Source organism: Pannonibacter sp. I15F10I1 (genome assembly GCF_900185665.1).
In the GTDB taxonomy this organism is placed as follows: Bacteria; Pseudomonadota; Alphaproteobacteria; order Rhizobiales; family Stappiaceae; genus Pannonibacter; species Pannonibacter indicus.
This window is the reverse complement of the sequence record NZ_FYAN01000015.1, coordinates 57,672-114,007: the sequence shown is the minus strand read 5'-3', so window position 1 is coordinate 114,007 and position 56,336 is coordinate 57,672. Positions and strand designations below refer to the sequence as shown.

General features: G+C 65.7%; 50 protein-coding genes and 2 pseudogenes (2 of these 52 cut by a window edge). 34 read left to right on the top strand and 18 right to left on the bottom strand.

The window, feature by feature from the left end; translation table 11 throughout:
• The 5 genes from IF10I1_RS11185 to IF10I1_RS11165 form a co-directional block, all read left to right on the top strand.
• On the top strand, positions 1-722 hold the 3' portion of the coding sequence (locus IF10I1_RS11185; RefSeq protein ID WP_186392325.1) for a 4-hydroxy-tetrahydrodipicolinate reductase. 22 nt of this gene lie to the left of the window's left edge; 722 of the gene's 744 nt are visible here — the last part of the coding sequence; the start codon falls outside the window, past its left edge; it ends in the stop codon at positions 720-722.
• 18 nt (positions 723-740) lie between these two features.
• Positions 741-1,661 (top strand): 4-hydroxy-tetrahydrodipicolinate synthase, encoded by a 921-nt coding sequence (gene dapA, locus IF10I1_RS11180; RefSeq protein WP_123195912.1) that lies wholly within the window; start codon positions 741-743, stop codon positions 1,659-1,661.
• Between the two features lie 128 nt (positions 1,662-1,789).
• Complete coding sequence (locus IF10I1_RS11175; RefSeq protein WP_058900953.1) at positions 1,790-2,455, top strand: amino acid ABC transporter permease; 666 nt, start codon at positions 1,790-1,792, stop codon at positions 2,453-2,455.
• A gap of 11 nt (positions 2,456-2,466) precedes the next feature.
• Positions 2,467-3,246: an amino acid ABC transporter ATP-binding protein gene (locus IF10I1_RS11170; RefSeq protein ID WP_305790723.1), complete on the top strand. Its 780-nt coding sequence runs from the start codon at positions 2,467-2,469 to the stop codon at positions 3,244-3,246.
• An 18-nt stretch (positions 3,247-3,264) separates the two neighbouring features.
• Positions 3,265-4,428: a saccharopine dehydrogenase family protein gene (locus tag IF10I1_RS11165; RefSeq protein WP_186392324.1), complete on the top strand. Its 1,164-nt coding sequence runs from the start codon at positions 3,265-3,267 to the stop codon at positions 4,426-4,428.
• On the opposite strand, the gene IF10I1_RS11160 is transcribed toward IF10I1_RS11165, so the two are convergent.
• Entirely contained in the window at positions 4,425-5,669 is a 1,245-nt protein-coding gene (locus IF10I1_RS11160; RefSeq protein ID WP_186392323.1) for a type II toxin-antitoxin system HipA family toxin, read from the bottom strand. The two genes, IF10I1_RS11165 and IF10I1_RS11160, sit on opposite strands and share 4 nt — an antisense overlap.
• An 11-nt stretch (positions 5,670-5,680) precedes the next feature.
• Positions 5,681-5,944 carry a helix-turn-helix domain-containing protein gene (locus tag IF10I1_RS11155; RefSeq protein ID WP_186392322.1) on the bottom strand — a complete coding sequence of 88 codons (264 nt, stop codon included), beginning with the start codon at positions 5,942-5,944 and terminating at the stop codon, positions 5,681-5,683.
• Between the two features lie 229 nt (positions 5,945-6,173).
• Between IF10I1_RS11155 and IF10I1_RS11150 the strand changes: the two genes are divergently transcribed.
• Together IF10I1_RS11150 and IF10I1_RS11145 are read left to right on the top strand one after the other, a co-directional pair.
• On the top strand, positions 6,174-7,130 hold the full coding sequence (locus tag IF10I1_RS11150) for a sugar-binding transcriptional regulator (RefSeq protein ID WP_050473733.1): 957 nt from the start codon (positions 6,174-6,176) through the stop codon (positions 7,128-7,130).
• Positions 7,131-7,271: 141 nt separating this feature from the next.
• Complete coding sequence (locus tag IF10I1_RS11145) at positions 7,272-8,585, top strand: sugar ABC transporter substrate-binding protein (RefSeq protein WP_186392321.1); 1,314 nt, start codon at positions 7,272-7,274, stop codon at positions 8,583-8,585.
• A gap of 722 nt (positions 8,586-9,307) precedes the next feature.
• Here the strand turns inward: IF10I1_RS11145 and IF10I1_RS23150 are convergent.
• Positions 9,308-9,379 (bottom strand): annotated as a pseudogene (locus IF10I1_RS23150) (hypothetical protein); the annotation flags it as partial.
• On the opposite strand from IF10I1_RS23150, the gene IF10I1_RS11140 reads away from it, so the two are divergent.
• From IF10I1_RS11140 to IF10I1_RS11110, 7 genes are read left to right on the top strand one after another with little or no spacing between them, the layout of a single operon-like run.
• The gene (locus tag IF10I1_RS11140) at positions 9,355-9,936 is read left to right on the top strand and encodes a carbohydrate ABC transporter permease (RefSeq protein WP_371341220.1); all 582 of its coding nucleotides are present in this window, start codon (positions 9,355-9,357) and stop codon (positions 9,934-9,936) included. The pseudogene IF10I1_RS23150 and the gene IF10I1_RS11140 overlap by 25 nt on opposite strands.
• 12 nt (positions 9,937-9,948) lie before the next feature.
• Positions 9,949-10,773, top strand: coding sequence for a carbohydrate ABC transporter permease (locus IF10I1_RS11135; RefSeq protein ID WP_186392319.1), 825 nt, complete (start codon positions 9,949-9,951; stop codon positions 10,771-10,773).
• A 12-nt stretch (positions 10,774-10,785) separates the two neighbouring features.
• Positions 10,786-11,784 (top strand): ABC transporter ATP-binding protein, encoded by a 999-nt coding sequence (locus IF10I1_RS11130; RefSeq protein WP_186424504.1) that lies wholly within the window; start codon positions 10,786-10,788, stop codon positions 11,782-11,784.
• On the top strand, positions 11,781-12,557 hold the full coding sequence (locus tag IF10I1_RS11125) for an L-iditol 2-dehydrogenase (RefSeq protein WP_186424503.1): 777 nt from the start codon (positions 11,781-11,783) through the stop codon (positions 12,555-12,557). Before IF10I1_RS11130 ends, IF10I1_RS11125 begins: the two co-directional genes overlap by 4 nt.
• 49 nt (positions 12,558-12,606) lie before the next feature.
• Complete coding sequence (locus IF10I1_RS11120; protein ID WP_186424502.1) at positions 12,607-14,103, top strand: mannitol dehydrogenase family protein; 1,497 nt, start codon at positions 12,607-12,609, stop codon at positions 14,101-14,103.
• Positions 14,104-14,109: 6 nt separating this feature from the next.
• Positions 14,110-14,817, top strand: coding sequence for an HAD family phosphatase (locus IF10I1_RS11115; RefSeq protein WP_186424501.1), 708 nt, complete (start codon positions 14,110-14,112; stop codon positions 14,815-14,817).
• Positions 14,810-16,450, top strand: coding sequence for an FGGY family pentulose kinase (locus IF10I1_RS11110; RefSeq protein ID WP_186424500.1), 1,641 nt, complete (start codon positions 14,810-14,812; stop codon positions 16,448-16,450). Before IF10I1_RS11115 ends, IF10I1_RS11110 begins: the two co-directional genes overlap by 8 nt.
• On the opposite strand, the gene IF10I1_RS11105 is transcribed toward IF10I1_RS11110, so the two are convergent.
• Positions 16,431-17,609 (bottom strand): NnrS family protein, encoded by a 1,179-nt coding sequence (locus IF10I1_RS11105; RefSeq protein ID WP_186415314.1) that lies wholly within the window; start codon positions 17,607-17,609, stop codon positions 16,431-16,433. The two genes, IF10I1_RS11110 and IF10I1_RS11105, sit on opposite strands and share 20 nt — an antisense overlap.
• A 113-nt stretch (positions 17,610-17,722) precedes the next feature.
• On the opposite strand from IF10I1_RS11105, the gene IF10I1_RS11100 reads away from it, so the two are divergent.
• From IF10I1_RS11100 to IF10I1_RS11085, 4 genes are all read left to right on the top strand, one after another.
• Positions 17,723-17,968, top strand: coding sequence for a DUF2249 domain-containing protein (locus tag IF10I1_RS11100; protein WP_122521648.1), 246 nt, complete (start codon positions 17,723-17,725; stop codon positions 17,966-17,968).
• Positions 17,965-19,464: a cytochrome c oxidase accessory protein CcoG gene (gene ccoG, locus IF10I1_RS11095; protein WP_186415313.1), complete on the top strand. Its 1,500-nt coding sequence runs from the start codon at positions 17,965-17,967 to the stop codon at positions 19,462-19,464. The genes IF10I1_RS11100 and ccoG overlap by 4 nt, the downstream gene beginning before the upstream one ends.
• 451 nt (positions 19,465-19,915) lie before the next feature.
• A complete protein-coding gene (locus IF10I1_RS11090) occupies positions 19,916-20,491 on the top strand; it encodes a cytochrome c oxidase subunit 3 (RefSeq protein ID WP_186415312.1) in 576 nt (191 codons plus the stop codon).
• Positions 20,492-20,495: 4 nt separating this feature from the next.
• Positions 20,496-20,747: a cytochrome C oxidase subunit IV family protein gene (locus tag IF10I1_RS11085; RefSeq protein ID WP_186415311.1), complete on the top strand. Its 252-nt coding sequence runs from the start codon at positions 20,496-20,498 to the stop codon at positions 20,745-20,747.
• A gap of 14 nt (positions 20,748-20,761) precedes the next feature.
• Here the strand turns inward: IF10I1_RS11085 and IF10I1_RS11080 are convergent, their stop codons facing one another.
• The 3 genes from IF10I1_RS11080 to IF10I1_RS11070 are packed head-to-tail and all read right to left on the bottom strand — an operon-like array spanning position 20,762 to position 25,219.
• Positions 20,762-21,946 carry an FAD-dependent monooxygenase gene (locus IF10I1_RS11080; RefSeq protein ID WP_186415310.1) on the bottom strand — a complete coding sequence of 395 codons (1,185 nt, stop codon included), beginning with the start codon at positions 21,944-21,946 and terminating at the stop codon, positions 20,762-20,764.
• Complete coding sequence (locus tag IF10I1_RS11075; protein WP_186424499.1) at positions 21,943-23,160, bottom strand: MFS transporter; 1,218 nt, start codon at positions 23,158-23,160, stop codon at positions 21,943-21,945. Before IF10I1_RS11075 ends, IF10I1_RS11080 begins: the two co-directional genes overlap by 4 nt.
• Before the next feature lie 4 nt (positions 23,161-23,164).
• Positions 23,165-25,219 (bottom strand): TonB-dependent receptor, encoded by a 2,055-nt coding sequence (locus IF10I1_RS11070; protein ID WP_208977157.1) that lies wholly within the window; start codon positions 25,217-25,219, stop codon positions 23,165-23,167.
• A gap of 238 nt (positions 25,220-25,457) precedes the next feature.
• Between IF10I1_RS11070 and IF10I1_RS11065 the strand changes: the two genes are divergently transcribed.
• The 7 genes from IF10I1_RS11065 to IF10I1_RS11035 all read left to right on the top strand — a co-directional run bounded on the left by IF10I1_RS11065 (position 25,458) and on the right by IF10I1_RS11035 (position 32,941).
• A complete protein-coding gene (locus IF10I1_RS11065) occupies positions 25,458-26,357 on the top strand; it encodes an AraC family transcriptional regulator (RefSeq protein WP_244293729.1) in 900 nt (299 codons plus the stop codon).
• Between the two features lie 313 nt (positions 26,358-26,670).
• Entirely contained in the window at positions 26,671-27,648 is a 978-nt protein-coding gene (locus IF10I1_RS11060) for an SLAC1 anion channel family protein (RefSeq protein ID WP_186414974.1), read from the top strand.
• 107 nt (positions 27,649-27,755) lie between these two features.
• Positions 27,756-29,102: an FAD/NAD(P)-binding oxidoreductase gene (locus IF10I1_RS11055; RefSeq protein ID WP_186392306.1), complete on the top strand. Its 1,347-nt coding sequence runs from the start codon at positions 27,756-27,758 to the stop codon at positions 29,100-29,102.
• Positions 29,103-29,115: 13 nt separating this feature from the next.
• A complete protein-coding gene (locus IF10I1_RS11050; RefSeq protein ID WP_186392305.1) occupies positions 29,116-29,469 on the top strand; it encodes a DUF5368 domain-containing protein in 354 nt (117 codons plus the stop codon).
• A 129-nt stretch (positions 29,470-29,598) separates the two neighbouring features.
• A complete protein-coding gene (locus IF10I1_RS11045) occupies positions 29,599-30,615 on the top strand; it encodes a cytochrome-c peroxidase (protein WP_099052182.1) in 1,017 nt (338 codons plus the stop codon).
• A 341-nt stretch (positions 30,616-30,956) separates the two neighbouring features.
• Positions 30,957-31,352 carry a hypothetical protein gene (locus IF10I1_RS11040; protein ID WP_186392304.1) on the top strand — a complete coding sequence of 132 codons (396 nt, stop codon included), beginning with the start codon at positions 30,957-30,959 and terminating at the stop codon, positions 31,350-31,352.
• 62 nt (positions 31,353-31,414) lie between these two features.
• Positions 31,415-32,941: a multicopper oxidase family protein gene (locus IF10I1_RS11035; protein ID WP_186424498.1), complete on the top strand. Its 1,527-nt coding sequence runs from the start codon at positions 31,415-31,417 to the stop codon at positions 32,939-32,941.
• Between the two features lie 331 nt (positions 32,942-33,272).
• Here IF10I1_RS11035 and IF10I1_RS11030 read toward each other — a convergent pair whose 3' ends face one another.
• The 5 genes from IF10I1_RS11030 to IF10I1_RS11010 form a co-directional block, all read right to left on the bottom strand.
• On the bottom strand, positions 33,273-35,402 hold the full coding sequence (locus IF10I1_RS11030) for a TonB-dependent siderophore receptor (RefSeq protein ID WP_208977156.1): 2,130 nt from the start codon (positions 35,400-35,402) through the stop codon (positions 33,273-33,275).
• 145 nt (positions 35,403-35,547) lie between these two features.
• The gene (locus IF10I1_RS11025; RefSeq protein ID WP_186392301.1) at positions 35,548-36,432 is read right to left on the bottom strand and encodes an AraC family transcriptional regulator; all 885 of its coding nucleotides are present in this window, start codon (positions 36,430-36,432) and stop codon (positions 35,548-35,550) included.
• A 74-nt stretch (positions 36,433-36,506) separates the two neighbouring features.
• Positions 36,507-38,231 carry an ABC transporter ATP-binding protein gene (locus tag IF10I1_RS11020; RefSeq protein WP_186392300.1) on the bottom strand — a complete coding sequence of 575 codons (1,725 nt, stop codon included), beginning with the start codon at positions 38,229-38,231 and terminating at the stop codon, positions 36,507-36,509.
• A 69-nt stretch (positions 38,232-38,300) separates the two neighbouring features.
• Complete coding sequence (gene fhuB / locus IF10I1_RS11015; protein ID WP_186392299.1) at positions 38,301-40,358, bottom strand: Fe(3+)-hydroxamate ABC transporter permease FhuB; 2,058 nt, start codon at positions 40,356-40,358, stop codon at positions 38,301-38,303.
• Complete coding sequence (locus tag IF10I1_RS11010; protein ID WP_186424497.1) at positions 40,355-41,257, bottom strand: iron-siderophore ABC transporter substrate-binding protein; 903 nt, start codon at positions 41,255-41,257, stop codon at positions 40,355-40,357. Before IF10I1_RS11010 ends, fhuB begins: the two co-directional genes overlap by 4 nt.
• 137 nt (positions 41,258-41,394) lie before the next feature.
• On the opposite strand from IF10I1_RS11010, the gene IF10I1_RS11005 reads away from it, so the two are divergent.
• Positions 41,395-42,228, top strand: coding sequence for an ATP-binding cassette domain-containing protein (locus IF10I1_RS11005; protein WP_186424496.1), 834 nt, complete (start codon positions 41,395-41,397; stop codon positions 42,226-42,228).
• A 362-nt stretch (positions 42,229-42,590) separates the two neighbouring features.
• On the opposite strand, the gene IF10I1_RS11000 is transcribed toward IF10I1_RS11005, so the two are convergent.
• Positions 42,591-42,851, bottom strand: a complete 261-nt coding sequence (locus tag IF10I1_RS11000) for a type II toxin-antitoxin system ParD family antitoxin (RefSeq protein WP_019965468.1) — start codon at positions 42,849-42,851, stop codon at positions 42,591-42,593.
• 278 nt (positions 42,852-43,129) lie between these two features.
• Here IF10I1_RS11000 and IF10I1_RS10995 point away from each other — a divergent pair, with 278 nt between their 5' ends.
• Both IF10I1_RS10995 and IF10I1_RS10990 read left to right on the top strand, forming a co-directional pair.
• The gene (locus tag IF10I1_RS10995) at positions 43,130-43,594 is read left to right on the top strand and encodes a nucleotidyltransferase domain-containing protein (protein ID WP_186424495.1); all 465 of its coding nucleotides are present in this window, start codon (positions 43,130-43,132) and stop codon (positions 43,592-43,594) included.
• An 18-nt stretch (positions 43,595-43,612) separates the two neighbouring features.
• A complete protein-coding gene (locus IF10I1_RS10990) occupies positions 43,613-44,347 on the top strand; it encodes a metallophosphoesterase (protein WP_186424494.1) in 735 nt (244 codons plus the stop codon).
• A 321-nt stretch (positions 44,348-44,668) separates the two neighbouring features.
• Here the strand turns inward: IF10I1_RS10990 and IF10I1_RS10985 are convergent, their stop codons facing one another.
• A complete protein-coding gene (locus tag IF10I1_RS10985) occupies positions 44,669-45,535 on the bottom strand; it encodes a helix-turn-helix domain-containing protein (RefSeq protein WP_186424493.1) in 867 nt (288 codons plus the stop codon).
• Positions 45,536-45,605: 70 nt separating this feature from the next.
• Here IF10I1_RS10985 and IF10I1_RS10980 point away from each other — a divergent pair, with 70 nt between their 5' ends.
• Complete coding sequence (locus tag IF10I1_RS10980) at positions 45,606-47,033, top strand: SLC13 family permease (protein WP_186424492.1); 1,428 nt, start codon at positions 45,606-45,608, stop codon at positions 47,031-47,033.
• A 64-nt stretch (positions 47,034-47,097) separates the two neighbouring features.
• Here IF10I1_RS10980 and IF10I1_RS10975 read toward each other — a convergent pair whose 3' ends face one another.
• Together IF10I1_RS10975 and chrA are read right to left on the bottom strand one after the other, a co-directional pair.
• A complete protein-coding gene (locus IF10I1_RS10975) occupies positions 47,098-47,982 on the bottom strand; it encodes an aminoglycoside phosphotransferase family protein (protein WP_186424491.1) in 885 nt (294 codons plus the stop codon).
• A gap of 16 nt (positions 47,983-47,998) precedes the next feature.
• Positions 47,999-49,216 carry a chromate efflux transporter gene (chrA, locus tag IF10I1_RS10970; protein WP_186424490.1) on the bottom strand — a complete coding sequence of 406 codons (1,218 nt, stop codon included), beginning with the start codon at positions 49,214-49,216 and terminating at the stop codon, positions 47,999-48,001.
• A gap of 339 nt (positions 49,217-49,555) precedes the next feature.
• On the opposite strand from chrA, the pseudogene IF10I1_RS23145 reads away from it, so the two are divergent.
• Together IF10I1_RS23145 and IF10I1_RS10965 are read left to right on the top strand one after the other, a co-directional pair.
• A pseudogene (locus IF10I1_RS23145) lies at positions 49,556-49,642 on the top strand (HicA protein); the annotation flags it as partial.
• Positions 49,639-49,971, top strand: a complete 333-nt coding sequence (locus IF10I1_RS10965) for a type II toxin-antitoxin system HicB family antitoxin (RefSeq protein WP_019965475.1) — start codon at positions 49,639-49,641, stop codon at positions 49,969-49,971. The pseudogene IF10I1_RS23145 and the gene IF10I1_RS10965, both read left to right, overlap by 4 nt.
• A 35-nt stretch (positions 49,972-50,006) precedes the next feature.
• Here IF10I1_RS10965 and IF10I1_RS10960 read toward each other — a convergent pair whose 3' ends face one another.
• Positions 50,007-50,384 carry a nuclear transport factor 2 family protein gene (locus tag IF10I1_RS10960; RefSeq protein ID WP_186392289.1) on the bottom strand — a complete coding sequence of 126 codons (378 nt, stop codon included), beginning with the start codon at positions 50,382-50,384 and terminating at the stop codon, positions 50,007-50,009.
• Between the two features lie 184 nt (positions 50,385-50,568).
• Positions 50,569-51,432: an alpha/beta fold hydrolase gene (locus tag IF10I1_RS10955; RefSeq protein ID WP_186392288.1), complete on the bottom strand. Its 864-nt coding sequence runs from the start codon at positions 51,430-51,432 to the stop codon at positions 50,569-50,571.
• Positions 51,433-51,531: 99 nt separating this feature from the next.
• Between IF10I1_RS10955 and IF10I1_RS10950 the strand changes: the two genes are divergently transcribed.
• The 3 genes from IF10I1_RS10950 to IF10I1_RS10940 form a co-directional block, all read left to right on the top strand.
• Positions 51,532-52,437: a LysR family transcriptional regulator gene (locus tag IF10I1_RS10950; protein ID WP_186392287.1), complete on the top strand. Its 906-nt coding sequence runs from the start codon at positions 51,532-51,534 to the stop codon at positions 52,435-52,437.
• A gap of 490 nt (positions 52,438-52,927) precedes the next feature.
• Positions 52,928-54,706, top strand: coding sequence for a ShlB/FhaC/HecB family hemolysin secretion/activation protein (locus tag IF10I1_RS10945; RefSeq protein ID WP_244293726.1), 1,779 nt, complete (start codon positions 52,928-52,930; stop codon positions 54,704-54,706).
• A 92-nt stretch (positions 54,707-54,798) separates the two neighbouring features.
• On the top strand, positions 54,799-56,336 hold the 5' portion of the coding sequence (locus IF10I1_RS10940) for an S-layer family protein (protein WP_186424489.1). It continues 2,848 nt past the right edge of the window; only the first 1,538 of its 4,386 coding nucleotides appear in the window; its start codon is at positions 54,799-54,801; its stop codon lies beyond the right edge, outside the window.

Below are 56,336 nucleotides of genomic sequence, written 5' to 3'. Positions count from 1 at the left end.
CATCCGGCCGTGTCGGCACACAGCTGGTGGAACTGGTGCTTGCCAGTCCGGGGCTGGAGCTGGTGGCCGCGCTTGTCTCGCCCACCTCACGCCATGTGGGCCAGCCGGTGGCGGGCGGCGCATTGGAATACCGGCCCGCAGAGGCGGCCATGAACACCCGCTGCGATGTGATCATCGACTTCTCGGCCCCTGCCGCCTCGCTCTGGCTGCAGGAGCAGATCGGCAGCAGCCCGCTGCCCTGCGTCATCGGCACGACGGGCTTTTCCAAGGCGCAGGAGGACCAGCTGACCGGCTGGTCCGCCCACCGGCCGATGGTGATCAGCGCCAATTTCGCCCTTGGCTTTGAGGCTTTCCGCCAATGCGCGGCACGCTTTGCCAGCACCATGCCGGGCGCCGAGGCCACGGTGCGGGAGGTCTATCACGCCCGCAAGAAGGCCGAACCGTCCGGCACCTCCCGCTGGCTGGCGGAAACCGTGCGAAAGGCGCGGAGCAAGGCCATGGGCTTTGCAGCGAGCGAACCGGACATCACCGTCAACCGCGAGGGCGATGTCACCGGCATCAACGAGGTGCGTTTTGACCTGGGGTCCGCCGGGCTGACGCTCACCTATCAGGTTCACACACTGGCAGCCTACGCCGAAGGCGCAATGGCTGCCGCCAGCTGGCTCCGCACGGCCAGACCAGACTGCGGGCGTTACACGCTCGCCGACACCCAGACCACATGACGTCCACGGGAGAGCCCCATGACACAGCTTTCTGACCGTTTCCGCGGTGTCTTCACCGCCCTCGTCACCCCGTTCCGCAACGGCGGCATCGACCATGATGCCTATGCCGCGCTGGTGGAACGCCAGCTTGCAGCCGGTGTCACGGGCCTTGTGCCCGTGGGCACCACCGGTGAAGCGGCAACCCTGTCCGATGCGGAAGCCGAAGACCTGATCCGCCGGACGGTGGAACTGGCCCGGGGCCGCGCCTTCATCCTTGCGGGCGCAGGCGCCAATGACACGGCAAAGGCCGTGGAAAAGGTGCGCCGGGCGGAAGCTGCCGGGGCCGATGGCGTGCTCGTCGTCACCCCCTATTACAACAAGCCGGGACAGGCCGGGCTCACCGCCCATTACAGCGCTGTGGCGAAGGCAACCTCCCTGCCGGTGGTGCTCTATTCGGTGCCCGGGCGCTGCGGCGTCGAGATTGCGCCGGAAACCTGCGCCGGGCTGATGGACATGCACGCCAACATCGTCGCCATCAAGGAAGCGGGCGGGTCACCGTCACGCGTCACGGAGCTGCGGCAGGCCTGCGGCAGCCGCCTCATCATTCATTCGGGCGACGATGGCCTGACGCTGCCGTTCCTGTCGCTGGGCGCCTGCGGTGTCACCAGCGTCGTCTCCAACATCGCCCCGCGCGAGATGGTGGAACTGGTGAAGGCGTGGGAACAGGGCGACACGGCCCGTGCGCTGGCGGTGCATGAACTGGTCGCGGAGCTTGCCGGCAGCATGTTCATCGAGTCCAATCCCGGTCCGGTGAAGGCGGCTCTCGCCCTCGCCAATCTCGCCGGACCCGAGATGCGCCTGCCGATGGTGCCCGTCTCCGACCGGAGCCGCCAGACCATTGCCGCCGTTCTGAGCCGTTTCGGCTCGGCATCCGGCAGCTTTTCCGGCAGCGCCTGCTGACCCGGCAGAGCCCCTGCCATGCCCGGCGGCGGAAAGACCGGCCGGCGGCCAAGAAACACAAGAACCAGAGGGACCAGAATGACTGACACATCACATGCGCCGGCCCCCGGCAGAACAGGAGGCGGATCGTGACCTACACCTGGGATTTTCACTCCGCCTGGCAGTACAGGGATCTGTTCCTGTGGGGGCTCTGGATCAGCGTCCTCTACACGGCAGGCTCCATCCTGTTCGGGGTGCTGATCGGCTTTCTCACCTGCGCCATGCGCCTGTCCGGCTGGAAGGTGCTAGACCTCACCGCCCGCACCTATCAGGAAATCTTCCGCTGCACGCCGCTTCTGGTTCAGCTGCTGTGGTTCTATTACGCCTTCCCGCTGCTGGTGGGCGGAACCATCGACAACCGGGTGGCCGCCATGCTGACCCTGTCGCTCTATGTCGGGGCCTTTTATGCGGAGATCTTCCGGGGCGGCATCGTCTCGATCGACCGGGGCCAGCGCGAGGCAGCCGCCGCGATCGGCATGAGCCCCTGGCAGTCGATGCAGCGCATCATCCTGCCGCAGGCGCTGAAGCGGATGCTGCCGTCCTTCATCAACCAGTCCGTCATCCAGTTCAAGAACACCTCGCTGGTGTCGGTGATCTCGGTGGCCGACCTGGCCTATATGGCGGCCGTCGTCAACGGCCAGACCTACCGCCCGCTCGAATCCTACACGGTCATGGCCGTCCTCTACATCGCGGTGCTGCTGCCCGTGACGCAGATCGCCGACCGGGTGGAAAAGCGGCTGCGCGTGAGCGATTGAAGGAGAAGGGCATGACCAGCGAAATCAGCCGTGCCGCCGCAGGCCCGGTGATCGAAGCCACCGGGCTGCAGAAGAGCTATGGCAATCACCACGTCCTCAAGGGCCTCGACCTCAGCCTCAGCCGGGGCGAAGTGGTGGCCTTGATCGGCCCGTCGGGCTCGGGCAAATCCACCTTCATCCGCTGCCTCAACCGCATGGAGCATCCGACCGGCGGCGAGATCCGTTTCCGTCAGCAGCCGGTGGGCGACAGTTTCCGTGACAGTGCCGGCAAGATCGGCATCGGCACCTTGCGCCGCCATGTCGGCATGGTGTTCCAGCACTTCAACCTGTTTCCGCACATGACCGTGCTGCAGAACGTGACCGAAGGACCGGTCACCGTCTGCCGCAGGCCGCGCCGGGAAGCCGAAGAGCTGGCCATGGACCTGCTGGCGAAGGTCGGCCTTGCCGAAAAACACGCGGCCTACCCCAACCATCTTTCGGGCGGGCAGAAGCAGCGGGTGGCCATTGCCCGGGCGCTCGCGATGGAGCCGGAAGTTCTACTCCTCGACGAGGTGACCAGCGCCCTTGATCCGGAACTCGTCAGCGAGGTTCTGGCCGTCATCCGCTCGCTCGCCGAACAGGGCATGACCATGGCCATCGTCACCCACGAAATGGCCTTCGCCGCCGAAGTTGCCGGACGGGTGCTGTTTCTCGACCAGGGCGTCATTGCCGAAAGCGGCACGCCGGACAGCGTCATCCTCAACCCGGAAAATCCCCGTCTCCAGGCGTTTGTGGCCCGTTTCCGGCCCTGACAGAAAGGCAAGAAAGCCATGTCCGGCTTCAAGATCTCTATCGTGGGTGCAGGGCGGGTGGGCACGGCCCTTGCCGCTCTGCTGGCGCAGGATGCCGGCTTCCGGGTGCGGGTGCTTGACCGCTCCGAGGATGCGCTCGACGGCTTGCGCCACGCAACTGCGCCGCTGGAAACACGCCTCCTGTGCCATGGGGAGGAGCTGCACACGGTTCTGGCGGGCGAGGATCTCGTGGTGGCCGCCGTGCCGGACAGCGCCGTCGCCGCCGTGGCAGAGGCTGCCCGGCGCGCCCGCGTCCACTATCTCGACTTCATCGCCACGCCATCAGCGGCCCGCCAGCCGCTGGAGGATCTGGCGGCAACCCGCGCCGTACTGCCCGGCTGCGGCGTGTCGCCCGGCCTTGCCGGAACCCTCGCCTGCGCTTTACTGAAACGCTATGCGCCGGTGTCCGATCTCATCATCCGCGTCGGCGCTCTGCCCCGCTATCCCGCCAACCGGCTGGGCTATGGCCAGATCTGGCATGTGGACGGGCTGATCGACGAATACACCCGCCCCTGCACCGCCCTGCGCGAAGGCCGCAGCACCGAACTGTCACCGCTGGAGGATTACGAGCGCCTCAACATCGATGGCGTCGCCTTCGAGGCCTTCACCACGTCGGGCGGGCTGGGGGATCTGGATGCGGTGGCCCGGTTCTCCCCGCGCAGCGTCACCTTCAAGACCCTGCGCTATCCCGGCCATCTGGATTACATGCGCTTTCTGCTCGATGACCTTGGCCTGCGCCAGCGCCGCGACATGCTGAAATCGCTGCTCTGCAACGGGCTGCCGGTGGTGGAGGATGACGTGCTGCATGTGATGCTGACGGTGAAGGCGATGCGCGGCCGCCAGCCGGTGGAACGGACCCAGTGCCTGCGCTTCGGCCCCCCGCATGGCCCCCTGCTTGGCCCCGCAGGCTTCGGCACAGGTGGAGGCAATGGCGGAGGCAATGGTGGCGGCGCTGGCAGGGAAGCGGTCAACGCCCTCACCGCCACGGCCACCGCCTATGCCGCCACCCTGATCAGCGGCCTTTCCGGCGGCAAACTGGCCGCAACGGGCATGCTCGACCCTGCCTCGCTCGACGTGGACGCCATGCTCACCGGCCCCTACCTCGCCCCGCTGCTCAGCGGCAGCGCTGGGGCGCCGTATTAGCGATCCAGCGAGCCAAGAACGGTGCGGCAGCGGGTGAGGATGGCGGCTTGCACCTCGTCCATGAGGGGATGATCCCCTGCGGGCATGGCGCAAACGGCCTGCCTTGCCGCATCCAGCTGCTCCATCACCGTCCCGGCCAGCGACCGAACCCGCTCAACGGCGGCGCGCGGGGCAAGCCCGCAGCGTTCGGCCTCGCGCTGCCAGTGGCGGCCCTCGATGTGGCTGCCGCGCCGCTTGTCTGCCACGTCGAGGGCCAGGTTTTCCGTGATGCCGTCCCAGACCTTTGCGCAGAGCACATCATAAAGCGGCGCCAGCGCCACCGCGTCCGGACCGATCATGAGGGAGTAATTCTTCATGTGCGCATCGGTGTTGCAGGCAAGCACGTTGAAGACCATGGCATCCCACAGCCGCAACACATCCGCGCCGCCCCCGGCGGCGCGCAGCCGGTCCATCATCGCCGCAAAGCTACCCTTCGGCCCCGGCGCCTGACTGTGCTGATACTTGGCGGAGGGCGGCAGGCCGAGCGCCTGGCAGAAATCCTCCTGATGCAGCCGCCGCAGATGCTCCCCCTGCGCCAGACGGTCATACCGGCGGACCAGAAGATAGGTCCGCTCTCCCGCCCGGCCCGTGGTGACGTCGCTGGCGTCAAGACCGGCAAGGCGCGCCAGCGTCAGGCAGAAGGCTTCGTTCTGCACATTGCCCCAGAGGCGGGAACTGTCCGGCTTCAGGATGTGGCTTGAAGCGGTGCCATTGAGCGGAATGGCAAGGCGCCCATCCTCCAGCACGCGCACGGACAGCTTGGTCTGCACCCCGGCCAGCGACATGGACACACCGTCCTCACCGGCCAGAAACGGCTTGCGGGGCAGCTCCGAGATGATGCGCTCCAGATCCGCTTCGGAGCCGGTTTCCCGCACCTCGCAGGTGGTCAGGCCCCGCCCGGCGAAGGAGAAGGCACCGGAGGTGTCGCGCCCCGCGCGCTCCAGCAGCGCCAGCACATCCGTGTGCGGCACATCCAGAATGCGGGCCATCATCCGCACCGCGTCGGCATCTTCCGGCAGCAGATTCAGAAGCCACGGCCCCAGAACCGGCCAGCCGTAAGGCTCTGCCCGCAAGGGCATCGACACGGACAGCGGAAAGGCCCAGGGCTGCCCCAGCCAGTCCGGATCATAGCAGAAGACCGGCGCGCGCCCGTCCCGCTCCGTGATGCTGCCTGCCAGATGGCGCTCGTAAAAAAGCTGCAAGGCTCAGTTCCTTACAAAGGCGGAAGCGGACTGGGAGAGGTTTGCAGCGGGCCCGCCAGCAGCGCGCCGATGCGCAGGCCGAGCGCTTCGGCGGCGGCGAGTGCTGGGCCGAGATGGCTGGTGCCCTTGCCCCGTTCCAGCTCGCTGATGAAGCGGCGGTTGGTGCCGATCATGCCCGCAAGATCCGCCTGCGTATACGCCAGCGCCTTGCGCCGCGCCCGGATAGCCGCGCCAAATTCCCGTGCCAGCCGCTCTTCCGCCGGAGACAATGCCATCTGAACCTCGCCGCTCTGCTACACATCTGTAGCATCATGAGCTGAGCACCACAAGATGATACCTTTCTGTAGCATTGAGACTGAACACGTAGAAAAGATACAGAAAGGTATCTTTCTTCTACTCTTCGCCTCCAAGGATACCGCTCTGTAGCATCATCCGCGCCAGCGGCCGATTTGACAGCGGCGGGCAAAATTGGCAGCACTGTCGCCAGAGACGGGGAAAGCTTTCATGGCGAAACGTGGCGAAGGGCAGACGAGGCTGGATGATGCGGCAAGGGCCGGCTGGCTCTATTACGTCGCGGGCCGCACCCAGGACGAAATCGCCGCCGCCATGGGCATCTCGCGCCAGAGCGCGCAGCGGCTGGTGTCGCTGTCGGTGGCCGAACGGCTGATCAAGGTGCGCCTCGACCACCCCATCGCCGCCTGCCTGGAACTGGCCGAAGCGGTGAAGGCGCGCTGGGGCCTCAAGGATGTGGAGATCGTGCCCACCGATCCGGCCGCAGAATCGGCCACGGTCGGCGTTGCCGAAGCCGGTGCCGCCCAGCTGGAGCGCTGGCTGAAGCAGAGCGACCCGCTCGTCATTGCCATGGGCACGGGGCGGACCCTGCGGGCCGTGATCGATCAGCTGCCGCCGCTGGACTGCCCGCAGCACAAGATCGTCTCGCTCACCGGCAACATCAGCCCGGACGGCTCGGCCGCCTATTTCAACGTCATCTTCTCCATGGCCGATGCGGTGAAGGCACCGCATTTCCCCATGCCGCTGCCGGTGATCGTTTCCTCTCCGGCAGAACGCAAGCTGCTGCACAGCCAGCCCCTCGTCGCCCCGACCATCGCCCTCGGGCACTGCAGCGATGTCACCTTCGTCGGCATCGGCGAAATGAACATGAGCGCACCGCTGCTGGTGGACGGTTTCCTGAAACCGCAGGAGATGGAAGACATCCTGCGCGCGGGCGCTGCGGGCGAGATCTGCGGCTGGATCTTCGGCGCGGATGGCAAGCTGCTGGATCACCCGGTCAACGAACGGGTCGCCAGCCTCGAAATCCCCTCGCGCCAGACCTCCACCGTCACCGGCATCGCCCGCGGCAAGCGCAAGCATGCGGCGATCCTCGCCGCCGTGCGGGGCGGGCATATCAACAGCCTCATCACCGATGAAGAGGCCGCCCGGCACCTTCTTTCCCGCACGTAAGATTTTTTTCCCAAGCCATATCAATTTCTTACCTGATCCTTGCGGCATCGCAGCATGGAATCCGGATTGACATTTTGCGCGCTCAAAGTGAGTAATTGCCCACGAGTAAGGCGAATGCTCATTTTCTTCTGGGAGGAAGACATGCACTTGAAGACGATTCTGCTGGGCGCGGGCTCGCTGCTGGCCCTTGCCGGCATGGCCTCGGCCGAAACCCTGACGATTGCGACGGTCAACAACGGCGACATGATCCGCATGCAGGGCCTCACCTCCGAATTCACGGCGCAGAATCCGGACATTCAGGTCCAGTGGGTGACGCTGGAGGAGAATGTCCTGCGCGAGCGTGTCACCACCGACATCGCCACCCGGGGCGGCCAGTATGACATCATGACCATCGGCACCTATGAGGTGCCGATCTGGACGAAGCAGGGCTGGCTGCTGCCGCTGGAGAACCTTGGCGCGGACTATGACGTGGACGATCTCTTGCCGGCCATCCGCTCGGGCCTGACCGGCGAGGACGGCAAACTCTATGCCGCACCCTTCTATGGCGAGAGCTCTTTCGTCATGTACCGCAAGGACCTGATGGAAAAGGCCGGGCTGACCATGCCGGACGCCCCCACCTGGGACTTCATCGCCGATGCGGCGCGCAAGATGACCGACCGGGCCAATGGCATCAACGGCATCTGCCTGCGCGGCAAGGCGGGCTGGGGCGAGAACATGGCCTTCCTGACGGCCACGTCCAACGCCTTCGGTGCCCGCTGGTTTGACGAGAACTGGCAGCCGCAGTTCGATCAGCCGGAATGGAAGAACACCCTCGACTTCTATGTGAAGCTGATGAATGACGCCGGTCCGCAGGGCGCCTCCTCCAACGGCTTCAACGAGAACCTGGCGCTGTTCCAGCAGGGCAAATGCGGCATGTGGATCGACGCCACCGTCGCCGCCTCCTTCGTGACGAACCCGCAGGACTCCACCGTTGCCGAACAGGTGGGCTTTGCCCTGGCGCCCGACACGGGCCTCGGCAAGCGCGGCAACTGGCTCTGGGCGTGGAACCTCGCCATCCCGGCCGGCACGCAGAAGGCGGAAGCGGCGGAAAAGTTCATCGCCTGGGCAACCGGCAAGGCCTATCTGGAGCTTGTCGCTTCGAAGGAAGGCTGGGCCAACGTTCCCCCCGGCACCCGCACCTCGCTTTATGAAAATGCCGGGTACCAGGCCGCAGCGCCCTTTGCGAAGATGACGCTGGACTCCATCAACGCCGCCGACCCGAAGAACCCCACCGTCAAGCCGGTGCCTTATGTGGGCGTGCAGTTCGTGGCCATTCCCGAGTTCCAGAGCCTCGGCACCTCGGTCGGCCAGCTCTTCTCGGCAGCACTCGCCGGCCAGATGTCCGTCGATGACGCGCTCGCCCAGGCCCAGACCATGACCGTCCGCGAAATGACCCGCGGCGGCTACATCAAGTAAGCGGCGGGCGGAGGGGTTTCTGCCACGTGACCGCAGTGAGGCCTCAGGTTTACGGCACGGCCTTTCAGTCCCCCTCCCCCTTGAGGCCACCGGATTCACACATCAGGTCCGGACACCGCCCGCAACGATGCATCTGCTTTCCGGCAGAACCTCTCCGCCCCCCTCCCCCTCGTGGGGAGGGGGGCTGAAAGACCGTACCTGAGTGACCAGACTTCAGGCTTTCCCCAAGCTGTCTCCGGCTTCAAACACGATGTGTGCATACGGTAGCCCCCTCAAAGGGGAGAGGGGGCGCTGCGGCGAAAGGAGGGAGCTTACGTCCTCCTTGCAGACGTCAAGAAACACTGGCGGCAGAGCTTAACAAGACAGGCTCAGTCCCCATCGTCCACTCCCTCCGTCCGGGCCTCTCATGAGGGGTCCGGGCGGGCTCCCCGGGTCCTTGCGGCCTCTGGCGCAGCGCTCATCAGGGCAAGATTTCATCATGGCTACTCAGAACACACGCACACTGGCACGTCTGATGATGGCACCCTCCGTCGGGCTGCTACTGATCTGGATGATCGTGCCGCTCACGATGACGCTGTGGTTCTCGTTCCAGAACTACAATCTGCTGAACCCGGCCAATGTCAGCTTCGCCGGGCTGTTCAACTACCGCTATTTCTACACGGATGCGGCCTTCTTCCAGTCGGTCTGGAACACGCTGCTGATCGTCGGCGGCGCGCTGCTCATCACCATCGTGGGCGGCCTGCTGCTGGCACTACTGCTGGATCAGCCCATGTTCGGACAGGGCATTGTCCGCATTCTGGTGATCTCGCCCTTCTTCGTCATGCCGCCGGTGGCCGCGCTGGTGTGGAAGAACATGATCATGCATCCGGGCTACGGCGTGCTGGCGGATATCAACCGGGCGCTGGGGCTCAATCCGGTGGACTGGTTTGCACAATATCCGCTGCTGTCGATCATCATCATCGTCGCCTGGCAGTGGCTGCCCTTTGCAACGCTGATCCTGCTCACCGCGCTGCAGTCGCTGGATGTGGAGCAGAAGGAAGCGGCGGAGATGGACGGGGCGAATGCCTTCAACCAGTTCATCTATCTGACGCTGCCGCATCTGGCCCGCGCCATCACCGTGGTGATCCTGATCGAGACGATCTTCCTGCTCGGTGTCTATGCCGAGATCCTCGTCACCACCAATGGCGGGCCCGGCTATGCCTCGACCAACCTTGCCTTCCTGATCTACCGCACGGCGCTGCTTGGCTATGACGTGGGCGGCGCATCAGCAGGAGGCATCACCGCCGTCATCCTCGCCAATATCGTCGCCATCTTCCTGATGCGCGCCGCCGGCAAGAACCTGGACCGGTAAGGAGACACGCACATGGCCCGCACCACCAGCACCCGCCGCAAGATCACGGTCACGCTCATCGCCTGGACGGTGGCACTCGTGATCTTCTTCCCCATCCTCTACACGCTGATCACCAGCCTGAAGACCGAGACCGAGGCCATCCGCGGCTTCAGCCTGATCCCCAGCTTCACGCTGGAGAACTATGTCACGGTGCAGACCCAGCGCGACTACATCAAGCCCTTCCTCAATTCGGTGGTGCTGGCCGTGGGCTCCACGGTGCTGGCGCTTCTCGTCGGCATTCCCGCCGCATGGGCCATGGCGTTTTCGCCGACGAAGCGCACCAAGGACATCCTGATGTGGATGCTCTCCACCAAGATGATGCCGGCCGTCGCCGTGCTGGTGCCGATCTACCTGATATTCCGCGACTTCGGCCTGCTCGACACGCGCACCGGCCTCACCGTGATGCTGACGCTGATCAACCTGCCGATCGTCATCTGGATGCTCTACACCTATTTCCGCGAGATCCCGGGCGAAATCCTGGAGGCGGCGCGCATGGACGGGGCCTCGCTCTTCAACGAGATCGTGCATGTGCTCACGCCCATGGCCCTGCCGGGCATCGCCTCGACGCTGCTGCTCAACATCATCCTGGCCTGGAACGAAGCCTTCTGGACGATCCGGCTGACCACGGCCAATGCGGCGCCGCTCACGGCCTTCATCGCCTCCTTCTCCAGTCCGCAGGGCCTGTTCTGGGCAAAGCTTTCCGCCGCCTCGACCATGGCCATCGCGCCGATCGTGATCCTCGGCTGGTTCAGCCAGAAGCAGCTCGTGCGCGGTCTCACCTTTGGCGCCGTCAAGTAAGGAACCCCGCTGATGGGCAGCATCAAACTCGAACAGCTTTCCAAGTCCTTCGGCGAACATGCCGTCATTCCGGGGATCGACCTTGAGATCAACGATGGCGAGTTCGTGGTCTTCGTCGGCCCCTCCGGCTGCGGCAAGTCCACGCTGCTGCGGCTGATCGCAGGGCTCGAGGATGCCTCCGGCGGGCGCATCCTCATCGACGGCAAGGACCAGACCCGCACCCCGCCCGCGCAGCGCGGCCTGGCGATGGTGTTCCAGTCCTACGCGCTCTATCCGCACATGAGCGTGCGCTCCAACATCGGCTTTCCGCTGAAAATGGCGAAAGCCGATCCGGCGGAAATCAAGCGCAAGGTGGAGGAAGCCGCGCGCATCCTCAACCTCACCGATTATCTGGAGCGCCGTCCCGGTCAGCTCTCCGGCGGCCAGCGCCAGCGCGTCGCCATTGGCCGCGCCATCGTGCGCAATCCGCGCTGCTTCCTGTTTGACGAGCCGCTGTCGAACCTCGATGCGGCGCTGCGCGTTGCCATGCGGCTGGAAATCACCGAGCTGCACCAGAAGCTGAAGGCCACCTCGATCTATGTCACCCACGACCAGGTGGAGGCCATGACCATGGCCGACAAGATCGTGGTGCTGAACAAGGGCCGCATCGAACAGGTGGGCTCGCCGCTGGAGCTGTACCGCACCCCCGCCAATCTCTTCGTCGCCGGCTTCATCGGCTCGCCGAAGATGAACCTGATCAGCGGCCCCACCGCCGCTGAGCATGGGGCACACACCATCGGCATCCGGCCCGAGCATGTCACCCTCTCGCTCGACAGCGGGCTGTGGCAGGGCAAGGTCACCGTGGCCGAGCATCTGGGCTCCGACACCTTCCTGCATGTGGAGGTGGAGGGCGCGGGCACCATCACCACCCGCACCGGCGGCGAGTTCCCCGTCCGCCATGGCGACACCGTCTACGTGACGCCGGATCTCACCCGCCTGCACAGGTTCAATGACAAGGGACAGGCCCAATGAGCGGCAGACTGGAGGGCAAGTCCGCCCTGATCACCGGATCGGCGCGGGGCATCGGCCGGGCCTTTGCCGAGGCCTATGTGCGCGAGGGCGCAACCGTCGCCATTGCCGACATCGACTTTCTCCGCGCCACCGAAACCGCAGCGGAAATCGGCAGCGCCGCCTATGCGGTGAAGCTGGATGTCACCGATCAGGCCTCGATCGATGCCGCCGTGCGCAAGGTCGAGGAGCGGCAGGGCGGGCTGGATATCCTCATCAACAACGCTGCCCTGTTCGATCTGGCCCCCATCACGGAGATCACGCGGGAAAGCTATGACCGGCTTTTCGCAATCAACGTGGCCGGCACGCTGTTCATGCTGCAGGCCGCCGCGAAGTCGATGATTGCGCGCGGCAAGGGCGGCAGGATCATCAACATGGCCAGCCAGGCCGGACGGCGCGGCGAGCCGCTGGTCGCCGTCTATTGCGCCACCAAGGCCGCGATCATCTCGCTGACGCAATCGGCCGGGCTCGACCTCATCAAGCACGGCATCAACGTCAATGCCATCGCCCCCGGTGTCGTCGATGGCGAGCACTGGGACGGGGTGGATGCCCTGTTTGCGAAATACGAGAACCGGCCGCTTGGCGAGAAGAAGAAGCTGGTGGGCGAGGCCGTGCCCTTCGGCCGCATGGGCCGGGCGGAAGACCTGACCGGCATGGCGGTGTTCCTCGCCTCGCCCGAGGCCGCCTACATCCTCGCCCAGACCTACAATGTGGACGGCGGCAACTGGATGAGCTGAGGGCCGCATGGCCCTCCCGCCCCTCCCCCGCCAGTCAAGGACTGCACTCATGACGACGAAGCTCTCGCTCGCAACGCTCGCCAGCCTCAAGGGCCGGGCCGCCCTGCCCGCCTACCGCCGCAAAGACCTCACGCCCGGCATCCTGCATTTCGGCACCGGCAACTTTCACCGCGCCCATATGGCGGTTTATCTGCACGAGCTGTTCAACACGGGCCGGGATCTGGGCCGGGATCTCGGCTGGGGCATCATCGGCGCCGGGGTCATGCCCTCCGACCGGCGCATGCACGAGGTGCTGAAGGGGCAGGATTTCCTCACCACCGTGGTCGAGCAGGATGCGGACCGCTCCGGCGCCACCGTCACCGGACCGATGCTGGACATGATCACCGCGCCGGATTTTGCCCGCATCATGGACACACTCGCCTCCCCGCAGATCCGCATCGTCTCCATGACGATCACCGAAGGGGGCTATTTCATCGACCCGGCCACGGGGACGTTCGATGCCGCCCATCCGGCCATCATCGCCGACGCAAAGGACCCGGAGCATCCGCAGACCGTGTTCGGGCTGATCATCGCCGGGTTGAAGGCGCGGCGGGCGGCGGGCATTCCCCCTTTCACCGTCATGTGCTGCGACAACATCCCCGGCAATGGCGAGGTGACGGAGGCCACCGTCTGCGGGCTGGCGCGCCTCTCCGATCCGGCTTTTGCGGACTGGATCCACGCCAATGTCGCCTTCCCCAATTCCATGGTGGACCGCATCACCCCGGCCACGGGCGAGCGGGAAATCCGCATGACGGCGGAGGCCTACGGTATCGAAGACGGCTGGCCGGTGTTCTGCGAGGGCTTCAAGCAATGGGTGCTGGAGGACAGGTTCCCGCTGGGCCGCCCGGCGCTGGAGCGGGCGGGCGTCACCTTCGTGCCCGATGTGGCGCCTTACGAGCTGATGAAGCTCAGGATCCTCAACGGCGGCCACGCGGCGATTGCCTATCCGGCGGCGCTGATGGACATCCATTTCGTCCATGAGGCGATGGAAAACCCGCTGATCCGCAGCTTCCTTGCCAAGCTGGAGCATGAGGAAATCATCCCCGTGGTGCCGCCCGTGCCGGACACCCGCCTTGAGGATTATTTTGCGCTGATCGAGAGCCGCTTCTCGAACCCCAAGATCGGAGACACCATCCCGCGCCTCGCGCAGGACGGATCGAACCGGCAGCCGAAATTCATCCTGCCCTCGACGGCGGACCGTCTGGCACAAGGGCTTGATGTGCAGGGCCTTGCCCTCGTCTCTGCCCTGTGGTGCCGCTATTTCGAGGGCGTCAGCGACAGCGGTGCAGCCATCGCCTTCAACGACCCGGCCGCAGACCGGCTGCATGCCGCAGCCCTTGCCTCGCGTACCAATCCGGACGCCTTCACCGGCCTTGCCGATATCTTCGGGCCCGTAGGCGCGGACAGCCGCTTCCGCCAGCGCTTTGGCGAGGCGCTGGCCAGCTTGCGGGCGCATGGCACGGCAGATACGTTGCGGCGCTATCTGAATGGAACCCTTGCGAGCTGACTATCCATGACCACGCAGCAGATCCGGCTGGTGATTTTCGATTGCGACGGCGTGCTTGTCGACAGCGAGGCCATTGCGCTCGACGTGCTGATCGGGGCCCTTGCGGAAAAGGGCATCCGCCTTGATGCGGATGGCGCCGCCCGCCGGTTTCTGGGCCGCAGCCTTGGCTCGCTGAGCGAAACCGTCGCCGCCGAATTCGGGGTGGAGATCGATCCGCCGTTCCTCAACCGCATGCGCGAGGTTCTGTATGAGCGCTTCCGGCAGGAGCTTCAGCCCATCGCCGGGGTGGCGGCGCTGATCGGAGCCCTGCAGGACAGTGGCATTGCCTGCTGTGTCGCCTCGTCCAGCCAGCGCGAGCGCATCGAGTTCTCGCTCTCCCTCACCGGCCTCCTCGGCGGGCTGGCGCCGCATATCTTCAGCGCCACCATGGTTGAGAACGGCAAGCCCGCGCCGGATCTCTTCCTGTACGCAGCGGCGGCCATGGGCGTGGAGCCCGCTGCCTGTCTGGTCATCGAGGACAGCCCCGCCGGGATCATGGCCGCGCAGGCTGCGGGCATGGGCGTGATTGCCTTCACCGGCGGCGCGCACACCCGCCACCTCTCCTACACCGCCGCGCTGAAGGAGCTTGAGCCCGATGCACGGTTTGACGGCATGTGGGAATTGCTTCAGTTTGTGCTCCCAGCGAGGAGACCGGAAGACATAACGGATGCCTGACCACATCTTGGCCGTGGACGTTGGTACGGGGAGCGCGCGTGCCGGTGTGTTCGATCTTCGCGGCCAGCAACTCGCCCGCTGCGTTGTGCCGGTGTCGCTGTACACACCGCAGGCCCGGCACATGGAGCAGGACAGCGGGGAGATCTGGTCCGCCGTCTGCCGCGCGGTCCGCGCTGCCTTGAACGAAGCCGGTCTTGCGGGCGCAGATATTCTCGCCATCGGCTTTGACGCCACCTGCTCGCTGGTGGTGCGGGACACACAGGGCCGGCCGCTTTCCATCTCCACCACGGGCACGGCCACCCGCGACACCATTCTGTGGATGGACCACCGCGCCATCGCGGAAACGGACCAGTGCAACGCCATCGAAGATCCGCTGCTGGCCCGTTTCGGCGGCAGGCTTTCGGTGGAAATGCAGATCCCCAAGCTGCTCTGGCTGAAGCGGCACCTGCCGGAGATCTGGCGCCGGGCCGGTCTCATCTTCGATCTTGCCGATTACCTGACCTGGCGGGCCACAGGCGCCACCGCCCGCAGCCATTCGCCCATGGCCTCCAAATGGGGCTATACGCCGGAAGCGCCCGGCGCGCCGCCGCTTGGGTTTCTGGCAAAGGCGGGCCTTGAGGATCTGATGGCGCGCGCAGGCCTGCCGCCGCAGTCGCAGCCCATCCACCAGCCGGTGGGCCATCTCTCGGCGGAAGCAGCGCAAGCCCTCGGGCTCACCACCGCCTGCCTCGTGGCGCCGGGGCTGATCGATGCCTATGCGGGCGCCCTCGGCCTGTTTGCCGCCGGGGAGCGCGAGCCAGCGCCGCTTGCGCAGGAAGCGGCCTTCATCGCGGGCACATCCAGCTGCATCATCCGGCTGACGCAGGCGCCCGTTTCCGGCCCCGGCTGCTGGGGCGGCTTCGAAGGTGCGGCCATTCCGGGGCTGTATCTGCTGGAAGCGGGACAGTCCGCCTCCGGTGCCTTTCTCGACCATGTGCTGAAAACACATCCCGGCGGCGGCGAGCCCTCGCAGGCGCGGCACCGGGCCATTCTGGATGCCATCGGCGCGCGGCTGCAAAGCCAAGGCCGGGATTTCGGCCTGCCCATCACCGTGCTGCCGGATATCCACGGCACCCGCTCGCCCGTCTCCGATCCGCGCCTGACGGCCAGCCTCTCGGGACTGGATCTGGACGCCTCGGAAGAGGGCCTGCTGCGGCTTTACTGGCGCAGCTGCGTCGCACTGGCCTGCGGCATCAGCCATATTCTCGACCATCAACCCGCTGACGCAGGCAGGCCGGAGCGCCTTCTGCTCGGCGGCGGCTTTGCCGGGCACGCGCTGCTGGCCCAGCTCCATGCCGATGCCACGGGCGCAAGCGTGCATGTTCCGGCGAACTGCGATGCGGTGCTGCTCGGCACCGCCCTGCATGCCGCCGTCGCCGCCGGGGCCTTCCCGTCTGTCCATGAGGCAGGAGAGGTGATGCGCTTTGCCATGCGGATCTTCACCCCGCAGCCGGAAGCCGCCGCCGCGCTCCACCGCGACAAGGCCCTCCACACCACCATGATCCGCCACCGCGCAGAACTCACCGCGATCATGCTGCAGCAACCTGACGGAACCAGCGCAGCCTCTTCCAGCTTCACTCCCGCCGCGCGCTGAAGGCCGGGCGGGGGACGGGGCCGGTGATGGCGGGCCAGAAGGCGCAGGTGAAGCAGGCCCAGCCGAGGACCCAGGCGAGCGCGGCCCCTTTCACCGCCCCGTCAAACGCGATGCCCGCAGCCAGAACCCGCAGCAGCGCCGAGATCTGCACCAGCATCAGGGCGGCGGTCATCAGCGGTGTCATGAGCAGGCGCCTATCATGCCGCCGCATTGCCGGGCGCAGCATCACCGCCATCATCATGCCGCCCATGGCGCCCATCGTCAGGGCATGGCGGGCGGAAGCCGGATCACTCAGCTCCGGTTGCCAGATGGCCAGAGCCTGAAGCAGGAAGGCGGCCGGGAGCCAAGCATAGGCAATGTGCAGCCAGAAGAGCGCCGGATAGCGGAAGGTTCTGAAGGTCTTCCAGGACAGCAGGCGCACCAGCACGAGCCCCGCCGCGGCGAGCCACAGCCAGCCGGCCGCCACCAGCCAGCCGGACCATTCGAGCAGGCCGGCGGCAGCGATGACGGGCAGCAGGGGAACCGGTGCGAGCGGCCGGGGCGGGGCAGCGGCGGCGGATATCCGCGACAGCCAGACGCCCGTGAAGGCAGGCACCGCCCTGCCGCCCACATGGGCCAGCAGCAGGGTGAAGGGCAGCATCAGGACGGCGGCAGGCCCGTGCCCGAAGCCGGACAGGCCCGCACCTGCCGCAGCCGCGACCATCAGCCCCGCCGCAATCCAGCCTCGGCCCGCCACTCCGGCACGGGCCAGCGGCACCGCCACAGCCATGGCGACGAACAGAAAGTAAAGCGCATTGGCAAGGCCCGCGATCCGGCCGCCTGCGGGCAGAACGGCCATCAGCTCCAGGCCCGCCGCCCCCCGCGCCAGACACCACAGGAACACGGCACCCGCTGTCACGCGGAGCGGGGCCAGCTGCCCCTGTGTCCAGGCGGGCAGGGACGTCAGCAGATAGCCGCCGGCCGCTGCCCCTGCCATGCCCAGAAGAAGCTCGCGCGCATGCCAGATCCCGCGCTCCGGCAGCCATCCGGCCGGAAGCAGCCAGACCAGCGGCACGAGCGCCGCCCAGAGACCGGCCAGCAGAAACAGCGGCTGGCACGGCAGCAGGGGTGCAGAAGCGGGCGTGAGTTCGGGAGAAGGCGGCGCAACGTCACGGGACATGCGCCGGACTTTAGCGGCGCCCGCGCCTCCCGAGTTTGTGCCCGCACAAAGAAGCAGCGCCCCGGCCCTGTCAGGATCTGCCTGATCCTGCAAGACAATGTCCGGAGGCCCGCATGACCGTTCCGCAGTTCGAGACCATCCCCGCCATCGATGTCTGCGGCCTGCCCTGCGTCATCCGCCGTGCGCTTGTGTGCGAAACCTTCGACGCCCTGCAGCCCGGCGGCTTCTTCGATCTCGTCAACGACCGCGACCCCTCGCCCCTCAAGGCGCAGTTCGCCCAGCGGTCCGTCGCGGGCTTCACATGGGACACTCTGGAAAGCGGCCCGCAGATCTGGCGGGTGCGGATCGGCAGGCCATGACCTATCAGATCATTCCCCCTGTAACGGGAAAGCCCGTAACGGGCAAACCCATCTCTGCAAAGCCAATCCCAGCAAGGCCGCCCCGGCCGCAGGGCCTTCCCGCAGCAAATGGCACCCGCGTCATTCCGCAGGCGGTGACGGGCAAGTTCCGCACGCTGAAATGGCGGCTGCTGGTCTTGTGCCTTGCGGTCTATTACGTGCTGCCCTTCCTGCGCTGGGGGCGCGGGGCCGGCCAGCCGGATCAGGCCGTTCTGTTTGATCTCGCCAATCTGCGCTTCTACGTGTTCTTCATCGAAATCCGGGCGCAGGAGCTTTATTACCTCACCGGCCTTCTGGTGCTGGCAACCCTCGTTCTGGTGCTGATGAATGCGCTGGCCGGGCGGGTCTGGTGCGGCTTCTTCTGCCCGCAGACCATCTGGACGGATCTCTTCCTGCTGGTGGAACGCAAGTTCGAGGGTGACCGCCGCCAGCAGATGCAGGCGCTGAAGCAGCCGCTCACCCTTTCGAGGCTTTGGCGCAAGACGGCCAAGCACATGGTCTGGCTGGGCATTGCGGCGGCCACGGGCGGCGCCTTCGTGCTTTATTTCGCCGATGCCCCAACCCTGCTGCGCAGTCTTGCGGCAGGCGACGCACCGCTGCTCGCCTACAGCATGGTTCTGACGCTGACCTTCACCACCTATGCGCTGGCGGGCCTTGCGCGGGAAAAGGTCTGCACCTTCATGTGCCCCTGGCCCCGCCTGCAAGGGGCGATCTGGGATGCGCAGGCGCTGACGGTGAACTACCGCCCGCAGCGGGGCGAGCCGCGCATGTCGGCCAAGAAGGCCGTCACCGCCCGGGACATGGGCCTTCCGGCGGGCGATTGCGTCGATTGCAATGCCTGCGTCGCCGTCTGCCCCATGGGCATCGACATCCGCCAGGGGCCGAGCATTGCCTGCATCAACTGCGGCCTGTGCGTGGATGCCTGCGACAGCACCATGTTCCGCCTCGACCGGCTGCGCGGGCTGATCGATTACGAGAGCTGGACCAACATCGAGCGGGAAATGCAGGGCAAGGAGCGTTTGCCCGTGCGCCTGCTGCGGCCCAAGGTGCTGGCCATTGCGCTGGCCGCGCTGGCACTGGCCGCCGGCATGGCCATCCACCTGTCAGAGCGCGCCACGCTGGCCCTTGCCGTCATCCACGAGCGCACCCCCGCCGCCGTGCAGCTCAGCGATGGCCAGATCCGCAATGCCTATGAGCTGCGCATCACCAACACCACGGGCGAACCGGCACTCATCCGCCTGTCAGCCACGGGCACTGCCCCGCTCACCCTCGCCTCCCCCGGACTTGAGCCGGATGAGGACGGCAGCCTCGCCGTCGACCTTGCCGCCGATGGCAGCCGCAAGCTGCGGGTGACGCTGACCGCAGGGCCAGGGCTTGCCGGAGACATCCGCTTCACCCTGCAGAACCTGACGAGCGGCGAGGAAGCGGCAACGCAGAGCCGGTTCTTCCTGCCGTGAGAAGGGTTTGCAACGCACAGCCAGTCAGGCTCCAGTTCCTCTCCCCCTTGAGGGTTACCACACATCAGGTCCGGACATCGCCCGCAGTGATGCATCTGATCTGTGGCAAGTCCTCTCCGCCCCCCTCCCCCTCGTGGGGAGGGGTAAGGGGTGGGGGGCTCTGAGCCGAAAACTATATGAAAGACAGTTAGATACCTGAAAAGGCCTAACGAGGAGCAGCTGTCTGAAATCATTGGACACCCTGCCAGCCGGAAAGGCTTTCCCCCCACCCCTAACCCCTCCCCACGAGGGGGAGGGGGGCGGAAAAGCTGTGCCAGAGTAACCAGACTGCTGGCTTTCCCCAAACCGTCTCTGGCTTCAAACACGATGTGTGCATGCAGCAGCCCCTCAAGGGGGAGGGGGACAGATAGGCTGTGCCGGGTCAACACCAACTGCCGCCGTGAGCGCGAACATGAAAGCCCATCCGATGCCTCACCCGTCGACCGCTGCCCAGCCGGAGCAGGAAGATCTCGAAGGCCTGCCCGGCAACGTGCTGATGTGGATCTTCATCCTCGGTGATGTTGCGGTCTTTGCCCTGCTGCTGGGCGGCTTTGGCGTGGCAAAGCTGCTGAACCGGGAGGCCTTTCTCGCCGGGCAGGCGCAGCTTTCCGGCACTGCGGCGCTGATGGAGACCTTTGCGCTCATCCTCAGCGGCTGGCTGGCGGCCATTGCGGTGGAGCGCCAGCGCCTGGGCCGCAGCATCCGGCCCTTTCTCGCCGGGGCAACAGGGTTCGGCAGCCTGTTTCTGGTGTTGAAGGCAGGCGAATATGCGCAGAGCCTTGAGGCCTTCAGCTATGAGGAGAGTTTCGCGCAGATCTACTACCTGCTGACCGGCTTCCACGCCCTGCATGTCATCCTCGGGCTGGTGCTGCTGCTGGTGTCCTTTGCCCGGTCACAGGCGCAGCATCTGCCGGATTTTGTCCGCTACTGGCATTTCACCGACATCGTGTGGCTGCTGATCTTCCCCACGGTCTATATCCTGAGGTGATGCGATGAGAGCCCTGCACATCAGCGCGGCCGCACTTCTGGTGCTGACCGCCCTGTCACTTCCCGCAAGCGCCCTGCCCGCCAGCCTCGCGCCGCTGCTCTTCGCGCTCACCTTCGTCAAGGTCATGACCGTGCTGCTGGTCTTCGCCGAGCTGCGCCACGCCGGGCGCGGCTGGCAGGTGGGGCTGGGCGGCGGCTTCGCCCTCCTCCTCTGCCTCCTCCTCGCCCTGCATGTTATGGCCGGTCACGGGCTGTGAGGGCTGCCGGGGCCTCAGCCGCACCCCCTTGCCAGCTCGATCTCGCTGCGCAGCGCGCGGGTGAAATAATGCCCGAGCCAGGATCTGGGCATGTTGCGCATGACGATGTTGCGCAGGTGGAAGGCAAACCGGCTCTGGGGAATGAAGACCGCCGCCATCTTGCGGCTGCGGGCTTGCAGGCGAGTGATCACGGGCCGCAGGCGGGCCTCGTGGCGGGCCAGCGCCTCCTCCACCGAAGCTGAGCCCGAAGCTGAGCCTGCCAGCGCCTCCGCCAGCATCTCCGCCGAAGCCAGCGCCATGCCAGCCCCCTGCCCCGAAACAAGCGTGAGGCAATGGGCTGCATCGCCCAGCAGCATCACGCGCCCGCTGGACCAGCGCGGCAGGTCGATCATGGTCAGGCTGTCGATGACCGGGCGCGCGCCGGAGACGCGCAGCTGATCCGTTAGATGACGGACCTTCGGATGGCTTTGCGCGCAGACCGTGGCAAGCAGGGCCGCCTTGTCCGCCTGCCGCTCCAGCCCCGGCGCCGCATCGCGCCAGACATGCATGGCCGCAAGGCGCCCATCGTTGAGGGAATAATATTCCGCCAGATGGCCCGGCTCGGCATAGGAGACGAAATCGGTGTCGAACTCCTTCGGCGCCTCAAGGTCATAGACGGCGAAGTAATAGCCGAGCGGCTGCAAACATGTCCCATCAGCCCCGAAAAGCTGGCGGCGCAGGGCAGAGCGCGCGCCATCGGCTCCGATCAGCAGATCGCAGGCCAGCTCCTCGCCGTTGTCCAGCGTCACCGTGACCGAGGCCCCGTGATCCACGAAGCCCGCAATCTGCCGCGAGAAGCGCAAGGTGGCACTGGCCGGCAGCACATCCTGAAGCGCCTTGACGAGGGTGGTGCGGCGCACTGCCAGATAAGGCAGGTCCTTGAGGAAATCCCGGTAGCGCAGGCGCAGGATCTCCTGGCCGCGGCTGTCGAGATAGACATTCTCGTTGATCTCGTAAGCTTCTGCCGCCAGCCTGTCATGGATGCCCATCCGGCAGGCGGTTTCATAGCCCAGCCCGGACAGGCCCAGCATGTAGCCATTGCCGCGCAGGTGCTCCGCCCGCTCGATGATCAGCGTGCGCCAGCCCGCCCGGTCCAGCCACCAGGCCGCGGCAAGACCGGCCACACCGGCCCCGGAAATGATCGCCAAAGGTCTGGTCATGAGGAGGACTTTCCGCTGATTGCCCCTTCAAGACGGGCGAGAATGAAAGGAACCGGCAGCGCCAGGGCTGCAGCGAGGGCGAAAACCACCGGAAAGCCGAACTGCCCGGCAAGCATGCCTCCGGAAAAGCCGGCTACGGCACCGGTGAGCGCACTGGCCGACTGGACGAGTGAGAAATCCGCCCCCGGCTGATCCGGCGAGGCTAGGGCCATCAGGCGCGAGTAGCTGACCACAAAGCCCGACGCCATCACCGCCATTTGCAGGACGAAAAGAGCGGAGAGCAGCGTGAGGCTGACCGGGCTCATGGCCGCCGCGAGGGCCAGCAGCCCGATGACAAGGATCTGCCCCAGCGCCACAAGCTGCATCGCACGGGGCGCGCCAAGCTTCTGCACCGCAAGCCCGCCGCCCGTGGTGCCGGCAAGCCCGGCGGCAACGCTGCCGGCGCCGGTCAGGGTGCCAACCAGCTCAAGCGGCAGTCCCGCATCCACCAGATAGGGCCCGGCCAGCACCTGCACGAAGCGGCCGCCCGCCTCGAAAGCCACGATCATGGCAAGGCCCGCCTGCATGTCCCGCCGCCGCAGGGCAGCCAGCAGGCCACCGCGCTCCCGCCTGCTTGCCGCAATCGGCGGTTCGCGCAGCAGCGCCAGCGGCGCGGACAGAAGCAGCACCAGAGCCGCCATCACGCCCGCCGCAACCGTCCAGCCGGATCCGGCATAGATCCAGACGAAGAGGCTGCCGCCCAGCACCATGCCGAGATAGCCGCCACCCACCTGCACCATGTTGCCCAGCCCCCTGCGGCCTTCGGGTACCCGTTCGATGAGAAAGCCGTCGCAGGCGGTGTCGATGGTGGCAGAGGCAAAGGCCATGACGGCCAGCAGCACCAGCATCACCGGCAAGCCATAGCCAGCGAGCAGGCCAAGCCCGGCCACCGCCGCTGCCGCAACCAGTTGACCGGCCAGCACGGTGAAGCCCGTCCGGCGCCCCCCATCGGCACGGATGCGCCAGCGTTCCACCGGCACGGCCCACAGGAACTTGAAGGCCCAGATGAGCATGATCAGCGACAGAAGGCCGATATGCTCCATCGCCATGCCGGAAGCCCTGAGGGCTGCCGGAAGGCCCAGAAAGGTGAGGCCGCCAATGGTGCTCTGGGCGGTATAAAGCCCCCCTGCCGCAACAAGCACGCGCGGCAGGGAGAGAGAGGATGCGGCCTGCATGGGATCAGAATTCCTTGCGGAAGGTCAGGCCGAAGGTTCTGCCCTTGCCGAGCGTCGCCAGTTCGGTGCCGCCGGAGCCGATGTAGCCGGAGGTTCTGAAGCTCGTGTCCGCAATGTTCTGCACATAGAGCCTGCCGCTGAACCCGTCCTCACGGGCAAGGGAAAGGCTGGCATCAAAGGTGGCAAAAGCCCCCTGCCCTGCAACATTGGCCTCGTCGAAATAGCTCTGCGAGAAGCCGTGTACGGCCCCGTTTGCCGTCAGCGCACCACCGAAGATGCTGTCGCTCAGCAGGAAGGCCACGTTAAGATGACCGGAGAAATCGGGCGCATAGGGAATGCGGTTGCCGTCATAGGATGTGCCGGTGTAGGGGTCGGTGAAGTCCGTGAACTTGGACTTTCCGAAAGCCGCGTTGCCGGTCAGCGTCAGGCGGTTTGTGGCGCGCCATGTGCCTTCCAGTTCAATGCCGGTGCTTTCCGCCTCGCCCACATTTCGGATGAACTGCTGGCCGATCTGCCCGACATAGATCTGCTTGTCGGACGAGCGGATATGGTAGACGGACGCGGCCAGGCTGGCCCGGCCATCCAGCAGATCGGAGCGGACACCGGCCTCGAAGTTCCACGCCGATTCCGGATTGTAGGATGCCGCATCGATGGTGGAGGAAATGCTGTGGTTGAAGCCGCCCGGCTTGTAACCGCGCGAGACCACGGCAAAGCCGCGCAGATCCGGCGTGAACTGGTAGCCGAGCGCCAGTTTCGGCTGCACGCTGGAGAAACTGGCCTTGCGGTTGAAATCAAAGCCCATGCCGGTGCTGTAGCTGTCAGCGCGGAAGGCGTCGATTTCGGAGCGGTCATGGGTGGCGCGCAGGCCGCCGGTGATGTCGAGGCGGCTAGTGGCATGCCAGGTCAGTTCCCCGAAGGCGGCAAAGCTGTCACTGACCACGTTGTTGGTGGAATCGCCGTACCAAGGTGAAATCGCATCCTTCCAGCCCATGAAATCATTGTGGCTGTACCAGAGCCCGCCAACGCCGCTGAACCGCTCGCCTTCGTAAGCCAGCCGGAGTTCCTGCGAGAACATCTCCTCTTCCTGCGGCCAGGAGTAGCGCGTGCCGGGGCCTGCGCCGAAATCCCGGGTGACGTCGCTCTTCTGATAGCTGGAGACGCTGCTGAGGGTGACGTCCCCCAGATGGTAGTTACCCTGCGCCGACAGGGTGGTGACATCCCGTGTCAGCAGCGGCACCGATCCATAAAGCGCGCTTTCATAGGTGCGGGAATTGACGCTGCCGGGGTAGACATACAGCTCTTCGTGGGAGCGCAGCTTCTGCTTGGCAAAGGAAATCAGCCCGTCGAAATCACCGCCTTCGGGCGCATAGCGCAAGGTGGCGCGGCCACCGCCTTCACCGGCAATGTTCACATTGTCCTTGCCGCTGGTGGCGTTATCGATGTCCCCGGCGAAATAGCTGTAATTCGCAACGAAATCCAGGAACAGGGAACCGGGGATCACCGCAATCGTGCCGCCGGCTTCCATGCCGGGCTCGTTGGGGGAAATGTTGCCCTGAATGTAGTAGCGGTTCTTGTCCGGCCTGCGGGTGATGATGTTGATGACGCCGCCATAGGCATTGGCGCCGTAGAGCGTGCCCTGCGGGCCGCGCAGAAGCTCCACCCGCTCCACATCCCCCAAAGGCTGGGCGAAGACCGACGGCAGCTGCGGCACGCCGTCGATATAGACCTGAACCGTCGGGTTGAAGTAATCCGGCGAGGACATGCCGCGCACGGTGACATTGGAATAGACCCGGTTGCCACGCATGCCGGTGGAAACGCCCGGGAACACCTTTTGCAGGTCTTCAACCGTGGCAATGCCTTGCGCCGCAAGCTCTTCACCGCTCACCGCCGTGACGGACATGTCGGCCTTGCCCAGTTCCTGCTCGCGTTTTGATGCGGTAATGGTGATCCGTTCCAGCTCAGTGGCCAGCTCAGTGCCCAGTTCCGTGGCTGTTGCAGCCTCCTGTGCCAGGCTTCCATCCAGCGAAAGCGCCAGTGCCTGCAGGCACACAGTTCCCATGAGAGCCAATTTTTGGCAACGCGGCATCTTGATCCCCTCGACCCGTCCAACTAAAACATGAGCTACCTATTCCACTTTTAAGGCGCCGGGCTAACGTTTTCAGGACCGGCATTGACGGAATCGGGACTTCCACAGCCCTCCCACACAGGATGGACGGCACGACACTCATGAATTCACGGGCATGACGCGACAGGACGGCATCTCCCCCGCCCCATCAGCGGGGAACTGGAGAAAGACTGTGGATGCCGAGATTGACCTTCTCGGCTGGCGGGAAGCCACGCGGGTGGAACAGGCCGGAGATGACGTGACGGTCTACATGATCGACGTGGTGCCGCCGCGGGATCTCGTGTTCCACCCTGAGGGGCCTGCCACTTTTTCCCTCTCGGTGTTTCTGGATGGCGCAGGCACCCTGTCCGTGGACGGGGCAAGGCCGCTTGCCATCGCGCCGGGGACGGCCGTCTTCTTTGCCTGCGACCGGGTCACGCGCGGCGAGAACCATGTGCTGGGCGGACGGCGGCTGCAGATCGCCGACATCCGCGTGGAAAAACCCTTGCTGGAAAAGCTGGGCGGCCTCTCGCTCGCCCGGCTTGGCGGCGCGGTCATCACCGATCACAGCCTGCCGGATGAAGACGTGTTCCTGATCGGCTTCAGGGCCCCGCCGGAGCTTCAGGCCGCCGCCAGCGCCCTGATCAGCTGCCGCTATCCGGAAGGACAGCTCCGGCAGGTGCATCTCTACAGCAAGGCCATCGAGGCGCTGAGCATCGGCCTCGACGCGCTGACCCGCCAGCAGGCCGGGGAACGCCCCCTCAGGCCCCTGACGAATGATGAAAAGCGGCGGCTGGACAAGGCCGTCTTACTGATCGAAACCCAGTACAGCGAGGACTGGACCATTCCCCGGCTGGCGCGCGAGGCGGGGCTGAACGAGCGGCGGCTGAAGGAAGGCTTCCGCATCGCCATCGGCACGTCCGTTCACGCCTTCCTGCGCCGCACCCGGCTGGACGCAGCCGCCGGGCTGCTCGCCTCGGGCGCGAGCGTCACCGATGCCGCCTTTGCCACCGGCTTTGAAAACCTCAGCCATTTCAGCAAGGTCTTCCGGGAAGAAAAAGGCATCCTGCCCAGCCGCTATACGGGACGGTGAACCCTCACACCTCCTCCGGATCCAGGCAGAAGAGCGCATGGGCGATGCCCGCAGCGGGGGTTTCATGACCCCATGCCGCAGTTTCAGGAGCCTTCGCACCCGACAGCAACGGCGGCTACGAGTTCTACCGCACGGCCCCGTGGGATCCCGCCGGCGGCAGTCAGGATCTCGATATCGTCCTGCCCCTTGAATTCTAGCCCTGCGGCAAACCTTCGCAGTTTACCTGACTTGAATTAGTTTCGGAGATTCGAAACTATTACCCCTCGCATCGGGACGCCTCCACGTGGCTGCCCTATGCACAGAGGGGCCGGATATGGACGAGACTGCCGTTGCCAGCGTGAAGCATTCACGGCTGGAGCATTTTCCCATCACCTTTTTCGCCACGGGCATGGGCATGATGGGCCTGACGCTGGCCTGGCGCGCCGCAGAGGCCGCCTTCGGCTGGCCGCATCAGGTCTCCGGCGTGCTGCTGGCGCTGTCCATCGCCGGGCTTGCGGTTGTCAGCCTGTTCTATGGGGCAAAGCTGCTGCGCCATAGCGCCGATGTGGCCGCCGAATGGCGCCACCCGGTGCGCATCGCCTTCTTTCCGGCCATTCCCATCTCGCTGCTGCTGCTCGCCGCTGCCCTTGCCGAGCCGGCCCCCCTCATCGCCACGGCCATCTGGCTGCCCGCCACGGCCCTGCAGGGCGTGCTGGCGCTGTCGGTCGTCTCCGCCTGGATCGGCCACCGCCCCTTCCAGCACCAGACCCTGACGCCCGCCTGGTTCATTCCGGCAGTGGGCAATGTGGTGGTGCCGCTGGCCGGAGCCCGGCTCGGCTACATGGAACTGTCCTGGCTGTTCTTTTCCGGCGGGCTGATCTTCTGGATCGTGCTGCTGACGCTGGTGATGAACCGGCTGATGTTCCACGATCCCCTGCCCGGCAAGATGGTGCCGACGCTGATGATCCTCGTCGCGCCGCCCGCCGTTGCCTTCACCGCCTGGCTGCGGCTGACGGGTGAGCCGGGCCATTTCGGCCACTTCCTGCTGAGCTCTGCCTATGTCTTTGCGCTCGTGGTCGCCACGCAGGCCGGCAGGCTGCGCAACATGCCCTTTGCCCTGTCCTGGTGGGCGCTTTCCTTTCCGCTGGCCGCCCTTGCGATTGCCAGCTTCGGCTATGCGGGCGCAGTTACTTCGCTGGCTCATAAAGTCATCGGTGCCGGGCTTCTGGCCCTGCTCACCATGGTGGTCATTGGCCTTGTCTGGAGGACGGCAGGGGCAATCAGAAGCGGCACCATCTGCGTGCCTGAGTGAGGTTCATACCGGGCGGAAGTCCGGACTGAACAAGCCCGTGCGGCGTATGAGCAGTTTCAAGGCGTGATGCGCCTGCATCTCAGACGCCTTGGTAAAAAGGGGGGAACATGAGCAAAAACAAGCATTTCACACTGAGCCGCCGCAGCTTCATGGGGCTGGCGGGTGCCGCCGGGGCCACAGCCGTTCTGGCAGCACCCGGCAGGGCACAGCCGGTCAGCACCAAGGCCCGCATCGTCATCATCGGTGCAGGGGCTGCGGGCACGGCCCTCGCCAACCGGCTGGTGGAGCGGCTGAACGGCGCCAGCATCACCATCATCGACGCCCGCGCCGAGCACATCTACCAGCCGGGCCTGTCGCTCGTCGCCGCCGGGCTGAAACCCGCCTCCTACACCCTGTCGCGCACCAGCGACTGGCTGCCGAAGGGCATCACCGTGATCACGGACACGGCCGCTGCCGTTGATCCGCTGTCGAAGGTGGTCTCCACCACCGGCGGGCAGACGGTTGCCTATGACTTCCTCGTGCTCGCCCCCGGCCTGATGCTGGATCACGACGCCATCGAGGGCTTTTCGCTGGATCTGGTCGGCAAGGACGGCATCGGCGCGCTCTATGCCGGGCCGGACTATGCGGCGCGCACCTGGGCGGCCGCCTCCACCTTTACCGAGAAGGGCGGCATCGGCCTCTTCACCCGTCCGGCGACGGAAATGAAATGCGCCGGCGCACCGCTGAAGCACACGTTCCTGATCGACGACATCGCCAGCCGCGGTGCGGGCCGCGGCAAGTATGAAATCCACTATGCCGCCCATAACAACGCGCTTTTCTCCGTGCCCATCGTCTCGGAAAAGGTGCGCATGCTCTTTGGCGAGCGGGGCATCAAGACCCATCACAGCCATGTGCTGAAGAAGGTGGACCCGGGCCGCAAGCTGGCCACCTTTGCCGTCACCGCGAAGGACCCGGCAACGGGAGAAAATGTCACCTCGCAGCATGAGATGCCCTACGACTACCTGCATGTGATCCCGCCGCAGCGAGCGCCGCAGTTCATCCGCTCCTCCGGCCTGTCCTGGCCTGACAAGTGGACGGATCAGGGCTGGGTGGAATGCGACCAGAAGACCCTGCGCCACCTGCGTTTTCCCGAGATCTTCGCCCTCGGTGACGTCGCCGGCGTGCCGAAAGGCAAGACGGCGGCTTCCGTGAAATGGCAGACGCCCGTGGTGGAGGACCATCTCGTCGCCGCCATTTCCGGCAAGGAAGGCACCGCCACCTACGACGGCTACACCTCCTGCCCGCTGATCACCCGTGTTGGCCGGGCCATGCTGGTGGAATTCGACTACCGCGACAATCTGGTTCCCTCCTTCCCCGGCCTGATCGCGCCGCTGGAGGAGCTGTGGATCAGCTGGCTGATGAAGGAAGTGGCGCTGAAGGCAACCTATAACGCCATGCTGCGCGGCAAGGCCTGAGGGAGGAGACATCATGAAGGAACTGCCGTTTGAAACGCTCCTCGCCGTTTTCGAGGAAATCTTCGGCCGCGGCCTGTTCTGGGTGATGGTCATCGTGGCCGGCCTCATCACCGCCGCCTATCTCTATGTGCTGATCCGGGACCGGGCGCTCTCCATGCGCAAGTTCCTCTGGGCACAGGTTTCCATGCCCTTCGGCGCGGTGGCGGCGGTCTGGTTCGTGCTGGGCGTCACCAGCTCGCACATGCGCGACATGGGCGGCCCGGTGGATATCATCGTCCTGCTCGGCGTTGCCGTGCTCGGCGCCGTCGGCGCGGCCATTCTCGTCTACACCGCCCAGTCGCTGATCCGGGGCGAAGGCGCGCGGTGACGGAAAACGGTTTGGAATCGCTCCAGAATTGACCGAGGTCAAACAGGACTGCGTAGCGTCAACGTAGCCTGTTTCTGGAGGGGTTCCAAACTGCGGAGAATAACGATGACGCGTAGTTTACCCGCCGCCATGCTCGCCATGGTGCTGCTGTCCGGCGCTGCTTATGCCGATGACCTGCGGCAGACGGCACTGGAAATCTTCAAGCCCCTGCCCTCCACCATTCCGGCGCTGAAAGACAATATCGTCACGCCGGAGAAGATCGAACTCGGCAAGGCGCTGTTCTTTGATCCGCGCCTGTCGGCTTCGGGGGTCTTCTCCTGCTACTCCTGCCACAATCTGGCAACGGGCGGCGATGACAACATGGAGACCTCGGTCGGCCACGGCTGGCAGAAGGGCCCGCGCAACTCCCCCACCGTGCTGAATGCGGTGCTCAACGAGGCCCAGTTCTGGGATGGCCGCGCGGAAGATCTGGCCGCACAGGCCAAGGGGCCGATCCAGGCCGGTGTCGAAATGGCCAACACCCCCGATCAGGTGGTGGCGACGCTGAATTCCATGCCTGCCTATGTCAGCCAGTTCAAGGCCGCCTTCCCCGGCGATGCGGATGCTGTCAGCTTCGACAATATGGCCAAGGCCATCGAGGCCTTTGAAGCGACGCTGATCACCCCTGCCCCCTTTGATGCCTGGCTGAACGGCGATGACAACGCCCTGACGCAGGAAGCCAGGGCCGGGCTGGAGCTCTTCATCGACAAGGGCTGCTCGGCCTGCCATTCGGGGGTCAATGTGGGCGGACACGGCTACTATCCCTTCGGCCTGATCGAGAAGCCGGGTTCGGAAATCCTGCCCCCCGGCGACAAGGGCCGCTTTGCCGTGACCGAGACGGTGGGCGATGAATATGTCTTCCGCGCCTCGCCGCTGCGCAACATTGCCCTGACCGCGCCCTACTTCCATTCGGGCAAGGTTTGGGATCTGTCGGTCGCCGTCGAGATCATGGCCGAAAGCCAGCTCGGCGAAGCGCTGAAGCCGGAAGAAACGGCGCAGCTCGTCGCCTTCCTCGACAGCCTGACCGGCAAGCAGCCCGTGATAACGGTCCCGATCCTTCCGGCCGAAACGGCAGCAACGCCGCGGCCGGTGACCGAGATCCGCTGATTAACGGTTGATTAACCATCCTCTTGCGAACAGAAGGCGCCCGGCCCGCCGGGCGCCTTGAGGCGATGACAAAGCAAGAGTTCTCCTCTTTCGTCATGGCCGGGCTTGTCCCGGCCATCTACAAGCCTTTGATTTGTATAGATCCTCGGCACAAGGCCGAGGATGACGATGGAGAGGCCGAAGGTTTGTCAGCAGTTTGAGGTGCCAGACCCGCCGGACGCCTTGAGTTTTTTCCCTGCAGGGCTCCGGATGGCACGGCACGGTCCACGGCATCGTGAAGGCCCGAGTGCTGGACTTTGCCCCCGCCCCTGTCCTATCGTGCTGTCATGCTGCGCTTGGTGATGAACCTGCTTCTTGCTGCCGCACTGGTGCTTTCGCCGCTGGTGGCGCTGGCCCATGGCATGGCGCAGGATGGCCAGAATGCAGGCCTGAACACGGGCCAGAACACGGGCCACCAGATGGGTCAGCATCACCGGATGGCCATGGCCGCCATGGACCATGCGCAGGCAGGACACGCGGGCCCGCATCACGGCGCAGCGGAAGCCGCCGTTGATGACCCGGCCAGCCTTGCCGCCTGCGCCAGCATTTGCCTTCTGCTCGCCTCCTTCGCCCTTCCGGCCCAGCCTGCCGCCCTGCCCTCTGCGCCCGTGCAAACGCATGAGGGCACCTCCGTGCGTCTCCCCTCCCCCACCGGCGCCGCGCCGCCGCTGCAGCCGCCCCGCGCTCTCTCCGCCTGAACCGGCCGGAACTGCCGACCATTCAACATAAGGGATGTCACGCATCCCGTGGAGAGATACTCATGATCACGACAAGACGCGCCCTGCTGCAGGGCGGAGCCGCCCTTGCGGCCTATGCAATGCTGCCTGCCAGCCCGATCCTTGCGGCCACACAAACCGCTGCCACGAAAGCCACCGGAAGCCCCCTGCCCTTGCGCGCGGTCAAACGCACGCTGGAGGTGAAGGGCCGTGCCGCCACGGTGCTCGGGCTGGAGGGCCCTTCCGGCCCCGGCCTGACGCTGGACGCCGGCCAGCGGTTTCAGGTGAGCCTGACCAACGGGCTGGACGAGCCGACCCTGATCCACTGGCACGGCCAGATCCCGCCCAACGAACAGGACGGCGTGCCGGACATGCCGCTGCCCGCGCTGCGGCCGGGCGAGAGCCGCGCCTATGACTTTGCCCCGCGCACGGGCACCTTCTGGATGCACAGCCACATTCCCTTTCAGGAGATGCAGCTTCTGGCCGCGCCGCTGATCGTGCGCAGCGCGGCTGAGATGCAGGAAGACCGGCAGGACGTGGTGATGCTGTTGCATGACTTTTCCTTCCAGAGCCCGGAAGACGTGATGGCCGCCATCGGCGCGGGACATGGCGGCGGGCATGGGGATGCGCACGGAGGCGGGCACGGCAGCCATGGCGCGGCCCCGGCGGGCCACGCAGCGCACGGCGCCCACGCCGGGCACGCTGCTGCAAACGGGCAGGGCGGAATGGACATGTCCGGCGCGCAGATGGCGGGCATGGACCTCAACGACCATGACTGGGACGCCTATCTCGCCAATGACCGGACGCTGGACGACCCGCAGGTGGTGCAGGTGGAAAAGGGCGGACGGATACGCCTGCGCATCATCAATGCCGCAGCCGCCACCGTGTTCTGGATCGAAACCGGCGCGCTGGCCGGGCGGCTCACCGCCGTGGACGGTGATCCGGTGGCGCCGCTGGCGGGCAGCCGCTTCGGCATTGCCATGGGCCAGCGCCTCGACATCGAGCTGGATCTGCCCGCAGCCACAGGCAACTGGCCCGTTCTGGCCCGGCGGGAGGGCGCGCGGGAACAGACGGGGCTGATCCTTGCCACGGCAGGTGCCCGCATCAGCAAGCTTCCGGATATGACGGAAACCCCGGCACCCGCCTTCGACACGGACCTTTCGCAGGAGAGCCGCCTGCGCGCCGCCAGCCCCTTGCCGCAGCGCCCGGCGGACCGGCAGATGATGGTGATGCTGGGCGGCACCATGCAGCCCTATGTCTGGACCATCAATGGCGCCGTCTGGGGCCAGCATCAGCCGCTGGAGGCCGTCAGCGGGGAGAGGGTGGAAATCACCTTCCACAACATGTCGATGATGGGCCACCCGATGCATCTGCATGGGCACGTGTTCCAGGTGGTGGCCATCAACAGCCAGCCCCTTGCGGGCGCGCTGCGCGACACGGTCTATGTGCCGCCCATGGCGATGGTGACGGTGGCGCTGGATGCAGGCGAGGCGGCCAGCTGGATGCTCCACTGCCACCACATGCCGCATCTGGTGACCGGCATGATGACGGAGTTTCAGGTCCGCGCCTGAAGCGGCAGGGGGAGGGGGAGGGGCATCCTCTCCCCCAAAACTTCGCAATTGCGAAGTTCACTCGATTCCGTGCGACGCTGAGCCCTTCGGAGCGTGATGCGCCGCCATCTAAGACCTTGTTACAAGGACTTCGCAACTGCGAAAACTCTGGGCTGCATTTCCATCGTCACTCTCGTGACTTGTACAGATGGTTCATATAAATCAATGATTTGCAAATAACCGAGGCAAGCCGCGTCATAACGAAAGTGAAGAATGCCTGCTTTGCTATCATTCAATAAAAAAGGCGACACCCTTCGATGCCGCCGTTCTGATCCGCGTATTTTTGCCGCCCTTACCAGGTGGTGTGGAGCCGCAGTTTCAGGGTGCGGCCCTCGCCGTAGTAGCAATAGGCGGCGGTGTTGCAGGCGGACACATAACGCTTGTCGAAGAGGTTGGTGGCGTTGAGATCCAGCCCCCAGTTGTCGCGCCTGTAGCCGATGCGGGCATCCGCGAGGGTGACGGCAGGCACCTTGTAGAGATTGGCATTGTCGGCGAAGGTCTCGCCCACATAGCGTAGGCCGCCGCCGATGGACAGGCCATCCAGCGCGCCGTTGAAGAAGCGCTCGTCAAAGCCGTAATCGAGCCAGAACGAGCCCTGCACCTCGGGCGCGGCCAGCGGCACCTTGCCCACGTTGGCGGCGGTGTTGTCCTTCGTGATCTCCAGATCATAGGCCGTGAAGGCGAGGGTGGCCCTGAGGTTGCGGGCGATCTCGCCCTTGGCTTCCAGCTCGATGCCGCGCGAGCGCACTTCGCCGGTCTGGACATATTGCCAGGCGTTCACCGGGTCGGCGGTCTGCACGTTCTGGCGCGTCAGATCGAAGATGGAGGCGGTGAAGAGCACATTCATGAAGCCCGGCTGATACTTGAGGCCCGCCTCATATTGCGTGCCGGTCTCAGGCTTGAAGGCGTCACCGCCGAAGGTGGTGCCGAGCTGCGGATTGAAGAAGGTGGCAACGCTGACATAGGGCGTCAGGCCGAAGCCGGTTTCATAGGCAATGCCCGCCCGGCCCGATGCGGCGCCGTCCCGGCTCTGCGTGCCCTTGTTGTCCGTCCACAGCTTGTCATAGCGGCCATTGAGCGTGACGATCCAGCCGCCGCCGAAGCGGATCTGGTCCTGCAGGTAGAAGCCGGCCTGCTGCTGCTCCAGCGTGCTTTCCGCCGGCAGCGTGGCGCTGGGGGCGGCGAGGCCATAGACCGGATTGAGCACACTGATGGAACCGGCCGATCCGAAGGCGACAGCGGAACGGCTGGTGTAGATGCGGTAATCGGTGCCAAGCAGAACCTTGTGCGCCAGCGGGCCGGTGCCGAATTCACCCTTCACGCTGGTGTCGGCAACGAACTGATCCATGCTGGTGTTCTGCTTGAAGGCCCCGCGCCCGAGATAGCCCGGCGCTGCATAGTAGCCGTAGCCCAGCACCTGCTGCTCGCCCACATTCACATGGGTGTAGCGGGCCTTCTGGCTGAAGCTCCAGCCAGAACCGAAATCATGCTCCAGCTCATAGCCCACATAGCCCTGCGTGCGGGTGTAATAGTCGTAATCCGGTTCACTGGCGTTGAAGTCCCGGCTGATCCGGCCGAAGGCGGCTTCGGTGACGGTGCCCTCATAGGGCAGCCAGGTGCCGGGGATGTGGCGCTCGTCAACGGCGGTGTAATTGGCCAGGATCGTCAGGCGCGTTGCATCGGTCATGTTGATGCGCAGGCTTGGCGAGATCACGCCCTTGAAATCCGGGTCGAACTTGTCCGAGTCCTTGCCGCCTTCAAACCGGGCCGCGAGGCGGTAGTCGAACCGGTCGTTGAAGGCATCGCCGATATCAAAGGCCGAATAGCCCGAGCCCTTGCCTGAGCTGCTGTAGCCCGCCTCGGCCCGGCGGATGCGCTCGCCCGTGGGCAGTTTCGACACGTAATTGACGAGGCCGCCGGGGTTGGAGCCGCCATAGAGCACGGAGGCTGCGCCCTTCAGCACCTCGATCCGCTCCAGCGTGTAAGGGTCCACCAGGGTGGAGCCATAGCCTTCGAAGAACAGCGGCATGCCGTCGAGATAAGCACCGGTCTGGGTCGCATCGAAGCCGCGGATGAAGATCCAGTCCGTGTCGCTGTCCGCGCCATAGGGCTGGGCGAAGACACCGGCCGTGTAGCGCAGGGCCTCATCCGTCTTCTGTGCGCCGCGCACCTCGATCTCTTCCCGGCCCACCACCGAGACGGACTGGGGCACTTCGGTCAGCGGCGTATCCGTCTTGGTGCCAGCGGAAACCGAGCGGGCGACGTAGTCTTTGGTGTCCTGATCCGTGCCCGCTTCGCCTTCGATCACCACCGGCGCCAGCTGCGTCGCCCTGGCGTCCGCCTCCTGGGCAGCCAGCTGGGAAGGGGAAAGTGCAGTCACAGCAACGCCAGCAAGCAGACTGGCCCGGAAAACGCCCCGCATCATATTATCTTTTCCTAACGGCAAACACACCGCCGCGCAGGACATCCGCCCCCGCAGCCCACTAAACATGAGTTTCTAGACCATGTTTTCGGGCCGCGATTGTCCGATCTTGTGATCGCTTGAACGAAATTCCGGCAAAGATGGATTATCCCAGCCGCTGGCGCAGCCATGCGCCGGGCGTCGTGCCTTCAAAGCGGCGGAAGGCGCGGGTCAGATGCGACTGGTCGGCAAAGCCTGCTGCCAGTGCCGCGTCCGTCACGCTGACATGCCCCTCTTCCAGCAGCGCCTTCACCCGTTCGATCCGCTGCGCCATCTGCCAGCGGTGCGGCGGCATGCCCATGGACACCTTGAAGGCCTGCGCAAAATGCGAGGTGGAAAGCCCCGCCACGGCGGCCAGTTCGGCAAGGGAAAGATTGCGGCTGCAGTTCCGGGACATATGGTCCAGCACCCGGTTGAGGCGGCGGGGAGCAAGGCCGGAGGCGGGATTTTCCGGCTCGCGGCTGACCTTGCCAAGAGCGGTCAGAAGCGCCGCCGCCAGACTGTCCGCATAAAGCGCGTCCAGATCCCCCGGCTCGCAGCATTCCAGCGCGATGAGGCGGGCCAGCGCCAGCACGCGCTCGTCATGGAAGGAAAAGCTGGCGGCATTGAGGGCAGCCAAATCGAACCGGCTGCCAAAGCGGCTGGCAAGGGCCGGCACATCGAGGTGAATGTCGAGATGGCGCAGGTGCCCGAGCGTGCCCATGGAGGACCAGACCGGCAGTCCGGCGGGGATGAAACACATGGGATTGCGCCGGTCGAAGGTCATGCGCTGCGGCGCCTGCGGATGCACCATCAGGTCGATGGCCGCATCACTCTCCGTCTCCAGCATGACGAACAGGCGCGGGGCAGGGGAGACATATTGCCCATGCGCCCCGGCCCGGCACTCCACATCCCACACATCGGCCAGCATGCCGGACCAGGCCCGCCAGCGCAGGCCATCCACGGGCGAAACGCCCTCCACATGGCTTTCCATGTTCGGGTGAAAGGTCATGTCCGCAGCCTTGCGATGAAAATACAGCCTTCTCCTTATAAAAGCTGAATATAAAAGTCAAGATTCTGTGGATTTCACTGCGCCAGACGCAGCTGGGCGTAGCGGCTACCTTCGCGGGCCAGCAGTTCCGCCTCGCTGCCTTCCTCGACAATGCGGCCCTGTTCCACCACGAAAACCCGGTCCGCGCCTGCGATGGTGGCCAGGCGGTGGGCGATGATCAGCGTGGTGCGGCCGGTGGACAGCTCGGCCAGCGACTGCTGGATCGCCTTTTCCGTCTCCGTGTCGAGGGCGGAGGTCGCCTCGTCAAGGATGAGGATTGGCGGGTTCTTGAGGAAGATCCGCGCGATGGCGAGCCGCTGCTTCTGCCCGCCGGACAGTTTCACCCCGCGCTCGCCGATCACCGTATCAAGGCCGTCGGGCAGGCTTTCCACCAGCTCGTCCAGCCTTGCCCGGCGCACCGCCTCGCGGATATCGGCTTCACTGGCGCCAAGGCGGCCATAGGCGATGTTCTCGCGGATGGTTCCGGCAAAGAGGAACACGTCCTGCTGCACGATGCCGATGTTGGAGCGCAGGGACTTCAGCGTCAGATCGCGGATATCGGTGCCGTCGATGGAAATGGCACCCCCGGTCACATCATAGAAGCGCGGCAGCAGGGAGCAGATGGTCGTCTTGCCGGCGCCGGATGAGCCGACAAAGGCCACCGTTTCGCCCGCCCTGATCGAGAAGGACACCCCGTTGAGCAGCGGCGCATCCGCCTTGTAACCAAAACGCACATCCGTGTAGCTGATGTCCCCGTCCAACCGCCCCACGGCACGGGCGCCGGGGCGGTCGGCAATGTCCGGCTTCACCGCCAGGAAGGAGAGATAGCGCTGAAAGCCGGCGATGCCCTTCGGATAGGTCTCGATCACGGAGTTGATCTTGTCCACCGGGCGGAAGAAGACGTTGACGAGCAGCAGGAAGCCGACAAAGCCGCCCGCGCTCAGGTCCCCGCGCACCACGTACCAGGAGCCCGCCAGCATCACCACCACCTGCACGAAGCGCATGGACAGGTAGGACAGCGACATGGAGGCGGCCATCACCTTGTAGGCGGCAAGCTTCGTGTCCCGGTAGCGGATGTTGCTGTCGGCAAAGAGGGCGCGCTCGTGGTCCTCGTTGGCAAAGGCCTGCACCACGCGGATGCCGCCGACATTCTCCTCGATGCGGGCGTTGAAATCCGCCACCCGGCCATAGAGCGCGTGCCAGGTGGAGGTCATACGGCTGCCGTAGTGGGTCGTCACCCAGGCGGTGACCGGCACGACAACGCCGGTGATCAGCGCCAGTTCGGTGTGCACATGCAGCATCAGGAAGAAGGCGCCGATCAGCGTCATCAGGGCGATGAACAGATCTTCCGGGCCATGGTGAGCCACCTCACCGATTTCCTCCAGATCCTTGGTCAGCCGGGCGACGAGATGGCCGGTCTTCTGATTGTCGAAATAGCCGAAGGAGAGTTTCTGCAAGTGATCAAAGGCCTTGCGCCGCATCTCCGTCTCGATGGCGATGCCCAGCATGTGGCCCCAGTAGGTGACGATGACCTGAAGCCCCGCGTTGAAGAAATAGATCGCCATCAGCCCCAGAACCGCCAGCGCGATGAGGCCGAGCTGGCCTGTCGGCAGCAGCTGATCGATGAACAGCGTCACGGCCAGCGGGAAGGCCAGCTCCAGCATGCCGGACGCAACGGCGCTGCCGAAATCCAGCGCGAAAAGGCCCTTGTGCGGCTTGTAATAGGCGGCAAAGCGCCGGATCAGATCGGTCTTGGTCATGGAAGCTCTTCAGGAAAGGAAGGCGCAGTGGAAGGGAAGGCGGGGGGAAGGGCAGGGCCATCCAGCGTCTCATGTCTTTCGGGCCATCAGCCAGATCAAGTACGGGGTTCCGGCCATGGATGCAAACAGCCCTAACGGCAGTTCATAGGGAAAGGCGGCCGTGCGGGCGCCAAAATCGGCCATGGCCATGAGCGCAGCGCCCAGCAGGGCCGATCCGGCGAGAAAACCGGGCGTGCGGCGGATGCCCGCCCGGCTGACGATCTGCGGAGCGATGAGCCCGGCAAAGCTCAGAGGCCCCACCAGCAGCGAAGCCGCCGCCGTTGCCAGCGCCGCCACAAGGATCAGCACGCCCCGGCTGGCGCGCAGCGGCAGGCCCAGCGACAGGGGCACCGCCTGCCCGAGCGGCAGGATGGTGAGCCAGCGCGAGGCCAGCAGGCTGGCACCGAGGGCAAGCGCAAGGCACAGGATGAGCGCCGCCGCCGTTTCAGGCGTGGCGGAAGCGGCCGTGCCGCCGAGCCAGGCAAGGATCTGCCAGGCCTTGGGGTTTCCCGTGGCAACAAGGGCGGCCAGCAGCGCCGAACAGAAGGCGCTGACGGCAATGCCCGCCAGCAGCAGGCGCTCGGGCGCCAGATTGCGCCGCAGGGCAAAGGCCAGCACCATCAGCAAGGCCACCATTGCCCCGGCCAGAGACCCGCCCAGAAGCTGCCACGGCCCCGCCGCAGGCAGCAGCAGGAGCGACAGCGCATAGCCGGTGCCCGCACCGCCGCTGACGCCCAGCACCTCCGGACTTGCCATGGGATTGCCCGTCATCCGTTGCAGGATCGCCCCGCTCAGCGCCAACAGCCCGCCCGCCGCAGCCGCCGCCGCCATGCGCGGCAGGCGAAAGGGAAGGAGTTCAGTAAAACTGGCAGGATCGAGCCAGATCCAGGCTTGTCCGGTCCAGTTTGGCCCCGTCCAGTTTGGCCCCGTTCTGGCAAGGAACAGGGACAGGACCGCAAAGGCGATCAGCCCGCCGCAGACCAGCAGGAAGGCCAAAGGAGAGCGAAGGGTGCTGGCCGCAGGTGCGTGACCGGCCGTCATGCCGCTGGCAAGGCTGGTGTGGCGCATGCGGACCAGCAGAAACAGGATCAGCGGCCCGCCGAGCAGGGCAACGACAGAACCCGTAGGGAACGTGTCACCGCCCGTCACCGCCAGCGTCTGCACCATGCCGTCGCACAGCCACAGCAGCAGCGCGCCCATCAGCGGCGAGGCCGCCAGCACGGCAGCACGGCGGCGGATGCCGGCAGCGCGGACGAGGGCAGGGGCCGCAAGCCCCACAAAACCAACCAGACCCACCGCCGCCGCCACCATAGCCGACAGGCCAACCGCAATCAGCGCCACCAGCAGGCGGACAAGGCCCAGATTGACGCCGAGCGACCGGGCAGACGTATCCCCCAGATCCAGCATCCCCAGCGGACGGATGGCCAGCGCCGCCAGCGCGCCATAAAGGGCAAGCTGCCCCGCCAGCCAGAGGGCAGGGCCCCAGTCCTGCTGGCTGAGCGAGCCGCCGTTCCAGATGGCCAGCGACATCAGATATTCGCCCCGCGACAGGGTGAGCGCCGCCGCAAGCCCGCTGCACAGGATGGCGATCAGCATGCCTGCCACCACCATGGTCACCGGCTCGAACCGCTGGCGCGCGCCGAGCCCGAAGACCATTGCAGCCGCGAGGCCCGCCCCGAGGAAGGCGGTCAGCTGGCGGTTGCCATCGAGGAAGGCGGGAAACAGCAGCGTTGCCGCGACAATGGCCAGCTGCGCCCCGGCGGCAATGCCGAGGGTGAAGGCATCCGCGATGGGGTTGCGCAGGACGGCTTGCAGCAGGGCCCCCGCCAGCCCCAGCGCCGCCCCGGCCAGCAGGGCCACAGCCGCACGCGGCAGCAGCGCATGAACGAAGATCAGCTGATCCATGCTCATGGATTGCGGGGCGCTGAAGGGATCGGGCCACCCGGCCAGCGGCAGGCGCGAGAGCGTGCCCGTGGCGAAGAACAGACAGGCCGCAGCCGCGAGCCCCAGCCAGAGCAAAAGGCAGGGCAGGGCAGGGCGGCGGAGGGTGCTTGCCGGAGAAGGGGAGGGGACATGCACCGCGCTCATGCTGGCTCTCCCCCCGCTTCAAGAGCCTGCGTCAGCAGCCGGGCAAAGCGCAGGCCTGCGGTGATGCCGCCATAAGGGTTGATGTTTGCCAGCCGGATCACCCGGTCTTCACGCACCGGTTCCAGCATCTTCCAGATCATGCTGCCCTCAAAGCCGCCGCGCGCCTCCACGGGCACTTCCGAGACGATGACGATGCGCGCCTGCGAACGGGCCGCCAGCATTTCCAGCGGCACGGGCGCGGCAAAGCTGAAGCGGGACTGGTCCGTCCAGGCGTTCTCAAGGCCGAGGCGCTGCAGCACATCGCCGAACATGCTGTCCGCCCCGAAGGCCCGGAAGTGACGGGCATCGCCGATGTTGATGAGATGGAACGGACGGTCTGCAAAGCGGGCGAGGCGCTGACGGTACCCCTCAAGCCGGGCGTCAGCCTCCGCCAGCACCGTGCGCCCCTGGTCCGGCACGCCCAGCCGGGCGGCCACTTGCTCCACCGCCGCCAGCGCCTTTGCGAAAGGCGGCTCGCCCGGCAGATAGAACGGCAGCGAAAGCACCGGCGCAATGGCCTCCAGCGCCGCCTGCTGGCTGGCATAAAAGGGGGAGGAGAGGATCAGCTCCGGCCTTTGCAGATACAGCAGCTCGAGATTGGGCGCGCCGCGCAGGCCAAGGTCCGCCACCCTCTCCGGGATCACCGGCTCCACCGCCGATCTGCGGAACTGCAGCAGCTCCGTTGCCGCCACAGGCGTCACCCCCAGTGCCATGGCGGTTTCCAGCATGGCCCAGTCCACGCAAGCCACGCGCGGCACTGCCGCCGCCGCAAGGGCACGCAGCGGTCGGGCAGCCAGAAGCCACGCAGCGCCCGCAAGGACGCTGCGCCGGCTGCAAAGCCTCGTAGCCGTTCTTTTCATGGGACAAACCAGTATCAAACAGCGTGATGGCAGGCGGGTGGAGCGCACCGGCAGGCACCGCCGCTTGACCTTTCCGCCCCGATCCGCGAAACATGAAAACATAACTCCAGTTTGACCAGTAACGGAATCCGGGTTTCATGTCCATGTCCGCCAGCGCCCTCCGGGCTGACGCCCCGCCCTCCCGCGATCTTTCGCTGGCTCCCGCCTTTTCACTGGAGGGCGTGAGTTTCCGTCTGGGGGGCAAGGTTCTGTTGCAGCCGCTGGATCTGGACCTTCCGGCGGGCAAATCCATCGCGCTCATCGGGCACAACGGCTCGGGCAAGTCCACGCTGCTGAAGCTGCTCGGCCGCCAGCAGGAGGCTGCCGGCGGCACCATCCGCTTTCAGGGCGAGGCCTTGAGCCGCTGGAACGCCCGCGCCTTTGCCCGCAAGCTCGCCTATCTGCCGCAGCACACGCCCGTGGCCCCCGGCATGCTGGTGCGCGAGCTGGTGGCCCTTGGCCGCTATCCCTGGCATGGCGCCCTGGGCCGCTTTGGCGCCGCCGACAGGGCCAAGGTGGAAGAGGCGCTGGCCCGCACCGGCATGGAGCCTTTCGCCGGCCGGCTGGTGGACACGCTGTCCGGCGGCGAGCGTCAGCGCGCATGGCTCGCCATGATGGTGGCGCAGGATGCGGACTGCCTGCTGCTGGACGAGCCGATTTCCGCCCTCGACATCGGCCACCAGCTGGAAGTGCTGGGCCTGATCCGCGATCTGGTGCGCGACAAGGGGCTGACGGCCATCACCGTGCTGCATGACATCAACATGGCCGCCCGCTTCTGCGATCACATCGTGGCGCTGCATTCGGGCCAGAAGATCCTTGAAGGCAGCCCGGCGGACATCATGACCAGCGAGGCGCTGCGGCGCATCTACAACGTGGACATGGACGTCCTGCCCGCCTCCGCCTCCGGCCATCCCGTGGCCCTGGTGCGCTGAGCATCAAGGCGGACACGCAGATGTTGCTTTGATGCCGGAAAGGCAAGCCGTTTCAAAGTTTTGCGCCTCTGGCTAAGGCCTTTCGGTTCCCCTCCCCCTTGAGGGGAGGGGGTAGGGGTGGGGGTCTTCACACAGGAGCGCAGCTTGACTGGCACTCGTCTCTATCCAACGTATTTTCAATGAAAATACCCCGTGTTTTCAGTCTGTTACCCCCACCCCTCACCCCTCCCCTCAAGGGGGAGGGGGACAGATAGGCCGCGCCGTTGAAACAACGGCTATCACCTGTTGCAAAAGCCCTGAACGTCTTTCTGCACGATGTGTGCATGCAGTAGCTCAAGGGGGGAGAGGGACGGAAAACCGCCCTAGCCACGCTTGCGCGCTTCTGCTCTCAGTTCGTTCAGAAGCCCGCCGGCATCCAGCTGGCGGCCTTCACCACTCGCCATGCCTTCATCATAGGCCTGTTTCAAGCGAGCCAGCTCCAGCTGGCGAACCTCTTCCCGCTGCTCCCACAACCGCAGGGCTTCGCGGACGATTTCGCTGTTTGAAGCATAGCCGCCGCTGTCAACGGCCGCCTGCATCATCGCAGCCTGGTGCGGGGTGAGGGATACGGTCAGGGTGCGCATGGGTGTAGCCTTCCTTTGCGGCCATTTTACCACGCATAACAAGATCCAACAATTCTTGTTAGAAACACCTCGTGCCAGTTCTGGAAGAGCCTTCCCTTTCGCGAGCGGCTCAAGCGCTTGCGCAAATCCGGCGCTGCGCGCCGTCTCTCCTCTGGACAGCGGGCAGGGGAGGGGCCTACTGTGCGTTTGTGCACAGACTGGTTTTCTCCAGTTTCTTCAGTGCCTAAGCTTTCTCAAGACGGGATGTGCCGGCATCCTGAGCTCATGGGTTGCCCCGCATGACAGACGGACCTGAAAAGACCGCCTTTCTCTCCGCCCGCGTGCCGGTGAGCCTGAGGAACAGGTTCAAGGCCGTCGCCGCGCAGCGGGGGCTGAAGGTGCAGGAGCTTCTGAACGAGCTGCTCACCAACTATACGGAGGGGCTGAACCGGCGCGAGCCTTCGGCGACGGAGGTCATCCACCTTCTGCGCGCCCAGAAGGAGCGGCTGATGCGCCTCGGCCTCCTGCATCTTTATCTCACCGGCCCGCTCGCCCGGGGCGAGCCTTCCACCGGGCAGGAGGTGAACCTCTCCTATGAGCTGGACCCGCAGGCGGGCTTGTCCCTGCTCAGCATCGGCCGGGTGGGCGACATCATCACCGCCTCCCTGCCGGATGATCTGAGGGTCACCCTCGTCCCCCGCAAGAAAGCCGTTTCCGCTGCCACCTATGCCAGCAGCGCGGACGACGAGATCCGCGTATTCTGAGGGAGAGGGGAGGATCGCATGCGCATTGCCGTCATTTCCGATGTTCATGGTAACCTGATTGCCCTCGATGCGGTGCTGGACCACATCGCCCGGCAGCAGCCGGACGCGATCGTCAATCTCGGCGACCTTGTTTCCGGCCCCTATGATCCCCACGGCAGCGCCGAACGGCAGATGCACCTTGCGGCCATGACCCTTGCGGGCAACCACGAGCGCCAGCTGCTGGAGGGCGGAACCGGGGCCTCCGACAGTTTCGCCAGAGCCCGCATCACGCAGGCGCATATGGACTGGATCGCCAGCCTGCCGCAGACGCTGACGCTTGCCGATGGCGAGGTCTTCGCCTGCCATGGCAGCCCGGCGGGCGGCGACCTTGACTATCTGCTGGAAGATGTCAGCCGGGGCTTTCCCGTGCTGGACACGCAAGGAGCCATCGCCAGCCGCATTGCCGGCATCGGCAGCGCCCGTGTCGTACTCTGCGGCCACACCCACATTCCGCGCCTTGCCTGGGTGGACGGGGTGCTGATCGTCAATCCCGGCAGTGTGGGCGTGCCCGCCTATGCGGATGACACCCCCGTGCCGCATGTGATGGAAGCCGGCACGCCGCATGCCCGCTACGCCATGGTGGAGCGCACAGCGGACGGCTGGGCCGCCACCTTCCACGCCATCCCCTACGACTTTGCCGCCGCCGCAGACCAGGCCCGGCAGGCAGGCCGTGAGGCCACCGCAACAGCCACCCTGACCGGGCGCATGAGGTGAGACACCGGCTCAAGGCCGCTCCCCACACCCCGTCCATCCGGCTTGGGAAAAGCCTGTGATCTGGCTACTCCGGCACGGCCTTTCAGCCCCCCTCCCCCTCGTGGGGAGGGGTGAGGGGTGGGGGGAATGGCCTTTCCGTCTGGCAGAGCATCCATTGGTTCCGGACGATCGCTTCTCTTGATGTATCATCAGGAAAATAGATATTTTTCATATAGTTGCAGGCTCAGAGCCCCCCACCCCTTACCCCTCCTCACGAGGGGGAGGGGAGCGGAGAGGCCCTGCCATCATGCCGGTGCATCACTGCGGTCCAGCGGCGGCCCCTTACTCCCGGTCCACCAGCAACCCTCCCCTTGCCAGAAAGCTCTGGGGCGGGGTGCCGAAGTAGCTGCGGAAGGCGGCGGAGAAGGCGCTGGCGCTGCCATAGCCCAGACGGTGGGCGATTTCCGTGCTGCTGTGGCCATGATTGAGCAGTTCCAGCGCCGAAAGCAGCCGCAAGCGGCTGCGCCATTGCCGGAAGGTGAGGCCGGTTTCCCCATGGAACAGGCGCTCCAGCGTGCGGATGCTGGCCCCCGCCATGGCGCCAAGCTCTGCCAGAGACCGGCCATCCCCCGGATTGGCCACCAGATGCCGCGTCACCCGCAGCAGGCGCGGATCGTGGCCGCCGGGCAGATGCATGGGGGCTTCGGCCAGCACCGTGATCTCATCCAGCGCCAGGGCGCAAAGATACCGGTGATGACTGGAGCGGCCACCTGCCTCGTTTCCTGCCGCCTCGTTGCCCATCTCGTTGCCCGCCATGCTGCACAGCCGCAGGATGATCTCGCGCATCAGCCCCGTCATCAGCCGCACGCTGCAGGCACTGCCCGAAAGGGCAGGGCGGCCCTCAAGCGCGCTGGGGTCCACGTAGAGATTGCGGATCTCCACTTCCGTTTCCGAGACGGTGTGATGCGGCACGCCGCCGGGGATCCAGACCGTGTGCGACGGCGGCACGATCCACACCCCGTCCGCGCTGAACACGCGCAGCACGCCGCGCACCGCCCATAGCAACTGGCTGCGGGGGTGGCTGTGCGGGGCAACGGCCCAGCCGGGCGCCAGCCTTTCGCTCCGGGCCAGCACCGGCCGCTCCGGGTCGATCACGAAGGCCGTGGGGGAGGGGGCGACATTTGGCGTGTCAGCGACATCAATTGGCATGATGATGGTCTAACGCATTGCGGCCGCAGAAGCTAGTTTGGCCTCCCGCACCAGACCAGGATGTTCCGCCGTGACCAGCCCCATTCCCCTGCGCAAGGCGCTCGCCTTTGGCCTCATCGCCGTTTCGCTGCTGATTGCCCTGTTTCCGCCCGCGCCCTTGAGCCCGGTTCAGGGGCAGATGCTGGCCATCATTCTCCTCACGCTCGGGCTCTGGGCGACGAGCCTCGTGCCCAACTATCTGGCGGCGCTGATCTTTTTCGCTGCGGCGCTGATCCTGAAACTCGCCCCCGCGCCGCTGGTGTTCTCCGGCTTTTCCTCGGCGGCCATCTGGCTGATCGTCTCGGGCTTCGTCATCGGCAGTGCCATCAGCCTGTCAGGGCTGGGCGACAAGCTGGCCGCCGTCCTCGCGCCGATGCTGACCGGCAGCTATCTGCGCCTCATCGGCGGGGTGGTGCTGATCGCCATGTTCCTCGGTTTCCTGATGCCGTCCTCCGTCGGCCGCGCCGTGGCGCTCATTCCGGCGGGCATGGCGCTGGCCGCCCGCTGCGGCTTTGAACCGGGCTCCAATGGCCGCATCGGCATTGCCGTGGTGCTGGCCATCGGCTGCAACATGCCGAGCTTTGCCATCCTGCCGTCCAACATTCCCAACATGGTGCTGTCCGGCGCGGCCGAAACCATCTACGGCACGCATTTCAGCTATGTCGATTATCTGCTGCTGCATTATCCGGTGCTGGGCATCGTCAAGTCGGCGCTGATCGTGTTTCTGGTGCTGAAGCTCTTTCCGGCGAAGGTTAGCCGTACCCGCGGCCAGATGCCCGATGCCGCCCCGCAGAAGCCTGAGGCCGAAAATGCCGCCACCGCGCGGCTGAAAACCTCGATCATCCTGATGGTCACTCTTGGCTTCTGGGCGACGGACAGCCTGCATGGCATCAATCCGGCCTGGATCGGCCTTGCGGCAGCCATCATTCTGATGCTGCCGGGCATCGGCATCGTGCCGCCGCAGTCCTTCAAGACCTCCGCCGATTTCGGCACGCTGCTGTTTGTGGCCGGTGCGCTGGCCGTGGGCACGCTGGTCAACCAGTCGGGCCTCGGCACCCTGATCGGGCAGGGGCTGCAGGCGGTGCTGCCTCTGGCCCCGGCGGAAACAGGGGCACAGACGGGCGCACAGGGCCTCGTCAACTTCCTGTCGCTGACGCTGATGAGCTTCGGCACCAGTCTCGTGGCCACGGTTCCCAGCGCTCCGGCGGTGCTGACGCCCATGGCGCAGGACCTTGCAACGGCCAGCGGCTTCAGCCTCGATGCGGTGCTGATGACGCAGGTGCCCGGCTTCTCCACCGTGCTGCTGCCCTATCAGGTGGCGCCGCTGATCATCGCCATGCAGATGTCGGGCGAGCGGCTGACCCATCTCACCCGGCTGCTGCTGCCGCTGACCGCCATCACCCTGCTGCTGCTTCTGCCGCTCGACTATCTGTGGTGGCGGCTGCTGGGCTGGGTGTAGGCCCAAGCCCGCGGCGCCGGCGCCTCTTCAAGGCGTAATGCGCAAGGCCGGGTCAAACGCTGGATCAGAGCAACAGCCCGAGGCGGGACAGGGTGAGCCGGCATTGGCGGCACAGCGGCTCGTTCCGGCCGCCCCGGTAATAGCTGAGGGCAATGACGGCGCCATAAAGCGCCCAGGCCTTGCCGCGCAGCCAGGCACCCTCGTCCAGCTCCAGGGTCTGGCGGAAGGTATCGCGCGCGGCAGGATCCACCCAGGACCAGGCGGTGGCATAATCGGCTGCCGGGTCGCCCACGGCCGAAAGGCCCCAGTCGATCACGCCGGAGAGCTGTCCCTTGAGGGTCAGCAGGTTGTCCGCCTTCAGGTCCCCATGCAGCCACACGGCCGGCCCCTCGAAAGGCACCGCCAGCGCACTGTCCCACAGCGCCACGGCCGCCGTGACATCCACCTCGTCCCGCACCATCTCGATTGCCGGAAAGGTCTGCGCGGACATATCCGCAAGCGGGATGCCCCGCAGCTTGTTCACCGGCCCGGCCAGCGGCGCCCCCTCCACGGGCTTGCGGTGCAGCGCCTTCAGAAACCCGGCCAGCGCAACCGCCGCGTCCGTCACGCTGGCAATGTTCTGCGGCGTGGCAACCTCGCCCTCCATCCAGTCAAATATGCCGAATTCGCAGCCCATCTCAGGCCCGGCATGCCCGCGGGTGCGCAGCCGGGGAATGGTGAGGGGCAGGGGGGCGAGATGCGGCAGCCAGTCAAGCTCCTTCGTCACCAGTTCCACCGCGGACCGGCGCCGGGGAATGCGCAGCACCAGATCTTCCCCGATCCGGTACAGCGCATTGTCCGTGCCCGCGGAGGCCACCCGGGAGACCGGCAGATGCGCCCATTGCGGGGCCTGTTGGGCCAGCAGCGCATGGATCAAGGCATCCGTGACGGGAAGATCATCTGCATGCATCGGCTTATCCTTTTTCTCATGCCAGAACCGTCAACACCGCTCCGCCTGCAGCGGCCAGCACAACGGCGGCGAAGGGCGGGGCCTTGAAGGCCACGAGCAGCACGAAACAGGTGAGGGCCAGGGTGAAATCCGGCAGCCCGCCGATGGCGCTGGTGAAGACGGGCGTATAGAGCGCGGCGCCCAGAATGCCCACCACGGCGGCATTGGCCCCCTGCATCAGCGATTGCGCCGGGGCGAGGGTGCGGAACCGGTCCCAGAAGGGCAGCGCGCCCACCAGCAGCAGGAAGCCGGGCAGGAACACGAAGACAAGCGCCAGCCCCGCCCCCGCAAGGCCATTGGGCGCAGGCCCCAGCACCGCGCCGAGATAGGCGGCAAAGGTGAAAAGCGGCCCCGGCATCGCCTGCACCGCGCCATAACCGGCAAGGAAGGCATCCGGCGTCACCCAGCCGGGCTGCACCACCTCCGCCTCCAGCAGCGGCAGCACCACATGGCCGCCGCCGAAAACCAGCGCTCCGGCGCGGTAGAAACTGTCCATCACCGCAAGGCTCTGGCTGTGCCCCGCCAGCAGCGGCAGCAGCACCAGCAGCGCCGCAAAGACGGCCAGCGCGGCAAGGGCCACGCGCCGCGTGACGGGCAGGGGGGCAGGCGGGGCGGCAGCTGCCCCTTGCCCCCGGCCAAGCACCAGACCGGCACTGGCCCCCAGCAGGATTGCTGCAACCATTCCAACAGCGCCGGGCAAAAGGGCGAGCAGGGCGACGGCGCCAACGGCAATGGCCGCACGCTCCTTGTCCGGGCAGAGGTTTTTCGCCATGCCCCAGACCGCCTGCGCCACAATGGCAACGGCAACGATCTTCAGCCCGTGCAGCGCGCCCGTGCCCAAGGGCCCGGAAATGCGCGCCGCCGTCATGGCAAAGACGAAGAGCACCAGCGCCGAGGGCAAAGTGAAGGCGGTGAAGGCGGCGAGCGCCCCCAGCCAGCCGGCCCGCATCATCCCCAGCGCAAAGCCCACCTGACTGGAGGCAGGCCCCGGCAGAAACTGGCACAGCGCCACAAGGTCTGCATAGGCCCGGTCCGTCAGCCAGCCGCGCCGCGTCACCAGCTCATCGCGGAAATAGCCAAGATGGGCAATGGGCCCGCCGAAGGACGTAAGCCCCAGCTTCAGGAAAACCCCGAACACCTCTTTGGCCGTCCCCTCCGGCCTCGCAGCCTCTTCCGTACCCGCTCCGCTGGTCATCGCCCGCCGGTGTCTCCTCAAGAGTGTCAGGTGCCCACTAACCGTAGTCTTGTGAAAGCTGCGTGACGATGGCTATACCATACTTGGCCTTGCGGAGACGGGCGTAAACCGGCTTGAAACCGCTCCCGGCGAGTGAAGCGCATTGAGAGCAACTATCAAAAACCCGAAGAATGTTCACTGCCCTGCAACCTCTCCATCCGTCATCCTCGGCCTTGTGCCGAGGATCTGCACAAGTCAATGGCTTGCAGATGGCCGGATGATCTTGACGGCACAGACACGAGCACCCTTGCAATTTTTGATGGCATTTCCTAGCCTTTTTCGCCGAACAGCAAGCATGCTTACCGCCCGCATCCCGCGAAGGAAGCAAAGCGGTACCAGGTGCGCGATGCACGCGATTTTCTGGACCGGATCGGGGTCAGGCCATGAGCAACACCATGACTTACAAGGGCTATGCAGCCCGGATCGAGTATGACGACGAGGACGGCATCCTGACCGGCCGCATTGCCGGCATCCGCGATACGGTGGGCTTTCATGCTGACACGGTGGAAGGCCTGCGCGAAGCCTTCCATGAGGCTGTCGAGGACTATATCGAAACCTGCGCCAGGATCGGCAAGGAGCCGCAGAAATCCTATTCGGGGCAGGTCATGTTCCGCATCAGCCCCGAGGTTCACCGCAAGGCCGCACAGGCCGCCGAACTGTCCGGCAAGAGCCTGAACCAGTGGGCCGAAGAAGTGCTCGACCGGGCTGCGGGGTGATCGACCCGGCAGAGGTTGCCGGCAGGCGCCAGACCTCAGCTTTCATCGACGATGCTGATGATCTTTCCGCCTTCGACGCGGAAGGCGGATGCGCCTGAGAATGCGAGCTTCTGGCCAGCCTTCCATCCGTTCGGCAGGTCGGTTGCCACGACCGCCGTATAGTCGATCTCGGCCAGTGTGGTGCCCGCCACGGTAATCGCGTTCACAACCTTCTGCTGCCGGGTCTCGAATGCGGATGCGCCGAACCTCGCCATCTGCGCAAAGCTCTGCTTGTCCAGCGCCTCCGCGGTCACCTCGCCGCCGGAGATGTTCTGAAAGACCACGTTCCCGGCGAGGCACATCAGCATGCCCTCGACGTCCTTGCGGTTATAGGCATCAATATAGGTTTCGATCGGATCAGGCAGACGTCCCATCAATCGCACTCCGGCAAGAGTCATCCCCTTGATCATCTACCATAGCCGCTTGACGGCTGCATGGCCGCACCGTCCGTATAGCCGTCCTGTCAAGGCGCCCCGGAACGGGCGGTTTTCCCGCAACAGATATTTTTGCCGGGCCCTGCCGGAGGCGGTGATGATAAGGCCCGATCTGTGGTTCCCCTCAGCCGGGAAGGACGCGCCCCAGGAAATTGCGGATCAGAACCGCGATTTCATCTGCGTGGGTCTCAAGGGCGAAGTGGCCGGCATCCAGCAGATGGATCTCCGCATCCGGAAGGTCGCGCCTGTAGGCCTCGGCACCAGCGGGAATGAAGGCCGGATCATGGCGCCCCCAGGCCGCCAGAAGGGGCGGGCGGTGTTCGCGGAAATAGGACTGAAAGTCCGGATAGAGGGCCACGTTGCTGCGGTAGTCCCGGATCAGATCAAGCTGAATCTCTTCGGCACCCGGCCGCGCCATATAGGCGATGTCGAGTTCATAGCCATCGGGGGAGAGGCGTTCCGGGTCTGCTCCGGTTCCGTACTGCCAGATCCGGATGGTGTCCGGTGACAGGGACGGACGGCAGGCCTCCCGGTTCGCTTCGCTGTCAACGCGCCAATAGTCTTCCCAGGGGCCCCATTCGCTGCTGAAGCCATCAGTATAGGCATTGCCATTCTGGCTGATGATCGCCGTCACTCTCTCAGGATGACGCAGGGCCAGCCGCAGGCCAACCGGCGCACCATAGTCAAAGACATAGAGCGCATAGCGGTCGAGCGACAGGGCCTCGGTGAAAGCCTCGATGACACCGGCAAGCCGGTCGAACGTGTAGCCGAACGCCCCGCGCGGCGGGGATTTGGTCTGGCCGAAGCCGGGCAGATCAGGCGCGACAAGCCTGTACCGGTCCGCCAGCAGCGGGATCAGATCGCGGAACATGTGGCTGGACGTGGGAAAACCATGCAGCAGCAGGATGACCGGCGCATTGGCGGGGCCCGCCTCGCGGTAGAAAACCTCCACGCCACCGGCCGTCTGGAACTTGTATCTCGTGGACATCACCAACTCCATTTTGTGTTCCCGGAGAAGGTAATGTGTTTCAAGTTCCGGCATAATATGGCCAATCTGAAAGTCTTGATTGCAGAATTGGAAACTCTGATGGACCGTCTTGAAGCCATGTCGATCTTTGTAGCAGCCGTGGAAGCAGGCTCTCTGGCGGCGGCGGCGCGCAGGCTGGGCCGCTCTCCGGCCTCCGTGACCCGCGCGGTTGCGCAACTGGAGGCAACGGCCGGTGAACGGCTGCTCGACCGCACGACGCGCCGCTTCGCCGTGACGGAGGCAGGAGCCCGTCATGCCACGGCCTATATGGCGGTTCTGGATGAACTCGGGCGCCTGGACCATCCGGCGCAAGAGGCCGAAATCCATGGCAGCATCGTGATCACCGCCCCGGAACTGTTTGGCCGGCTGCACGTGATGCCGGTGGTCGAAAGCTTTCTGGAGGCCCACCCCCATGTGCAGGTGCGTGTGCTGCTGCTGAACCGGATGGTGGACCTGACCGGGGAGGGTGTGGACGTGGCCGTCCGCCTGGCAGACCTGCCGGATTCTTCGCTGAGCGCGGTGAAACTGGGCGAAGTGCGCCCGCTGATCTGCGCCGCACCGGCCTATCTGGAGAGACATCCGGCGCCGGATCATCCCTCCGGTCTGCAGCACCATGTGTGCATCGGCCTGAACGAGGCCGGCACGCATGAACTCTGGCGCTACCGTGAAAGCCCCTCGTCCCGCCGCGTCCGTTCGGTCCGGGTCGCATGCCGGCTTTCCCTCAACAGCGCGGCAGCCGCAATCACGGCGGCAGAGCGCGGTCTGGGTCTCGTCCGGCCCCTGTCTTATCAGGTCGCGCGGCAGATTGCGGACGGGTCCCTTGTTGCCGTTCTCCAGCGCTACGAAACCGAACCGGTGCCGGTGCACATGGTGTTTCAGCCCCGCAAGACCGCCAGCAGAGCCACCCGTGCCTTCATTGACCACGCCCAGCCGCTGCTGAAGCGCAAATCCTTCGGCGGCCCCTGACAGAAGGACGCCGCCAGCCCCATCGTCATCCCGCCGCCTGCGGCAGAACCCCGATCCGCTACGGACCTCGCCTCCGCCATCTCCCACGCCGTTGGAACCGCGGGCAGGGGGGCAACGTCAGCACGCTTCTAGTCAGTTTCGCACTCATGGTCAGCGGGGGCTGTCAGAAATAACCGCTTCAGTGCAGCGGCCGCCTTTCCAGCGCTTGCGATGGCCAGTCAGAGACCGGCGAATGCCGCGTCTCTCTCATAACGTCCCATTAACCTTACCTCCACCGCGACTTATCGCGTAATCTATCTTATGGAACTTGTATCCATGCGATGCCGTCGCCGGCTCGGATGCGGTGTTCCGCATTATCATCCCCCGGCACCGCAGTTTTGCCGATACATGCAAAGTTTGGACATGCAAGTCAGGGCTGTTTCCGGCAGTTTCGGTGAACAGGTGTCAGACATGGTCTGGCTGGCCGGTCCGGGACGGGGATCATCTGCTTGTGACGATTTGGGGAACACTGACGGAACGGTGCGCCGGGCGGCGGGGTGTGGCGCGGCCTCTGGCGGCGGCGGCGCTGGTGGCTGCAATGGGCGGCGCGGGCATGCCTGCTGCCGCGCAGGATGCGGGCAGTCTGTTGCGGGAGCAACAGAGGCGGCTGGACATGCAGCGGCCCCTGCCGGGGATGGATGCGGAGGCGGCGGCGCAGAGCCCGCAAGGGCGGCCGGTCACCGCTTCGGACGAAGGCCAGACCATCCTTGTCACCGGCCTGCGCTTTACCGGCCGGGCGGACCTTCTGCCGCCCGCCAGTCAGGCGGCCATCATCGCGGCCGGAAAGGGCAAGCGGCTTGGCATCGGCGGCATTCAGGCGCTGGCGAGCCAGACGACGGCGGCATTGCAGGCGCAAGGCCATCTGCTGGCCAGCGCCATCCTGCCGCCGCAGGACATCACCGAAGGGGTGATCACCATCGAGATCCGGCAAGGCCGGCTGGAAGAGGCGAGCTTTGAACGGGCGGAAGGCATGCGGGCCTCCGAAGCGCGGCTGCGCGCCATTCTGGAGCAGGAAACGGCGGGCGAGGATCTGACGCAGGCGCAGCTGGAAAGCGCGCTTCTGCGGATGAATGCCCATCCCGGCGTCACCGCAAGGGCACGGCTGATGCCGGGCGCAGCACCCGGCACCACGCGGCTTGTGATCGATACCACGCAGGACCCGCTGCTCTCGGGCAGCCTGTCCGCCGACAATTTCGGCTCCTGGTCCACCGGGCGGATACAGGGCACCGGCACGGCACTGCTGACTGACGCCACCGGCTACGGCGACCTCAGCCGCGTCACGCTGTCGGGCTCGGAAGGCCAGCGCTTCGGGTCGCTGTCGGCCAGTGTTCCGCTGTGGGCCTCGCCCTTCACGCTCAGCGCCAGCTATGGCCACCTGACCTATCGCAACGTGGATGACACGGGCCGCCTGCTGGGGCTGAAGGGCAAGGCGGACTTTGCCGGGGCAACGCTGGATTATGCGCTCATGACCACGCGCAGGCTTTCCGTCTCCACCTCGGCCGGGGTGAACTGGAAGTCGCTGGTGGATGACAGCCGCGCCGGGCGGCTTTCGGACAAGCAGTCCGTCTCCGGCACATTCGGTGTCTCGGGCGAAGCGCGCGATGCATTCCTGGGCGGCGGCCTGACGGCCCTGTCCCTGAGCTGGACCACCGGCACGGTGGATCTTTCCGGCGAGCCTTCGGCGGAGGCGGCAGACCGGGCGGGCCTGCGCACCGCCGGGGCCTTCAACAAGGTCAATGCCAGCGCGGCGCGGGTGCAGAAGCTGCAAGGGGCCTTCTCGCTCTTTGCCCGGGGCTATGGCCAGCTGGCCGATGGCAATCTGGACTCGTCCGAGGAGTTCTCCCTCGGCGGGCCCTATGCGGTGCGTGCCTATCCGGTGGGTGAAGGGCGCGGCGACATGGGCGTGCTGGGCAGCGTGGAACTGCGCTACGACCTGCCGGTGGATGCCAGATATGGCAACGTGCAACTGGCCGCCTTTGCCGATGCCGGACAGGTGGTGGTGAACCGCTTCGAGCGGGGCATACCGCTCGCCAATGCCTGCGCCTGCAACAGCTATGGCCTTGGCGGTGCAGGGCTTTACGCCCGCTGGACGCGCGAGAACCTCAATATCTCGGCCACCTGGGCCCATGCCATCGGGGACAACCCCGGCCGCAGCCCGGCGGACGGCAGCAACACGGACGGAAAGTCCCTGAACAATCAGTTCTGGCTGACGGGGGCCATCCGCTTCTGAGGCGGCCACACCCTTCGCACGCCAGTGCGGCAAAAGAAGTTTCTGGGCGGGAGGCATGATCCTCCCGAAGCCTCAGCATGAGGACTGGTGCCATGCAGCTTTCCCGTAACAACGTCTCTCCGGCTGGCTCTCTTTCCCCGCGCCGGCGTCATCTGACCCTGCTGCTGTCCACCTGTGCGCTTGGCGCCGGGCTGATCCTGCCCCCCTCCCTGCTGCAGGCGCAGGAGCTGCCCACCGGCGGCACCATCGCGGCGGGCACGGGCAGCATCGGCACCTCGGGCAACACCATGACGGTGACGCAGACCAGCAATCAGCTGATCACCAACTGGAACAGCTTTTCCATCGGCAGCGGCGCGACGGTCAATTTCGTGCAGCCGGGCGCCTCGTCCATGGCGCTCAATCGCGTCACGGGGCAAGACCCGTCGCAGATCCTCGGCAACCTCAATGCCAATGGCCAGGTGTTCCTGATCAACCCCAACGGCATCGCCATCGGCGCCAGCGGGCGGGTGCAGACGGGAGCCTTCGTCGCCTCCACGCTCGGCATCACCGACAGCCGGTTTCTGGCCCATGACTTCACTTTCACCGGCAGCGGCGGCTCCGTCACCAATGCGGGCGAAGTGTCCGGCGCGGTTGTCGCCCTCATCGCCCCCACCGTGCGCAACAGCGGCACGATCACGGGGGACACAGCCCTTGCCGCCGGAACGGATGTGCTGCTGGATTTTGACGGCGACGGCCTGATCTCGGTGGAGGTGAAGGCCTCCACCATGGAGGCGCTGGCGGAAAACAGCGGCCTGATCAAGGCCGATGGCGGCACCGCCATTCTCACCGCCAGGGGCGCCTCGGAGGCGAAGAAGGGTATCGTCAACAACACCGGCACGGTGGAGGCCAAGGCCATCGGATCGCGCAATGGCCGCATCCTGCTGCTGGGCAGCGATGAAACGAACGCCAGCGGGTCGCTGAAGGCCAAATTCGTCGAGACTTCCGCCAAGAAGGTGAAGCTCGACAAGACGCTGAAGGTCGAGACGGACGGCGGCGACTGGCTGATCGACCCCACGGATATCAACATCGACGCGGATATGGCGGCCGTCATTGAGGCAAGCCTTGCCAGCGGCAATGTGGAAGTCTCAACCGCCGCCGCGGGAGCGGATGCGGGCGATATCACCGTGTCCTCAGGGATCAACTGGGCCGCCAATGTCCTCACCCTCAGGGCCGACCGGAACATTGCCATCAACGCCACGCTGAACGGCACGGCCACGGCAGGGCTGGCGCTGCACTATGGCCAGGGCGCGGTAGAGGCGGGCAACACGGCCGCCTACACCGTCAGCGCCCCCGTCAATCTTGCTTCCACCGGCAGCTTCGCCACGAAGCTGGGCAGCGACGGCGCGGTCAACAGCTACACGATCATCACCAGCCTCGGCGCGGAAGGCAGCACCACGGGCACGGACCTGCAGGGCATCGCCGGCAACCTTGCCGGGCGCTATGTGCTCGGCAGCGATATTGACGCCTCGGCCACATCGGGCTGGAACAGCGGCGCGGGGTTCACTCCGCTGGGCAACTTCACCACTGCTTTCTCGGGCTCCTTTGAAGGGCTGGGGCACACGGTCTCCAACCTTCATATCAACCGGCCCTC

Bases quoted from the DNA above. Each gene is read 5' to 3' on its own strand.
- dapA (WP_123195912.1), top strand. From the start codon at position 741: ATGACACAGCTTTCTGACCGTTTCCGCGGTGTCTTCACCGCCCTCGTC.
- IF10I1_RS11170 (WP_305790723.1), top strand. From the start codon at position 2,467: ATGACCAGCGAAATCAGCCGTGCCGCCGCAGGCCCGGTGATCGAAGCC.
- IF10I1_RS11165 (WP_186392324.1), top strand. From the start codon at position 3,265: ATGTCCGGCTTCAAGATCTCTATCGTGGGTGCAGGGCGGGTGGGCACG.
- IF10I1_RS11155 (WP_186392322.1), bottom strand. From the start codon at position 5,944: ATGGCATTGTCTCCGGCGGAAGAGCGGCTGGCACGGGAATTTGGCGCG.
- IF10I1_RS11150 (WP_050473733.1), top strand. From the start codon at position 6,174: ATGGCGAAACGTGGCGAAGGGCAGACGAGGCTGGATGATGCGGCAAGG.
- IF10I1_RS11145 (WP_186392321.1), top strand. From the start codon at position 7,272: ATGCACTTGAAGACGATTCTGCTGGGCGCGGGCTCGCTGCTGGCCCTT.
- IF10I1_RS11140 (WP_371341220.1), top strand. From the start codon at position 9,355: ATGTTCGGACAGGGCATTGTCCGCATTCTGGTGATCTCGCCCTTCTTC.
- IF10I1_RS11135 (WP_186392319.1), top strand. From the start codon at position 9,949: ATGGCCCGCACCACCAGCACCCGCCGCAAGATCACGGTCACGCTCATC.
- IF10I1_RS11130 (WP_186424504.1), top strand. From the start codon at position 10,786: ATGGGCAGCATCAAACTCGAACAGCTTTCCAAGTCCTTCGGCGAACAT.
- IF10I1_RS11125 (WP_186424503.1), top strand. From the start codon at position 11,781: ATGAGCGGCAGACTGGAGGGCAAGTCCGCCCTGATCACCGGATCGGCG.
- IF10I1_RS11120 (WP_186424502.1), top strand. From the start codon at position 12,607: ATGACGACGAAGCTCTCGCTCGCAACGCTCGCCAGCCTCAAGGGCCGG.
- IF10I1_RS11115 (WP_186424501.1), top strand. From the start codon at position 14,110: ATGACCACGCAGCAGATCCGGCTGGTGATTTTCGATTGCGACGGCGTG.
- IF10I1_RS11110 (WP_186424500.1), top strand. From the start codon at position 14,810: ATGCCTGACCACATCTTGGCCGTGGACGTTGGTACGGGGAGCGCGCGT.
- IF10I1_RS11105 (WP_186415314.1), bottom strand. From the start codon at position 17,609: ATGTCCCGTGACGTTGCGCCGCCTTCTCCCGAACTCACGCCCGCTTCT.
- IF10I1_RS11100 (WP_122521648.1), top strand. From the start codon at position 17,723: ATGACCGTTCCGCAGTTCGAGACCATCCCCGCCATCGATGTCTGCGGC.
- ccoG (WP_186415313.1), top strand. From the start codon at position 17,965: ATGACCTATCAGATCATTCCCCCTGTAACGGGAAAGCCCGTAACGGGC.
- IF10I1_RS11090 (WP_186415312.1), top strand. From the start codon at position 19,916: ATGAAAGCCCATCCGATGCCTCACCCGTCGACCGCTGCCCAGCCGGAG.
- IF10I1_RS11085 (WP_186415311.1), top strand. From the start codon at position 20,496: ATGAGAGCCCTGCACATCAGCGCGGCCGCACTTCTGGTGCTGACCGCC.
- IF10I1_RS11080 (WP_186415310.1), bottom strand. From the start codon at position 21,946: ATGACCAGACCTTTGGCGATCATTTCCGGGGCCGGTGTGGCCGGTCTT.
- IF10I1_RS11075 (WP_186424499.1), bottom strand. From the start codon at position 23,160: ATGCAGGCCGCATCCTCTCTCTCCCTGCCGCGCGTGCTTGTTGCGGCA.
- IF10I1_RS11070 (WP_208977157.1), bottom strand. From the start codon at position 25,219: ATGGGAACTGTGTGCCTGCAGGCACTGGCGCTTTCGCTGGATGGAAGC.
- IF10I1_RS11060 (WP_186414974.1), top strand. From the start codon at position 26,671: ATGGACGAGACTGCCGTTGCCAGCGTGAAGCATTCACGGCTGGAGCAT.
- IF10I1_RS11055 (WP_186392306.1), top strand. From the start codon at position 27,756: ATGAGCAAAAACAAGCATTTCACACTGAGCCGCCGCAGCTTCATGGGG.
- IF10I1_RS11050 (WP_186392305.1), top strand. From the start codon at position 29,116: ATGAAGGAACTGCCGTTTGAAACGCTCCTCGCCGTTTTCGAGGAAATC.
- IF10I1_RS11045 (WP_099052182.1), top strand. From the start codon at position 29,599: ATGCTCGCCATGGTGCTGCTGTCCGGCGCTGCTTATGCCGATGACCTG.
- IF10I1_RS11040 (WP_186392304.1), top strand. From the start codon at position 30,957: ATGAACCTGCTTCTTGCTGCCGCACTGGTGCTTTCGCCGCTGGTGGCG.
- IF10I1_RS11035 (WP_186424498.1), top strand. From the start codon at position 31,415: ATGATCACGACAAGACGCGCCCTGCTGCAGGGCGGAGCCGCCCTTGCG.
- IF10I1_RS11030 (WP_208977156.1), bottom strand. From the start codon at position 35,402: ATGCGGGGCGTTTTCCGGGCCAGTCTGCTTGCTGGCGTTGCTGTGACT.
- IF10I1_RS11025 (WP_186392301.1), bottom strand. From the start codon at position 36,432: ATGACCTTTCACCCGAACATGGAAAGCCATGTGGAGGGCGTTTCGCCC.
- IF10I1_RS11020 (WP_186392300.1), bottom strand. From the start codon at position 38,231: ATGACCAAGACCGATCTGATCCGGCGCTTTGCCGCCTATTACAAGCCG.
- fhuB (WP_186392299.1), bottom strand. From the start codon at position 40,358: ATGAGCGCGGTGCATGTCCCCTCCCCTTCTCCGGCAAGCACCCTCCGC.
- IF10I1_RS11010 (WP_186424497.1), bottom strand. From the start codon at position 41,257: ATGAAAAGAACGGCTACGAGGCTTTGCAGCCGGCGCAGCGTCCTTGCG.
- IF10I1_RS11005 (WP_186424496.1), top strand. From the start codon at position 41,395: ATGTCCATGTCCGCCAGCGCCCTCCGGGCTGACGCCCCGCCCTCCCGC.
- IF10I1_RS11000 (WP_019965468.1), bottom strand. From the start codon at position 42,851: ATGCGCACCCTGACCGTATCCCTCACCCCGCACCAGGCTGCGATGATG.
- IF10I1_RS10995 (WP_186424495.1), top strand. From the start codon at position 43,130: ATGACAGACGGACCTGAAAAGACCGCCTTTCTCTCCGCCCGCGTGCCG.
- IF10I1_RS10990 (WP_186424494.1), top strand. From the start codon at position 43,613: ATGCGCATTGCCGTCATTTCCGATGTTCATGGTAACCTGATTGCCCTC.
- IF10I1_RS10985 (WP_186424493.1), bottom strand. From the start codon at position 45,535: ATGCCAATTGATGTCGCTGACACGCCAAATGTCGCCCCCTCCCCCACG.
- IF10I1_RS10975 (WP_186424491.1), bottom strand. From the start codon at position 47,982: ATGCATGCAGATGATCTTCCCGTCACGGATGCCTTGATCCATGCGCTG.
- chrA (WP_186424490.1), bottom strand. From the start codon at position 49,216: ATGACCAGCGGAGCGGGTACGGAAGAGGCTGCGAGGCCGGAGGGGACG.
- IF10I1_RS10965 (WP_019965475.1), top strand. From the start codon at position 49,639: ATGAGCAACACCATGACTTACAAGGGCTATGCAGCCCGGATCGAGTAT.
- IF10I1_RS10960 (WP_186392289.1), bottom strand. From the start codon at position 50,384: ATGGGACGTCTGCCTGATCCGATCGAAACCTATATTGATGCCTATAAC.
- IF10I1_RS10955 (WP_186392288.1), bottom strand. From the start codon at position 51,432: ATGTCCACGAGATACAAGTTCCAGACGGCCGGTGGCGTGGAGGTTTTC.
- IF10I1_RS10950 (WP_186392287.1), top strand. From the start codon at position 51,532: ATGGACCGTCTTGAAGCCATGTCGATCTTTGTAGCAGCCGTGGAAGCA.